The 54,034-nt window shown below is 72.6% G+C and carries 61 protein-coding genes and 1 pseudogene (2 of these 62 cut by a window edge); 24 read left to right on the top strand and 38 right to left on the bottom strand.

Going from position 1 to position 54,034, the window contains the following annotated elements:
• Positions 1-154 carry the 5' end (the start) of an Rv3143 family two-component system response regulator gene (locus HPC71_RS07635; RefSeq protein WP_216656568.1) on the bottom strand. It extends 272 nt beyond the left edge of the window, so 154 of the gene's 426 nt are visible here — the first part of the coding sequence; the start codon lies at positions 152-154; its stop codon lies off the left edge, out of view.
• Positions 155-212: 58 nt separating this feature from the next.
• Here HPC71_RS07635 and HPC71_RS07630 point away from each other — a divergent pair, with 58 nt between their 5' ends.
• Positions 213-686, top strand: a complete 474-nt coding sequence (locus tag HPC71_RS07630) for an Rv1443c family protein (RefSeq protein ID WP_154615055.1) — start codon at positions 213-215, stop codon at positions 684-686.
• A 9-nt stretch (positions 687-695) separates the two neighbouring features.
• Positions 696-2,021 (top strand): hemolysin family protein, encoded by a 1,326-nt coding sequence (locus tag HPC71_RS07625; protein WP_171896451.1) that lies wholly within the window; start codon positions 696-698, stop codon positions 2,019-2,021.
• On the opposite strand, the gene HPC71_RS07620 is transcribed toward HPC71_RS07625, so the two are convergent.
• On the bottom strand, positions 2,005-2,967 hold the full coding sequence (locus HPC71_RS07620) for a cytochrome c oxidase assembly protein (protein WP_253943946.1): 963 nt from the start codon (positions 2,965-2,967) through the stop codon (positions 2,005-2,007). The genes HPC71_RS07625 and HPC71_RS07620 overlap by 17 nt on opposite strands.
• Before the next feature lie 66 nt (positions 2,968-3,033).
• On the opposite strand from HPC71_RS07620, the gene ctaE reads away from it, so the two are divergent.
• From ctaE to HPC71_RS07595, 5 genes are all read left to right on the top strand, one after another.
• Positions 3,034-3,681: an aa3-type cytochrome oxidase subunit III gene (ctaE, locus tag HPC71_RS07615; RefSeq protein WP_154612018.1), complete on the top strand. Its 648-nt coding sequence runs from the start codon at positions 3,034-3,036 to the stop codon at positions 3,679-3,681.
• A 71-nt stretch (positions 3,682-3,752) separates the two neighbouring features.
• Positions 3,753-4,628, top strand: coding sequence for a cytochrome bc1 complex diheme cytochrome c subunit (qcrC, locus tag HPC71_RS07610; RefSeq protein WP_253943945.1), 876 nt, complete (start codon positions 3,753-3,755; stop codon positions 4,626-4,628).
• Positions 4,625-5,767, top strand: coding sequence for a cytochrome bc1 complex Rieske iron-sulfur subunit (gene qcrA, locus HPC71_RS07605; RefSeq protein WP_257866200.1), 1,143 nt, complete (start codon positions 4,625-4,627; stop codon positions 5,765-5,767). The genes qcrC and qcrA overlap by 4 nt, the downstream gene beginning before the upstream one ends.
• A 3-nt stretch (positions 5,768-5,770) precedes the next feature.
• On the top strand, positions 5,771-7,534 hold the full coding sequence (gene qcrB, locus HPC71_RS07600; protein WP_154612020.1) for a cytochrome bc1 complex cytochrome b subunit: 1,764 nt from the start codon (positions 5,771-5,773) through the stop codon (positions 7,532-7,534).
• A gap of 136 nt (positions 7,535-7,670) precedes the next feature.
• Positions 7,671-8,708, top strand: a complete 1,038-nt coding sequence (locus HPC71_RS07595) for an LLM class flavin-dependent oxidoreductase (RefSeq protein WP_154615053.1) — start codon at positions 7,671-7,673, stop codon at positions 8,706-8,708.
• Positions 8,709-8,724: 16 nt separating this feature from the next.
• On the opposite strand, the gene HPC71_RS07590 is transcribed toward HPC71_RS07595, so the two are convergent.
• From HPC71_RS07590 to ctaC, 4 genes are all read right to left on the bottom strand, one after another.
• On the bottom strand, positions 8,725-9,960 hold the full coding sequence (locus tag HPC71_RS07590) for a L,D-transpeptidase (protein ID WP_154615052.1): 1,236 nt from the start codon (positions 9,958-9,960) through the stop codon (positions 8,725-8,727).
• Positions 9,961-10,118: 158 nt separating this feature from the next.
• Positions 10,119-10,535 (bottom strand): cytochrome c oxidase subunit 4, encoded by a 417-nt coding sequence (locus HPC71_RS07585; RefSeq protein WP_154612023.1) that lies wholly within the window; start codon positions 10,533-10,535, stop codon positions 10,119-10,121.
• Positions 10,532-12,286: an aa3-type cytochrome oxidase subunit I gene (gene ctaD, locus HPC71_RS07580; protein WP_154612024.1), complete on the bottom strand. Its 1,755-nt coding sequence runs from the start codon at positions 12,284-12,286 to the stop codon at positions 10,532-10,534. Before ctaD ends, HPC71_RS07585 begins: the two co-directional genes overlap by 4 nt.
• Positions 12,283-13,218: an aa3-type cytochrome oxidase subunit II gene (gene ctaC / locus HPC71_RS07575; protein WP_253943944.1), complete on the bottom strand. Its 936-nt coding sequence runs from the start codon at positions 13,216-13,218 to the stop codon at positions 12,283-12,285. Before ctaC ends, ctaD begins: the two co-directional genes overlap by 4 nt.
• A gap of 93 nt (positions 13,219-13,311) precedes the next feature.
• On the opposite strand from ctaC, the gene HPC71_RS07570 reads away from it, so the two are divergent.
• Both HPC71_RS07570 and HPC71_RS07565 read left to right on the top strand, forming a co-directional pair.
• Positions 13,312-14,526, top strand: coding sequence for a cysteine desulfurase family protein (locus tag HPC71_RS07570; RefSeq protein WP_253943943.1), 1,215 nt, complete (start codon positions 13,312-13,314; stop codon positions 14,524-14,526).
• Positions 14,523-14,774 carry a sulfurtransferase TusA family protein gene (locus tag HPC71_RS07565; protein WP_253943942.1) on the top strand — a complete coding sequence of 84 codons (252 nt, stop codon included), beginning with the start codon at positions 14,523-14,525 and terminating at the stop codon, positions 14,772-14,774. The genes HPC71_RS07570 and HPC71_RS07565 overlap by 4 nt, the downstream gene beginning before the upstream one ends.
• A 49-nt stretch (positions 14,775-14,823) precedes the next feature.
• Here HPC71_RS07565 and HPC71_RS07560 read toward each other — a convergent pair whose 3' ends face one another.
• Positions 14,824-15,810, bottom strand: coding sequence for a carbohydrate kinase family protein (locus tag HPC71_RS07560; protein ID WP_154615051.1), 987 nt, complete (start codon positions 15,808-15,810; stop codon positions 14,824-14,826).
• Between the two features lie 64 nt (positions 15,811-15,874).
• Between HPC71_RS07560 and HPC71_RS07555 the strand changes: the two genes are divergently transcribed.
• Entirely contained in the window at positions 15,875-16,138 is a 264-nt protein-coding gene (locus HPC71_RS07555) for a hypothetical protein (RefSeq protein ID WP_154615050.1), read from the top strand.
• A gap of 140 nt (positions 16,139-16,278) precedes the next feature.
• On the opposite strand, the gene erpA is transcribed toward HPC71_RS07555, so the two are convergent.
• Together erpA and HPC71_RS07545 are read right to left on the bottom strand one after the other, a co-directional pair.
• Positions 16,279-16,641 carry an iron-sulfur cluster insertion protein ErpA gene (gene erpA / locus HPC71_RS07550; protein WP_154612028.1) on the bottom strand — a complete coding sequence of 121 codons (363 nt, stop codon included), beginning with the start codon at positions 16,639-16,641 and terminating at the stop codon, positions 16,279-16,281.
• Positions 16,642-16,711: 70 nt separating this feature from the next.
• Positions 16,712-17,785: a glycerate kinase family protein gene (locus HPC71_RS07545; protein WP_154615049.1), complete on the bottom strand. Its 1,074-nt coding sequence runs from the start codon at positions 17,783-17,785 to the stop codon at positions 16,712-16,714.
• Positions 17,786-17,817: 32 nt separating this feature from the next.
• On the opposite strand from HPC71_RS07545, the gene HPC71_RS07540 reads away from it, so the two are divergent.
• Together HPC71_RS07540 and nadA are read left to right on the top strand one after the other, a co-directional pair.
• Positions 17,818-18,696 carry a GNAT family N-acetyltransferase gene (locus HPC71_RS07540; RefSeq protein WP_216656567.1) on the top strand — a complete coding sequence of 293 codons (879 nt, stop codon included), beginning with the start codon at positions 17,818-17,820 and terminating at the stop codon, positions 18,694-18,696.
• 33 nt (positions 18,697-18,729) lie between these two features.
• Positions 18,730-19,902: a quinolinate synthase NadA gene (gene nadA / locus HPC71_RS07535; protein ID WP_154615048.1), complete on the top strand. Its 1,173-nt coding sequence runs from the start codon at positions 18,730-18,732 to the stop codon at positions 19,900-19,902.
• Positions 19,903-19,920: 18 nt separating this feature from the next.
• On the opposite strand, the pseudogene HPC71_RS07530 reads toward nadA, so the two are convergent.
• The 5 genes and pseudogenes from HPC71_RS07530 to HPC71_RS07510 form a co-directional block, all read right to left on the bottom strand.
• Positions 19,921-20,327, bottom strand: a pseudogene (locus HPC71_RS07530) (ATP-binding protein).
• A gap of 236 nt (positions 20,328-20,563) precedes the next feature.
• Positions 20,564-21,142 (bottom strand): PspA-associated protein PspAB, encoded by a 579-nt coding sequence (pspAB, locus tag HPC71_RS07525; RefSeq protein WP_154612032.1) that lies wholly within the window; start codon positions 21,140-21,142, stop codon positions 20,564-20,566.
• A gap of 10 nt (positions 21,143-21,152) precedes the next feature.
• Positions 21,153-22,085, bottom strand: a complete 933-nt coding sequence (gene htpX / locus HPC71_RS07520) for a zinc metalloprotease HtpX (protein ID WP_154612033.1) — start codon at positions 22,083-22,085, stop codon at positions 21,153-21,155.
• Between the two features lie 76 nt (positions 22,086-22,161).
• Complete coding sequence (pspAA, locus tag HPC71_RS07515; protein ID WP_171896450.1) at positions 22,162-22,440, bottom strand: PspA-associated protein PspAA; 279 nt, start codon at positions 22,438-22,440, stop codon at positions 22,162-22,164.
• Positions 22,437-23,225 carry a PspA/IM30 family protein gene (locus HPC71_RS07510; protein ID WP_154612034.1) on the bottom strand — a complete coding sequence of 263 codons (789 nt, stop codon included), beginning with the start codon at positions 23,223-23,225 and terminating at the stop codon, positions 22,437-22,439. The genes pspAA and HPC71_RS07510 overlap by 4 nt, the downstream gene beginning before the upstream one ends.
• A 131-nt stretch (positions 23,226-23,356) precedes the next feature.
• Here HPC71_RS07510 and HPC71_RS07505 point away from each other — a divergent pair, with 131 nt between their 5' ends.
• Both HPC71_RS07505 and HPC71_RS07500 read left to right on the top strand, forming a co-directional pair.
• Positions 23,357-23,953: a DUF3043 domain-containing protein gene (locus HPC71_RS07505; RefSeq protein ID WP_171896448.1), complete on the top strand. Its 597-nt coding sequence runs from the start codon at positions 23,357-23,359 to the stop codon at positions 23,951-23,953.
• Positions 23,954-23,994: 41 nt separating this feature from the next.
• Complete coding sequence (locus HPC71_RS07500) at positions 23,995-24,885, top strand: hypothetical protein (RefSeq protein WP_154615046.1); 891 nt, start codon at positions 23,995-23,997, stop codon at positions 24,883-24,885.
• Here the strand turns inward: HPC71_RS07500 and HPC71_RS07495 are convergent.
• From HPC71_RS07495 to paaA, 6 genes are read right to left on the bottom strand one after another with little or no spacing between them, the layout of a single operon-like run.
• Entirely contained in the window at positions 24,803-25,807 is a 1,005-nt protein-coding gene (locus tag HPC71_RS07495) for an aldo/keto reductase family protein (protein WP_154615045.1), read from the bottom strand. The two genes, HPC71_RS07500 and HPC71_RS07495, sit on opposite strands and share 83 nt — an antisense overlap.
• Before the next feature lie 48 nt (positions 25,808-25,855).
• Entirely contained in the window at positions 25,856-26,887 is a 1,032-nt protein-coding gene (locus tag HPC71_RS07490) for a 2Fe-2S iron-sulfur cluster-binding protein (protein WP_171896446.1), read from the bottom strand.
• Between the two features lie 7 nt (positions 26,888-26,894).
• Entirely contained in the window at positions 26,895-27,404 is a 510-nt protein-coding gene (gene paaD / locus HPC71_RS07485) for a 1,2-phenylacetyl-CoA epoxidase subunit PaaD (RefSeq protein WP_171896445.1), read from the bottom strand.
• Complete coding sequence (paaC, locus tag HPC71_RS07480; protein ID WP_171896443.1) at positions 27,401-28,117, bottom strand: 1,2-phenylacetyl-CoA epoxidase subunit PaaC; 717 nt, start codon at positions 28,115-28,117, stop codon at positions 27,401-27,403. Before paaC ends, paaD begins: the two co-directional genes overlap by 4 nt.
• On the bottom strand, positions 28,114-28,404 hold the full coding sequence (paaB, locus tag HPC71_RS07475) for a 1,2-phenylacetyl-CoA epoxidase subunit PaaB (RefSeq protein ID WP_171896441.1): 291 nt from the start codon (positions 28,402-28,404) through the stop codon (positions 28,114-28,116). Before paaB ends, paaC begins: the two co-directional genes overlap by 4 nt.
• Positions 28,401-29,333 carry a 1,2-phenylacetyl-CoA epoxidase subunit PaaA gene (gene paaA, locus HPC71_RS07470; protein ID WP_154615044.1) on the bottom strand — a complete coding sequence of 311 codons (933 nt, stop codon included), beginning with the start codon at positions 29,331-29,333 and terminating at the stop codon, positions 28,401-28,403. Before paaA ends, paaB begins: the two co-directional genes overlap by 4 nt.
• Positions 29,334-29,421: 88 nt before the next feature.
• Here paaA and HPC71_RS07465 point away from each other — a divergent pair, with 88 nt between their 5' ends.
• The 3 genes from HPC71_RS07465 to HPC71_RS07455 are packed head-to-tail and all read left to right on the top strand — an operon-like array spanning position 29,422 to position 30,991.
• Complete coding sequence (locus tag HPC71_RS07465; protein WP_154615043.1) at positions 29,422-29,970, top strand: GNAT family N-acetyltransferase; 549 nt, start codon at positions 29,422-29,424, stop codon at positions 29,968-29,970.
• Positions 29,971-29,972: 2 nt separating this feature from the next.
• Positions 29,973-30,689, top strand: coding sequence for an AzlC family ABC transporter permease (locus HPC71_RS07460; RefSeq protein WP_154615042.1), 717 nt, complete (start codon positions 29,973-29,975; stop codon positions 30,687-30,689).
• On the top strand, positions 30,686-30,991 hold the full coding sequence (locus tag HPC71_RS07455) for an AzlD domain-containing protein (protein WP_154615041.1): 306 nt from the start codon (positions 30,686-30,688) through the stop codon (positions 30,989-30,991). The genes HPC71_RS07460 and HPC71_RS07455 overlap by 4 nt, the downstream gene beginning before the upstream one ends.
• Positions 30,992-31,164: 173 nt before the next feature.
• On the opposite strand, the gene dapB is transcribed toward HPC71_RS07455, so the two are convergent.
• Positions 31,165-31,920 carry a 4-hydroxy-tetrahydrodipicolinate reductase gene (gene dapB / locus HPC71_RS07450; protein ID WP_253943941.1) on the bottom strand — a complete coding sequence of 252 codons (756 nt, stop codon included), beginning with the start codon at positions 31,918-31,920 and terminating at the stop codon, positions 31,165-31,167.
• A 64-nt stretch (positions 31,921-31,984) separates the two neighbouring features.
• On the opposite strand from dapB, the gene HPC71_RS07445 reads away from it, so the two are divergent.
• The 3 genes from HPC71_RS07445 (at position 31,985) to HPC71_RS07435 (ending at position 33,743) form a co-directional block, all read left to right on the top strand.
• On the top strand, positions 31,985-32,506 hold the full coding sequence (locus HPC71_RS07445; protein WP_154612040.1) for an SAM-dependent methyltransferase: 522 nt from the start codon (positions 31,985-31,987) through the stop codon (positions 32,504-32,506).
• A gap of 104 nt (positions 32,507-32,610) precedes the next feature.
• Positions 32,611-33,210 carry a sigma factor-like helix-turn-helix DNA-binding protein gene (locus HPC71_RS07440; RefSeq protein WP_154615040.1) on the top strand — a complete coding sequence of 200 codons (600 nt, stop codon included), beginning with the start codon at positions 32,611-32,613 and terminating at the stop codon, positions 33,208-33,210.
• Entirely contained in the window at positions 33,207-33,743 is a 537-nt protein-coding gene (locus HPC71_RS07435; protein WP_171896439.1) for a hypothetical protein, read from the top strand. The genes HPC71_RS07440 and HPC71_RS07435 overlap by 4 nt, the downstream gene beginning before the upstream one ends.
• A gap of 1 nt (position 33,744) precedes the next feature.
• Here HPC71_RS07435 and HPC71_RS07430 read toward each other — a convergent pair whose 3' ends face one another.
• The gene (locus HPC71_RS07430) at positions 33,745-35,061 is read right to left on the bottom strand and encodes a M16 family metallopeptidase (RefSeq protein WP_154612042.1); all 1,317 of its coding nucleotides are present in this window, start codon (positions 35,059-35,061) and stop codon (positions 33,745-33,747) included.
• A gap of 79 nt (positions 35,062-35,140) precedes the next feature.
• Here HPC71_RS07430 and HPC71_RS07425 point away from each other — a divergent pair, with 79 nt between their 5' ends.
• Both HPC71_RS07425 and HPC71_RS07420 read left to right on the top strand, forming a co-directional pair.
• Entirely contained in the window at positions 35,141-35,521 is a 381-nt protein-coding gene (locus HPC71_RS07425) for a hypothetical protein (RefSeq protein ID WP_154612043.1), read from the top strand.
• Positions 35,518-36,570, top strand: coding sequence for a WXG100 family type VII secretion target (locus HPC71_RS07420; protein ID WP_154612044.1), 1,053 nt, complete (start codon positions 35,518-35,520; stop codon positions 36,568-36,570). Before HPC71_RS07425 ends, HPC71_RS07420 begins: the two co-directional genes overlap by 4 nt.
• 127 nt (positions 36,571-36,697) lie before the next feature.
• Here the strand turns inward: HPC71_RS07420 and HPC71_RS07415 are convergent, their stop codons facing one another.
• The 11 genes from HPC71_RS07415 to rimP form a co-directional block, all read right to left on the bottom strand.
• On the bottom strand, positions 36,698-38,923 hold the full coding sequence (locus HPC71_RS07415) for a polyribonucleotide nucleotidyltransferase (protein ID WP_154615039.1): 2,226 nt from the start codon (positions 38,921-38,923) through the stop codon (positions 36,698-36,700).
• Positions 38,924-39,201: 278 nt separating this feature from the next.
• Entirely contained in the window at positions 39,202-39,477 is a 276-nt protein-coding gene (rpsO, locus tag HPC71_RS07410) for a 30S ribosomal protein S15 (protein ID WP_154612046.1), read from the bottom strand.
• 235 nt (positions 39,478-39,712) lie between these two features.
• Positions 39,713-39,958, bottom strand: a complete 246-nt coding sequence (locus tag HPC71_RS07405) for a DUF6458 family protein (protein ID WP_154612047.1) — start codon at positions 39,956-39,958, stop codon at positions 39,713-39,715.
• 86 nt (positions 39,959-40,044) lie between these two features.
• On the bottom strand, positions 40,045-41,067 hold the full coding sequence (locus HPC71_RS07400) for a hypothetical protein (protein WP_171896437.1): 1,023 nt from the start codon (positions 41,065-41,067) through the stop codon (positions 40,045-40,047).
• The gene (locus HPC71_RS07395; protein WP_171896435.1) at positions 41,064-42,002 is read right to left on the bottom strand and encodes a bifunctional riboflavin kinase/FAD synthetase; all 939 of its coding nucleotides are present in this window, start codon (positions 42,000-42,002) and stop codon (positions 41,064-41,066) included. The genes HPC71_RS07400 and HPC71_RS07395 overlap by 4 nt, the downstream gene beginning before the upstream one ends.
• A 73-nt stretch (positions 42,003-42,075) precedes the next feature.
• Complete coding sequence (truB, locus tag HPC71_RS07390; RefSeq protein ID WP_257866198.1) at positions 42,076-42,978, bottom strand: tRNA pseudouridine(55) synthase TruB; 903 nt, start codon at positions 42,976-42,978, stop codon at positions 42,076-42,078.
• Positions 42,975-43,508, bottom strand: a complete 534-nt coding sequence (gene rbfA / locus HPC71_RS07385) for a 30S ribosome-binding factor RbfA (protein ID WP_154615038.1) — start codon at positions 43,506-43,508, stop codon at positions 42,975-42,977. Before rbfA ends, truB begins: the two co-directional genes overlap by 4 nt.
• Positions 43,509-43,645: 137 nt before the next feature.
• The gene (gene infB / locus HPC71_RS07380) at positions 43,646-46,603 is read right to left on the bottom strand and encodes a translation initiation factor IF-2 (protein WP_171896433.1); all 2,958 of its coding nucleotides are present in this window, start codon (positions 46,601-46,603) and stop codon (positions 43,646-43,648) included.
• A 122-nt stretch (positions 46,604-46,725) separates the two neighbouring features.
• Positions 46,726-46,983 (bottom strand): YlxR family protein, encoded by a 258-nt coding sequence (locus HPC71_RS07375; protein ID WP_257866197.1) that lies wholly within the window; start codon positions 46,981-46,983, stop codon positions 46,726-46,728.
• Positions 46,984-47,111: 128 nt separating this feature from the next.
• Entirely contained in the window at positions 47,112-48,089 is a 978-nt protein-coding gene (nusA, locus tag HPC71_RS07370; RefSeq protein ID WP_154612049.1) for a transcription termination factor NusA, read from the bottom strand.
• Entirely contained in the window at positions 48,089-48,595 is a 507-nt protein-coding gene (rimP, locus tag HPC71_RS07365) for a ribosome maturation factor RimP (RefSeq protein ID WP_171896430.1), read from the bottom strand. Before rimP ends, nusA begins: the two co-directional genes overlap by 1 nt.
• Before the next feature lie 89 nt (positions 48,596-48,684).
• Here rimP and HPC71_RS07360 point away from each other — a divergent pair, with 89 nt between their 5' ends.
• Both HPC71_RS07360 and HPC71_RS07355 read left to right on the top strand, forming a co-directional pair.
• Positions 48,685-49,233, top strand: coding sequence for a hypothetical protein (locus HPC71_RS07360; RefSeq protein WP_154612050.1), 549 nt, complete (start codon positions 48,685-48,687; stop codon positions 49,231-49,233).
• Positions 49,230-49,664, top strand: a complete 435-nt coding sequence (locus HPC71_RS07355) for a ferritin-like domain-containing protein (protein ID WP_154612051.1) — start codon at positions 49,230-49,232, stop codon at positions 49,662-49,664. Before HPC71_RS07360 ends, HPC71_RS07355 begins: the two co-directional genes overlap by 4 nt.
• Before the next feature lie 181 nt (positions 49,665-49,845).
• Here HPC71_RS07355 and HPC71_RS07350 read toward each other — a convergent pair whose 3' ends face one another.
• From HPC71_RS07350 to ispG, 5 genes are all read right to left on the bottom strand, one after another.
• Entirely contained in the window at positions 49,846-50,559 is a 714-nt protein-coding gene (locus HPC71_RS07350) for an HAD family hydrolase (RefSeq protein WP_171896428.1), read from the bottom strand.
• Between the two features lie 45 nt (positions 50,560-50,604).
• Entirely contained in the window at positions 50,605-52,383 is a 1,779-nt protein-coding gene (locus HPC71_RS07345; RefSeq protein ID WP_230084294.1) for a proline--tRNA ligase, read from the bottom strand.
• A 61-nt stretch (positions 52,384-52,444) separates the two neighbouring features.
• Positions 52,445-52,807 carry a DoxX family protein gene (locus HPC71_RS07340; protein WP_154612052.1) on the bottom strand — a complete coding sequence of 121 codons (363 nt, stop codon included), beginning with the start codon at positions 52,805-52,807 and terminating at the stop codon, positions 52,445-52,447.
• Positions 52,808-52,847: 40 nt separating this feature from the next.
• Entirely contained in the window at positions 52,848-53,693 is an 846-nt protein-coding gene (locus HPC71_RS07335; protein ID WP_171896426.1) for a GNAT family N-acetyltransferase, read from the bottom strand.
• Between the two features lie 52 nt (positions 53,694-53,745).
• Positions 53,746-54,034: the end of a flavodoxin-dependent (E)-4-hydroxy-3-methylbut-2-enyl-diphosphate synthase gene (gene ispG / locus HPC71_RS07330; RefSeq protein ID WP_154612053.1), read on the bottom strand. It continues 863 nt past the right edge of the window; 289 of the gene's 1,152 nt are visible here — the last part of the coding sequence; its start codon lies beyond the right edge, outside the window; it ends in the stop codon at positions 53,746-53,748.

The following is a 54,034-nucleotide window of genomic DNA, read 5'->3' as shown; positions in this document are numbered from 1 at the left end:
CGATGACGACCGGCTCGGTCGCGACCTCGATGTACTCCACCTCGGGCAGGTCCGGGTGCGGGCGGCGGCCCAGCGCCAGGATCACCTGCTGGCGGGTGTTCACGTCGTCGCTGTAGACGAGCACCTTGAGCGGAGCGGTCGTGGAGTCGGTCACGCCCCGGATCGTACGACGAGGCACCGCCGGCTGCCACGAGCCTCCCTAGGATCCGGGCATGTCGTCCGCCACCTGGACCCGCACGTCGACCGTGGCGCGCCCCGCCGCCGAGGTCTGGGCGCGGGTGACCAGCCCGGCCGGGATCCGCCACGAGATGCGCCCCTGGCTGTCGATGACGATGCCGCCGCGGCTGCGCGGCCGCACGATCGACGACGCCGCTGGACTGCTCGGCCGCCCGCTGGGCAAGGCCTGGGTGCTCGCCGGCGGGGTGCTGCCGGTCGACTTCGACGACATGACGCTCGTGGCGCTCGAACCGGGCCGCCGCTTCCACGAGCGCTCGCGGATGCTGCTGTTCCCGCACTGGGAGCACGAGCGGACCGTCGAGCCGGTGGACGAGACGACCTGCACGGTCACCGATCGGCTCGTCCTGCGGCCCCGGTTGCCGGGCACCCGGCACGTCGTCGGCCTCCTCTTCGCCCACCGCCACCGCCGCCTGGTGCGCTGGGGCGAGGGTTCAGGCGCCGCTCGCTAGGTTCGCGAGGTGGACACCCAGACCTTCGTCAACCTCGGCCTGGTGGTGTTGTTCGTCCTCGTCGGCGGCGTCTTCGCGGCCACCGAGATCGCGCTGGTCTCGCTGCGCGACAGCCAGGTCGCCCGCATGGAGCGCGAGAGCGCCCGGGGCGCCCGGGTCGCCGCGATCGCCCGCGACCCCAACCGGTTCCTCGCGGCCGTCCAGATCGGCGTCACGGTCGCGGGTTTCTTCTCCGCGGCGTACGGCGGGTCCACCCTGGCGCCGGACGTCGCGCCGTACCTCGTCGACCTGGGGCTCCCCGCGGGGGCTGCCGACACCGTCGCGCTGGTGACGATGACGCTGCTCATCGCCTACCTCTCCCTCGTCCTCGGCGAGCTCGTCCCCAAGCGGCTCGCCCTCCAGCGCTCGGCCCGGCTCTCGCTGCTCGTCGGCCCCCCGCTGGACCGCTTCGCCACCCTCATGCGCCCGGTCATCTGGCTGCTCTCCTGCTCCACCGACGTGCTCGTGCGGCTCCTCGGCGGCGACCCGTCGGCGACCAACGACCAGCTCTCGGAGGAGGAGCTGCGCGACATCGTCGCCACCCACGAGGGCCTCGACGAGCAGGAGCGACGCATCCTCGGCGACGTCTTCGCCGCGGGCCGCACCACGGTCAAGGAGGTGATGCGCCCCCGGCGCGAGGTCGCGTTCCTCGCCGGCGACCTGCCGCTGACCGAGGCCGTCGAGCAGGTCCGCGCCCTCACCTGGTCGCGCTACCCGGTCACCGGGCCCGGCGGCTTCGACGACATCACCGGCTTCCTGCACGTGCGCGACCTGCTCGTCGTCCGCGACGGCGACCGGCGCCTGGTCCGCGACGTGCAACGCGAGGTGCTGGTCCTGCCGGAGACCAACCGGGTGCTGCCGACGGTGACCCGGATGCGCCGCGAGGGCGTCCACCTCGCCGTCGTCGTCGACGAGTACGGCGGCACCGACGGCATCGTGACGCTCGAGGACCTCGTCGAGGAGATCGTCGGCGAGATCCGCGACGAGCACGACGAGCCCGAGCCGGAGGTCCGCGCGGCCGACGGGTCGCTGCTGCTCGAGGGCGGGCTGAGCATCGAGGACTTCGCCGAGCACACCGGCGTGCCCCTCGAGGACGGCGACTACGAGACCGTCGCGGGGTACGTCGTCGCGCGGCTGGGCCGCATCGCCGAGCCCGGCGACGCGGTCGACGTCGGCGACGTCGTGCTCCGCGTCGCCGAGACCGACGGCGCCCGGATCACCCGCATCGCGGTCACGACCGGCACCGACGAGCGACCGGGCGACCAGGCCGGGGGGCCGGCTACGGACGAGGGCTGAGCCCCTGGGGCTCGCGAGCCTCGCGGGCCCGCGAGCGCTCCTCCTCGCGGTCCAGCCGCCGGTCCTCGCGGCGGGCCTCCTGCATCGAGGAGCGCACCCACTGGGCGAAGAGCACCCCGAAGAACATCAGGCCGATCAGGTCGCCGGAGCCCCACAGGATGCCGCCGGCCAGGTGCTGGTCGTCGGCGGCGTCGGGCAGCCAGGAGCCCATCGGGCCCTCGCGCAGCGCCAGGTAGTGCTCCGCGCCGATCAGCTCGGTCTGGCCCATGATCGTCACGCCGAGGAAGGCGTGGAAGGGCAGCGTGAGCACGGTCAGCAGGACCCGGAACGGGTAGCCGACCCGGCCGGGCACGGGGTCGATGCCCATGAGCGGCCAGAAGAAGAGCGCGCCGATCAGCACCAGGTGCAGGTGCATCATCTCGTGCACGTAGGTCGAGGACAGCGACGCGTCGTACCAGCTGGTGAAGTAGAGCGCCCACGGCGAGAGCACGTAGAGCCCGAAGGCCAGCGGCGGGAACGAGAGCACCCGCGCGAACCTCGAGTGCAGCACCGCGAGCAGCCACCGGCGCGGTGCGGCCGGCAGGGTCCGCAGCGCCAGCGTCACCGGGGCGCCCAGCGCCAGGGAGAGCGGCACGACCATCGAGAGCACCATGTGCTGGACCATGTGCGCACTCAGCAGGGTCGTGTCGTACGCCGCCAGGCCGGAGGCGGTCGCGACGTAGAACGACCCCATCCCGAGCACGACGAACGCGATCGTCCGGCCGACGGGCCAGCGGTCGCCGCGAGCGCGGAGCTTGAAGACGCCGAGGAGGTAGAGGCCCACCGTCCACACGGTGAGGATCGTGGGCACGGGGGCCAGGGACCACTGCGAGAAGAAGGCTCCGAGCGACGGCTCGGGAACCTCGGGGACAGCGGTCAGGGCCACGAGGAGAGGAGCACCGAACACGCTGTGAACTTTATGACCGGCACCTGAGAGGGGGTCGTGGTGCCCTCGCGGAGCGGCCGGGACATAATGACGCCCGTGGCGACCACAGCATCTATTCCGGCCTCCCGCCTGCACGGGCATCACGACCGTCCCAGCATGGTCAGCGTCGGGACCATCATCTGGCTCTCGAGCGAGCTGATGTTCTTCGCTGCCCTCTTCGCGGCGTACTTCACCATCCGCTCGGTGAGCCCCGATCTGTGGGAGCAGAACACCGCTCTGCTCGACGTGCCGTTCGCGGCGGTCAACACCACGATCCTCGTGCTCAGCTCGCTGACCTGCCAGCTCGGCGTGTTCGCCGCGGAGCGCGGCCAGGTCGGGCGCAGCGGCTCGGTGCTCAACGTCCGCGGCTGGGGCCTGCGGGAGTGGTTCATCCTGACCTACGTCATGGGCGCGATCTTCGTGGGCGGCCAGGCCGTCGAGTACGCGAACCTGGTCCAGGAGAACGTGACCATCCAGGACTCGGCCTACGGCACGATGTTCTACCTGACCACCGGCTTCCACGGCATCCACGTGGTCGGCGGCCTCATCGCCTTCCTCTTCGTCCTCGGGCGCACCTACATGGCTCGCAAGTTCACCCACGAGCAGGCCGTCAGCGCCATCGTCGTGTCCTACTACTGGCACTTCGTCGACGTCGTGTGGATCGGTCTGTTCGCGACGATCTACCTCGTCCAGTAGCACCGAACCACCAGCAGCACGAGCACGACCATCAGCAGCCCGCCCAACCGCAAGGACCCGAGGATCACAACGTGCGTCTCCTGAACCGTTCCGCAGGTCGACTCTCCCGGCATCGCCGGGGCCCGCTCGCGGGTGTCGTCCTGATGCTGCTCGGCCTGGTGCTCACCGGAAGCCTGTACGCCGCGTTCGCGCCGGCGCAGGCCACCTCCGCCGAGAGCGACGCCGAGCAGGTAGCGAAGGGCCGTGAGCTCTTCCTCGTCGGCTGTGCTTTCTGCCACGGGCAGAACGGCGAGGGCATCCTGACCCAGCGCGGCGACACCCAGCTCGGCCCGCCGCTGGTGGGTGTCGGTGCCGCCGCCGTCGACTTCCAGGTCGGCACCGGCCGCATGCCGATGTCCCAGCCCGGCCAGCAGGCGCCGGACAAGGAGGTCGTCTACTCCCAGGACGAGATCGACGCGCTCGGCGCGTACGTCGCCTCCCTGGGCCCCGGCCCCGCCGTGCCCTCCCCTGAGGACTACAGCCTCGAAGGCCTGACCGAGGAGGAGCGCGAGGAGGCCATCGTCCGCGGCGGCCAGATCTTCCTCACCAACTGCACGGCTTGCCACAACTTCAACGGCTCCGGTGGCGCCATGCCGCGCGGTGGGTCCGCCCCCTCGCTGCACGACGTCGAGCCCAAGTACATCTACGAGGCCCTGCTCACCGGCCCGCAGCAGATGCCGAACTTCTCCAACGGCAACCTCCCGCCGGAGGAGAAGCGCGACGTCATCGCCTACCTCGAGTCCCTCCGCGAGACGCCTGAGTACGGCGGCTTCGGCCTGGGTGGTCTCGGTCCGGTGAGCGAGGGCCTGTTCGCCTGGCTGGTCGGCATCGGTGGCCTCGTCGGTTTCGCGATCTGGATCGCGGCCCACACCACGCGCTCCACGAAGAAGAAGGGACAGGCGGCGTGACCGACGCCCGCGACCACGAGTCGCACGACAACGACGCGCACGAGGACGAGCCGTCGCAGAACCTCCCCGACACCTCCGCCGGCTCCGCCGGCGCGGTGCCGGCGTCGGCTGAGCCGATCCCGGACCCGGGCCTCCCCGAGCACACCTGGCGTCCCACCGACGTCGACCCCGCTCAGGAGAAGCGGGCCGAGCGCCAGGTCGCCGGCCTGTTCGGCCTCTCGGCCATCTGCGTGCTGCTGTTCCTCGTCGCGTACTTCACCCTCGACATCGGGGACGACCACGACACCGTCGCCGGCTTCGGTGCCTCCACCGTCGCGCTCGGCACGACCTTCGGTCTCGCCCTGCTGCTCATCGGCGTGGGCATCATCCAGTGGGCCCGCAAGCTCATGGCCGACCACGAGATGGTCGAGATGCGCCACCAGGCCCGCTCCTCCGACGAGGACCGCCAGGCCACCATCGCGGCGCTGAACGCCGGTCTCGCCGAGTCCGGCATCGGCCGCCGCCCGCTGGTGCGCAACTCGCTGCTCGGCGCGGTGGGCCTCCTCGGCCTGCCCGCGATCGTGCTGCTGCGCGACCTCGGCCCGACCCCGCAGGAGGTGGCCAAGGACCAGGAGTACTTCGGCGCCGGCCTCGCGAACACCGTGTGGACCAAGGGCGTCCGCGTCGTCCGCGACGTCATCGGCACCCCGATCCGCGCCGCCGACCTCGAGATCGGTGACCTGGTCAACGCCGTGCCGGAGGTCTTCTACGAGGTCGACGAGAACGGCGACCACGTGATCGAGGGCGTCGAGCTCCAGATCGCGAAGTCCAAGGCCGCGGTGATCGTGGTCCGCATGGAGCCCGACGAGATCATCCCCGGCGAGGGCCGGGAGAACTGGGCCGTCGACGGCGTCCTGTGCTACTCCAAGATCTGCACCCACGTCGGGTGCCCGATCTCCCTCTACGAGCGCACCACCCACCACGTGCTGTGCCCGTGCCACCAGTCGACCTTCGACCTCGCGGACTCCGCCCGCGTCGTCTTCGGCCCGGCCGCGCGTGCACTCCCCCAGCTACCGTTGGCCGTGGACGACGAGGGCTACCTGGTCGCGCAGAGCGACTTCACCGAGCCCGTGGGCCCGAGCTACTGGGAGCGTGGCTGACACATGAGCATCGACACGAGCAAGGTCGCCACGAGCAACTCCTCGGCGGCCGTCGCGAGCAAGCCCGGCCGTGCCGGCGTCGTCGCGAACTGGGCGGACGAGCGCCTCGGCCTCGCCACCGCCATGAAGAAGAACCTGCGCAAGGTCTTCCCGGACCACTGGTCGTTCATGCTGGGCGAGATCGCCCTGTGGAGCTTCGTGGTCCTCCTGCTCTCGGGCGTCTTCCTGACGCTGTGGTTCAACCCGAGCATGGGCGAGATCCACTACGAGGGCTCCTACGACCAGCTGCGCGGCGTCGCGATGTCGGAGTCGATGGCCTCGACCCTCGACATCTCCTTCGACGTCCGCGGTGGTCTGCTGATGCGGCAGATGCACCACTGGGCCGCGATGCTCTTCATCGCCTCGATGATGATCCACCTCATGCGGGTGTTCTTCACCGGAGCGCACCGCAAGCCCCGCGAGATGAACTGGGTCATCGGCTGCCTGCTGCTGATCCTGGGCACCCTCGAGGGCTTCACCGGCTACTCCCTCCCCGACGACCTGCTCTCGGGCACCGGCGTCCGGGCCGCGGACGGCTTCATGAAGTCCATCCCGGTGGTCGGCACCTACCTGTCGTTCTTCCTCTTCGGTGGCGAGTTCCCGGGTGAGGCGATCATCCCGCGGCTCTACATCATCCACGTGCTGCTGATCCCGGGCCTGCTGCTGGCGCTGATCGCGGCGCACATGCTCCTGCTCGTCTACCACAAGCACACCCAGTGGCCTGGTCCCGGCCGCACCGAGCAGAACGTCGTGGGCTTCCCGATGCTGCCGGTGTACGCCGCGAAGGCCGGCGGCTTCTTCTTCATCGTCTTCGGCGTCTGCGCCCTGATGGGTGGTCTGCTGACGATCAACCCGGTGTGGAAGTACGGCCCGTACGACCCGACCAAGGTGACCGCGGGCTCGCAGCCTGACTGGTACATGGGCTGGCCCGACGGCGCGCTGCGGATCATGCCGGGCTGGGAGTCGGAGTTCTGGGGCACGACCTGGTCCTGGAACGTCTTCCTGCCGATCATCGTGCTGCCCGGCCTGCTGTTCACCATCGTCCTCCTCCTGCCGTTCCTGGAGGCCTGGATCACCGGTGACAAGCGCGAGCACCACCTGCTGCAGCGGCCGCGGAACGCTCCGACCCGCACCGCGCTCATGGTCGCGCTGATGACCTTCTACGGCCTGATGTGGGCCGCGGGCGGCAACGACATCATCGCCATCAAGCTCCACCTGAGCATCAACCAGATCACGTACTTCATGCGTGCGGCGGTGTTCATCGGGCCGGTGATCGCCTTCATCATCACGCGCCGTTGGTGCATCTCCCTGCAGCGTCAGGACAACGAGAAGCTCCTGCACGGCTACGAGACGGGCGTGATCATGCGCTCGCCGGAGGGCGGCTACAGCGAGCGGCACCTGCCGCTCGACACCGACGCGGCCTACACGCTGACCGCTCGGGACCGCGACGAGGCCTACTCGCTGGAGGGTCCGGCCCCGGTCGACCCGAACGGCATCCCGGCCCCGAAGCGACGTGGCAGCGGCCTGCGGGCCAAGCTCGCGACCCTCTGGTACGCCGACAACGTGCAGAAGCCCACCGCGGCCGAGCTCGAGGACGCGCACCACCACGACGAGCACGAGCACGAGGTGCAGCACGAGCTCGAGGGCGTCGTGGCCGATGGCCACCAGTTCGACGGCCACCACGCCGTCGAGGGCGAGACGCTGCGCGACGAGCACCGCGAGCACTGACCCACCAGCATGACCCGACCGAGGGCCCCGGACCGCACCAGCGGCCGGGGCCCTCGGCGTACCGGGGTCAGCGCACCGGCACCGCCCCCGCGCTCCCCCACCACTCCCACACCGCAGGTCCACCCGGAAGGCAGCCATGGAGATCCAGCTCGGCCTCGACACGTTCGGTGACGTCACCGTCGGACCCGACGGGGCACTGCTGCCCCACGCCGAGGTGGTGCGGGACGTGGTCGCACAGGGCCGCCTGGCCGACGAGGTCGGCGTCGACGCCTTCGGGATCGGCGAGCACCACCGCGACGACTACGCGGTCTCGGCCCCCGACGTGGTGCTGGCCGGGCTGGCCACCACGACCGAGCGGATCCGCCTCGGCTCCGCCGTGACCGTGCTCAGCTCCGATGACCCCGTGCGGGTCATGGAGCGCTTCGCGACCATCGACGCCCTCTCCGGCGGCCGGGCGGAGGTCACGCTCGGGCGCGGCTCCTTCACCGAGTCCTTCCCGCTCTTCGGCTTCGACCTCGCCGACTACGAGGTGCTCTTCAGCGAGAAGCTCGACCTGTTCGCCCGGCTCCGCCTGGCCACTGCCCAGGGCGAGCCGCTCAGCTGGGAGGGGCAGACCCGGGCGCCCCTGGTCGACGCGCGGGTCTGGCCGGCGCCGGCGAACCCGCTGCGCACCTGGGTCGCGGTCGGCGGGTCACCGGAGTCCGTGGTCCGCTCAGCGCGGTACGGCCTCCCCCTGATGCTCGCCATCATCGGCGGCGAGCCCGCGCGGTTCGCGCCGTACGTCGACCTCTACCACCGCGCGCTCGACGAGCTCGGCCAGCCGCGGCTCCCGGTCGGGGTGCACTCCCCCGGGTTCGTGGCGCGCACCGACGCCGAGGCCCGGGAGCGGCTCTTCCCGCACTTCAAGGCCAACCGCGACCGGATCGGCCGCGAGCGGGGCTGGCCGCCGGCCACCCGCGCCCAGCTCGACGCCGAGGCCGACCAGGGTGCGCTGTTCGTCGGGTCGCCCGAGACCGTGGCCCGCAAGATCGCCGCGACCGTCCGCGTCCTCGGCATCGACCGCTTCGACCTGAAGTACTCCCACGGCCCGCTGCCCCACGACCACCTCATGGAGTGCATCGAGCTGTACGGCACCGAGGTGGCGCCGCGGGTGCGCGAGCTGCTCGCCGACTGAGCGGGCGCCCGCCGGGTCAGCCCAGGGCCGAGCCGGCCTTGTACTCGGCCCAGGAGGCGTTCCAGTCGCCGTAGCCGTTGTCGAGCGTCATCTGCCGGTCGGTGCCGACGTACTCCACGACGTCGCCGCGGCGGCTCATCTCGTAGAGCCAGCCGGCGTCGGCCGTGCTGAGCCCGGTGCAGCCGTGGCTGACGTTGGCGCGGCCCTGCGAGCCGACCGACCACGGGGCGGCGTGGATGAACTCCCCGGAGTAGGTCACCCGCATCGCCCACTGGACGTCGTCGATGTCATAGGCCTCCGAGCTCCCGGCGGCGATGCCGACGGTCTCGGAGTTCATCCGCTTGACGTCGAACTTCTCGATGATGACCTTCGTGCCCGAGCGGGTGGTGAAGCCCGGCTTGCCGGTCGTCACGGGGAGCGTGCGCAGCAGCTTGCCGTTGGAGAAGACCTTCATGTGGTGGGCCTGCGCGTCGACCCGGTAGACGTGGGCATCGCCGACGGTGAAGTCGAGCGAGCGGCTCATCTGGCCGTAGACGCCGCCGCCGGCGGGCACGCTGTTCACGTCGACGTCGACGCTCACCTTCGTCCCGGGCTTCCAGTACTTCTTCGGGCGGTAGTGCACCTCGGTGTCGCTGAGCCAGTGCCAGGTGCCGGGCTGGGCCGGGGTCGCGTCGACCTTCAGGTGACGCTCGATCGAGGCGCGGTCGGTCACCGGGACGTCGAAGTTCACCACGACCGGCATCCCCACCCCGACGGTCTCCCCGTCCAGGGGCGCCACCGACGGGTAGGTCTGCTCGTCGAGGGTGAGGTCGACGGTGCGGAACCGCACCGTGCTGCGGACCGGCTGGCCCGAGCCGTCCTCGCCGCGCGCGTGGAGCAGGTAGGCGACGCCCGGCTCCAGCCGGTCCTCGGCGCGCCAGGTGGTGCCGTCCTCCGAGAGCCGGCCGGTGACGGCGGGCGCCTCCTCGGTCGGGCCGCCGGCCGGCGCGAGCCGGACCTTGTCCAGCGTCGCGTCGCTCGCCGTGACCTCGACGACCTTGTCGACCGGGACGGGCCGCGACCCGCCGCTCACGTTCGCGCTGATGGAGCCGGTGGGCTCGGACCCGACCCCGGCAGCGGCCTGGGTACGGGGGGCGCCGGCCGCGCCCGGCGACGAGCCGGAGCCGTCGCAGGCGGCGGCGAGGGGAAGGGTCAGGACGAGGGTGGCGGCGAGGGCTGCGCCCCGGTGGGCGCGGGCACGACGCTCGGACATGCGGACTCCACGGCAGTCGGTCGAGGGCTCCGGCTCGGTGCCGGCCTACTCCTCGAGAGTAGGTGCTGACCCCAGTGAGACACGAAAACCCGCCGTCCGGTTGCGCCCGGACGGCGGGTTTCGTGGTTGCCCTGAGGTGTCGACCCCAGGGGTGTTGCTCAGTGGGCGTGCTCTCCGCGGTAGTACTCGAAGACGAAGCCGCACAGGGCGATCGCGCCGAGGACGGCACCGATGATGAACAGCCACCAGGCGGCGGCGGCGATGCCCAGGACGCAGACCGCGAGGGTCGCGGCGCACCACAGCGGCCACCAGGAGTACGGCGGGAAGAAGCCGAGCTCGCCGGCCCCGTCCACGATGTCGGCGTCCTTGCGGTCCTCGGGACGGGGCTCCATCTTCCGGGCGTGGAAGCCCAGGTAGAGGGTCACCATCAGCACGAGGAGCGTGGTCATGACCAGCGCGGAGGTGCCGGTCCAGTCGCCACCCTGGTCGCTGGCCGACGTCACGAACCAGTACGCCGGCGTGACGAGCACCAGGAAGATGGAGCAGATCGCGAAGATCCAGGCTTCGGCCTTCATCGGTCGGTCCCCTTGTCGTTCTGGGTGCGTTCGTCGATCAGGCCGGCACGGCCCTCCATGTCGGGTGCGTCGGCGAAGCCGCCGTCACGTGCCGCCTGGTTCTGCTCCATCTCGAGGGCCGCGACCTCCGGGTGGTGCAGGTCGAAGGCCGGCGACTCCGAGCGGATCCGCGGGAGGGAGACGAAGTTGTGCCGCGGCGGCGGGCAGCTGGTCGCCCACTCCAGGGAGCGGCCCCAGCCCCACGGGTCGTCGACGAGGACCTTCGGTCCGCGCGCCGAGATGTAGACGTTGTAGAAGAACGGCAGCGTCGAGGCGGCGAGCAGGAAGGACCCGATGGTCGAGACCTGGTTCAGCGTGGTGAAGCCGTCCTCGGGCAGGTAGTCGGCGTACCGGCGCGGCATGCCCTCGACACCCAGCCAGTGCTGGACGAGGAAGGTCGTGTGGAAGCCGACGAACAGCAGCCAGAAGTGGACCTTGCCGAGGCGCTCGTCGAGCATCCGCCCGGTGAACTTCGGCCACCAGAAGTAGAAGCCGGCGAACATCGCGAACACCACGGTGCCGAAGACGACGTAGTGGAAGTGCGCGACCACGAAGTAGGAGTCGGTCACGTGGAAGTCCAGCGGCGGGCTGGCCAGGATGATGCCGGTGAGACCACCGAAGAGGAAGGTGATGAGGAAGCCGAAGCTCCACAGCATCGGGGTGTCCAGCGACACCGACCCGCCCCACATCGTGCCGATCCAGTTGAAGAACTTCACACCTGTTGGCACCGCGATCAGGAACGTCATGCCGGAGAAGAACGGCAGATCGACCGCGCCGGTGACGAACATGTGGTGGGCCCACACCGCGACCGAGAGGATCGCGATGGCGAGGGTCGCGCCGACCAGGCCGACGTAGCCGAAGATCGGCTTGCGGCTGAAGACCGGCAGGATCTCGGTCACGATGCCGAAGAACGGCAGCGCGATGATGTACACCTCTGGGTGCCCGAAGAACCAGAACAGGTGCTGCCACAGGATCGATCCGCCGTGGGCGGTGTCGAAGACGTGGGCGCCGAGCTGACGGTCGGCCTCCAGCATCAGCAGCGCGCCGGCCAGGATCGGGAACGCGATCAGCACGAGCATGCTGGTGATCAGCGTGTTCCAGGTGAACAGCGGCATCCGGAACATGGTCATGCCGGGGGCACGCATGGAGATGATCGTGGTGATGAAGTTGACCGCACCCAGGATCGTGCCCAGACCGGCCAGGTAGAGACCCATGATCCACAGGTCGCCGCCCACGGAGGGCGAGCGCACCGCGTCGCTCAGCGGGGTGTAGGCGTACCAACCGAAGTCGGCCGCACCCTGCGGGGTGAGGAAGCCGGAGGCGGCGATGAGGCCGCCGAACAGGAACAGCCAGTAGCTGAACATGTTCAGTCGCGGGAACGCGACGTCCGGGGCACCGATCTGGATCGGCATGATCACGTTGGCGAAGCCGAAGAACAGCGGCGTCGCGAAGAGCAGCAGCATGATCGTGCCGTGCATCGTGAACAGCTGGTTGTACAGCTCGTCGTTCACGACCTGCTGGCCGGGGTAGGCCAGCTCGGACCGGATCAGCAGGGCCATCAGCCCGCCGACGATGAACCAGAAGAACGACGTGCCGAGGTACAGCTTGCCGATCAGCTTGTGGTCCGTGGTCGTCATGAGCCGGACCAGCTGCTGCCCCAGGGGCTTGCGCGCGACCGTCACGTCGGCCGTGCGTGCTGCTGTTGCGGTCATTCTGCGCCTCCCTCGGCGTACTCGTCCGCCTCGTTGGTCATGCCGACCTGCGTGTCGGCGTTCTCGCCACCGATCAGCGGGCCGTCACTGGTGTTTCCGGTCGCCTCGAGCTCCTCGAGGTACGCGGCGTAGTCCTCTTCGCTGACGACCTCGACGTTGAAGAGCATGCGGGAGTGGTAGACACCGCAGAGCTCGTAGCACTTGCCGGCGTACGTGCCGATCTCCTTCGGGGTGACCTGGTAGTGGTTCACCCGGCCCGGGATGACGTCCATCTTGATGAGGAACGCCGGCACGCCGAAGTCGTGGATGACGTCGGGCGAGTAGAGGTTGAAGCGGGTGGTCTGGTTGACCGGCAGCACCAGGGTCGGGATGTCCGAGCCGGTGCCGCTCACGTAGGCGTACTCGTCGTAGGCGTACTCGTCGTCGGTGAGCTCGTCGTTGGCCGACGCGTCCTGCTCACCGAGGCCGTAGTTGAACGTCCAGGACCACTGCTGGCCCACGACCTCGACGGTGTTGTCGGGCGTCGGGTCGTCCAGCACGATGTTCTGCACCCGCACGGTGTGCGAGAAGAACACGATCACCATGATGATCGGCGCGAGCGTGTAGAAGACCTCGAGCGGCAGGTTGTAGCGCGTCTGGATCGGGATCTCGTCGTCGCTGCGGCGGCGGTAGCGCCACACGGCCCAGAAGATGAGCGCCCAGACGATGACGCCGGTGACCAGGGCGGCGATCCAGGCTCCCTGCCACAGCGCGAGGGTGTGCTCACCCTGCTCCGTGGCGGGCGATGGCATCGCCAGGTTCTTCCATTCTTCCTGGCTATCCGCTGAGCATCCGGAGAGCACGGCGGCGAGGCCGAGAACGGCGGCGAGCAGGATCGCCCGGCGGCCGCGCCGGGCCTTCCCGACCCCTCGCGGGGGGAGTTGCAGACCCACGAACGAGCCTTCCTCTTGGGTTGTCACGAGTAGGTCGAACAGTACGCCAACCGCCACGGGGGATGCGCCCGGGGGTCGTCTATCTTCGGCCCTGTGACCCCCGCCTCCGGGCCGCCGTCGTCGGCCGACGCGTCCGCCCCCTCCTCCGTGACTCCCCCGCCGGGTTCCACCGGGGCCGGTCCGGGCGGTGGCGGGTATCTCGACGCCGCGTCGGCCGAGCCGCTCCACCCGGCCGCGCGCGAGACGTTCCTGGCTGCGCTGGACCAGGGGTACGCCGACCCGCGGCGGCTGCACCGCGCGGCCCGCTCGGCCCGGCTGCTGCTGGACAACGCCCGCGAGGTCGTGGCCGACTGCCTGGGCACCCGTCCCGACGAGGTCACCTTCACCGCCTCGGGCACCGACGCGGTGCACCGCGGCCTCCTCGGCCTGCGGGCCGGTCGCGCCCGGCACGGCGACGCGATCGTGCACTCCGCGGTCGAGCACTCCACGCTGCTCCACGCCGCCGCCTGGGTGCCCGGCGACCACGTGGCCGTCGAGGTCGACCGCTGGGGGCGGGTCTCCCCCGACGACGTCGCCCACGCCGCCGCGGCGGACGGGGTCGCGGTGGCCGCGGTCCAGGCGGCCAACCACGAGGTCGGGACCGTGCAGCCGGTCGCCGAGGTCGCTGCGGCCCTCGAGGGCAGCGGCGTGCCCCTCTTCGTCGACGCGTGCGCCTCGGCCGGCCGGCTGGCGCTGCCCGGGGGCTGGGACGCGGCGGCCGCCTCGGCGCACAAGTGGGGCGGGCCGGCCGGCGTGGGGGTCCTCCTGGTCCGCAAGGGCGCCCGGTGGCGCAACCCGTTCCCCGGCGACGACCGCGTCGACGAGCGCGCCACCGGCTTCGAGAACGTCCCCGCGGCCCTCGCCGCGGCCGCCGCGCTCCAGGCCGTGGTCGCCGAGCGCGACGAGGTCGGGCGGCGCCAGGCGGCGCTGGTGGACCGCATCCGGGCCGCGGCGGCGGCGCTGCCCGACACCGAGGTCGTCGGCGACCCGGTCGCCCGCCTCCCCCACCTCGTCACGTTCTCCTGCCTCTACGTCGACGGCGAGGCGCTCGTGCACGGCCTGGACCGGCGCGGCCACGGCGTCGCGAGCGGGTCGGCCTGCACCGCCGCCACCCTCGAGCCCAGCCACGTGCTGGCGGCGATGGGGGCGCTCACCCACGGCAACGTCCGGGTCTCGCTGACCCGCGCGACGACCGAGACCGAGGTCGAGGCGTTCCTGACCGCGCTGCCGGAGGTCGTCGCCGCCATCCGCGCGGAGGTCGGGCTGTGAGCGAGGAGCCGGCGCCGGCCGTCGCGCTCGAGCTCGACTGCCGCGGGATGCTCTGCCCACTGCCGGTGATCCACCTCGGCCGCCGGGTCGGCGAGGTCCCCGTCGGCGAGGTCGTCGCGGTGGTGGCCACCGACGTCGCCGCGCGCACCGACGTGCCCGCGTGGTGCCGCATGCGCGGCCAGGAGTACGTCGGCGAGGACACCGCCGCCGACGGGTCGCCGCGCTACCTGGTGCGCCGGACCGGCTGAGCCCGGCGCTACCGGCCGGCCCCGGTCGGAGCCGGCCGGACCGGTCGGGTCAGACCAGGTGGGGGCGGATGTCCGCCGCGGCCTCGGCACCGTAGGAGTGCTCGAGCCGACCGAGGAACTGCTCGGAGGTGAAGGTGTACTCCTGGGTGCCGACCGTCTCCACGACGTACGCCGCGAGCACGCAGCCGACCTGCGCCGCCCGCTCCAGGCCGACGTCCCAGGCCAGCGCGCCGAGGAACCCGGCGCGGAACGCGTCGCCGACCCCGGTCGGCTCGACCGCGGTGACGTCCTTCGCGGCGGGCAGCACGATGTCGGGCTCGCCGGCCCGGCGCACGCGGACGCCCTCGGCGCCCAGCGTCGTGACCTGCGTGCCGACCCGACTGAGGACCTCCTCGGCCGACCAGCCGGTCTTCTGCTCGATCAGGTGCGACTCGTACTCGTTGGAGAACAGCAGCGCCGCCCCGTCGACCAGCTGGCGGATCAGCTCGCCCTCGCCGAACGCGAGCTGCTGGCTCGGGTCGGCGATGAAGGCGTACCCGCGCTGGCGGCACTCCTCGGTGTGGCGCAGCATCCCCTCGGGGTCGTCGGCGCCGATGAGGACGTACTCGGGCTCACCGACCGCGGCCACGATCGGCTGGAGCTCGATGAGCCGCGCCTCGGCCATCGCGCCGGGGTAGAACGACGCGAACTGCGCCATCGTGGCGTCGGTGGTGCACACGAAGCGGGCGGTGTGCTTGCTCTCGGAGATGCGCACGTGCGAGCAGTCCACGCCGTGCCGCTCCAGCCAGGACCGGTAGTCGCCGAAGTCCTCGCCGGCGGCCCCCACCAGCACCGGGCGCAGCCCCAGCCGACCCAGCCCGAAGCACATGTTCGGCGCGACTCCGCCGCGGCGGATCTCCAGGTCGTCGACGAGGAAGGACACCGAGAGCTTGTGCAGCTGCTCGACGACCAGGGAGTCCTCGAACTTGCCCTGGAAGGTCATCAGGTGGTCGGTGGCGATCGAGCCAGCGATGAGCAGCGGCCGCGGTGAGGGCATGGCACCAGACCCTACCCATCGGTACCCGTACAGCTACCCCGCGGTAGCCCCTAGCGTCGAGGACATGACCCCTCAGCAGCCCCTCGGGCAGCCCCTCCGGCGCCCGGCGTACGACGACGCCGCCACGGTCCGCGAGATGCACGACGACTGCCTCGCCGTCGGCCGCAACCTGCGGCTGGACCGCTTCGACCGGCTGGCCCGCGCGGCCGCCGCGCCGGTCCCCAGCCTGGCGTTCGACCAGTTCCCCCGTGAGGTCCCCAAGCGCGACATCCGCATCGACGATGCCGCCCAGCGGCTCGCGAACGCGCTGCACCTGCACCTGGATTGAGTCCGCGCCAGCGGGCTCAGTCATCGGTGGTCGAGCAAGCCGCGCGACCGGCGTGTCGAGACCCGGTGAGGCGCCCGCCCAGGGTGACAACGCAGAACGGCCCCCGAGGACATGGTCCTCGGGGGCCGTTCTGGTGTTCGTCAGTGAAACGAGTCGCCGCAGGCGCAGGACCCGGTGGCGTTCGGGTTGTCGATCGTGAAGCCCTGCTTCTCGATGCTGTCGACGAAGTCGATCATCGCGCCGTTGAGGTAGGGCACGCTCATCCGGTCGACCACGACGGTCACGCCGTCGAAGTCGGTGGTGACGTCGCCGTCGAGGGTGCGCTCGTCGAAGAAGAGCTGGTAGCGCAGCCCGGAGCAGCCACCCGGCTGCACGGAGATGCGCAGCGCGAGGTCGTCGCGGCCCTCCTGCTCGAGGAGGCTCTTCACCTTCGCGGCCGCGACGGAGCTCAGGTTGATCTGGTCGGTGCGGCGCTCAGTGGTGGTGTCCACCTGCTCGGTCATGTGGTTGCTCCCATGGGATCGCGGGGACGGTGCTGCGGTACAGACGAGTTCAATGGTCGCACACGAGCGGTTATTCCCGGGACCACGTCCGAGCGACCCGGGCGGCCAGGTCGGCGAGGGCGCCGGCGGGGTCGCCGAAGGCCCGCTCCTCCCCCACGAGCTCCACGAGGGAGTAGGCCGACTCCACGCCGAGCGCCCGCATCTCCCGCGCGCCGACGAGCACCTGGCCGGCGAGCGCCACGCAGGGCCGCAGCGCCTCCGCGGCACACGCGGCGACGCCGTACGGCACCTTGCCCGACCGGCTGGAGAAGTCGAAGGCACCCTCGCCGGTGAGCACCAGGTCCGCCGCCCGGGCCCGGCGCTCGAGGCCGACGGCGTCGGCGACGAGCTCGATGCCGGGAGCGCGCCGCGCGCCCAGGGCCAGCAGGGCGAAGCCGAGGCCGCCGGCCGCCCCGGCCCCCTTCTCCAGCGAGGTGCGCCGGTCGACGGCGACCGCGAGCTCCTCGAGGACCCCGTCGAGGGCCGGCAACCGCTCCTCGGGGATGCCCTTCTGCGGCCCGAAGGTCTTGGTCGCGCCGAACAGGCCGGTCAGCGGGCTGTCCACGTCGGTCGCCGCCACCAGCCGGACCGACAGCTGCGGCAGGTCGACGCGGGTGATGCCGCCCAGGGCCGCGACGCCGCCGTCGAGCGGGCGGTCCGCGGTCGCGCCGAGCGCGGCCAGGAGCCCCGCTCCCCCGTCGTTGGTGCCGCTGCCGCCGAGGCCGACCACGACCTCGGCCGCGCCGGCCGCCACCGCGGCGGCGACGAGCTCCCCGACGCCGTACGTCGAGGCCTCCTCGGCGCGCTCCCCGCCCGTCAGGTGCAGCCCGCACGCCTGGGCGCTCTCGACGTACGCCGTCGGGCCGGCCAGCAGCAGCGTCGCCGGGACCGGCTCGCCGAACGGCCCGCGGACGGTCACGGCGAGCAGCTCGCCCCCGAGCGCGGCGTGCAGCACGTCGACGAACCCCGGGCCGCCGTCGGCCATCGGGCACAGGTCGAGCTCGTCGAGGGGGGCCTGGCGTCGCCAGCCGGCGGCGATCGCGTCGGCCGCCTCGACGGCGGTCAGGGTGCCCGCGAACTTGTCCGGGGCCACGAGGATGCGCATGGCGCCATCCTCGCGGACCTAGGGTGCGGGGCGTGGACGACCTCCTCATCCGGCCGATGACCGAGGACGACGTGGCGGCCGCCGAGGCCGTCAGCGGCGCGGCCTTCCTCGAGGTGGACCGGCACGCCCGCCGCGTGGCCGACCCCGAGCCGACGCCGCGGACGCCGGCCCACCGCGCGACCTGGATCGAGCGCACCCGGCACCTGGTCCGCACCGACCCCGCCGGCTGCTGGGTCGCCGAGGACGCGGGCGGGGTCGTGGGGCTCGCCACCTCCTTCCGCCGGGAGACCCTCTGGTGTCTGGCGACGTACGCCGTCCTGCCGGGCCGCCAGGGGCGCGGCATCGGGCGGCCCCTGCTCGCCGCGGCGCTGCACCACGGCCGGGCGTGCCTGCGCGGGATGCTGTCGTCCTCGACCGACGCCCGGGCGGTCCGGACCTACCACCGCGCCGGCTTCGAGCTGCACCCGCAGATGCGGCTGAGCGGCACCGTGGACCGCACCGCGATCCCCGTGGTGGAGAAGGTCCGCGACGGCTCCGCCGGCGACGTCGACCTGATGGACTCCCTGGACCGGCTCGCCCGCGGGGCCGGCCACGGCCCGGACCACGAGCTGATGCTGCGCACCTGGCGGCTGCTGGTCTCCGACACCTCCACCGGCCGCGGCTACGTCTACCTCGACCACCGCGGCCCCGCCCTGCTCGCCGCCTCGGACCGGCGCACCGCCGCCCGGCTGCTGTGGGCGGCGCTGGCCGAGTCCACCGGACCGGTCGGCGTGGGGCACGTCACCGGCGCGAACCAGTGGGCGCTCGACGTGGGCCTCGCGGCCGGGCTGGACCTCACCCAGGACGGCTACCTCGGCCTGCGCGGGATGAAGCCGCCGGCTCCCTACGTTCACTCAGGTGCGCTGCTGTGAGCGCTGCCACCTCACACGTTTAGGATCCGGCCCATGACGACCGTCGACCTCCCCCTCCTCCCCCTCGGCCGCGGCGTGGACCGCACCTCCGAGCGGGGCGTCGAGTGCCCGGGCGACCTGCCCGCGGCCTCCGACCCCGACCTCGTCGCACGCGCCCGCGCCGCGAAGGCCGCTCTCGGGGACCGGGTCTTCGTGCTGGGCCACCACTACCAGCGCGACGAGGTCATCGACTTCGCCGACGTGACCGGCGACTCCTTCAAGCTCGCCCGCGAGGCCGCGGCCCGTCCGGACGCTGAGTTCATCGTCTTCTGCGGCGTGCACTTCATGGCCGAGTCCGCCGACATCCTCACCGGGCCGGACCAGAAGGTCGTGCTGCCCGACCTCGCCGCCGGGTGCTCGATGGCCGACATGGCCCGCCTCGCGCAGGTCGAGGACGCCTGGGACGCGCTCGCGGACGCCGGCGTCGTCGACTCGGTCGTCCCGGTGACGTACATGAACTCCAGCGCCGACATCAAGGCCTTCTGCGGGCGCAACGGGGGCGTGGTGTGCACCTCCAGCAACGCCGAGGTCGCCCTGGAGTGGGCCTTCGAGCAGAAGCCGGACGCCAAGGTCCTCTTCTTCCCCGACCAGCACCTCGGGCGCAACACCGCCGTGCTGAAGATGGGGCTCGCCCTCGACGACTGCGTCGTGTGGAACCCGCTGCGCCCCAACGGCGGCCTCACCCCCCAGCAGCTGCGCGACGCGAAGATGATCCTGTGGAAGGGCCACTGCTCGGTCCACGGGCGCTTCTCCCCCGAGGTCGTCGACGAGCTGCGCGCGACCATCCCCGGCATCAACATCCTGGTCCACCCCGAGTGCCAGCACGAGGTCGTCCTCAAGGCCGACCTCGTCGGCTCCACGGAATTCATCATCCAGACCATCGAGGCCGCCGCGCCCGGCTCGAGCTGGGCGATCGGCACCGAGCTCAACCTGGTCAAGCGGCTCGCGAACGCCCACCCGGACAAGAACATCGTCTTCCTCGACAAGACGGTCTGCTACTGCTCGACGATGAACCGGATCGACCTGCCGCACTTCGTGTGGGCGATGGAGTCCCTCGTCGCCGGCACGGTCCCCAACCAGATCACCGTCGACGCCGAGACCGAGAAGTGGGCGCTGGTCGCCCTCGAGCGGATGCTCGCGCTGCCGGGGCGCACCTCGAAGGACTGACCGCCGGGCGGGCGGGGGTCAGGCGGGGAGCTCGAACCAGGCGGTGGTGCCGCCGTACGGCGACTCCTCGAGCCCGATCCGCCCGCCGTGGGCCTCGACGATGCGCCGGCAGGTGGTCAGGCCGATGCCCGACCCCTCGACGGATTCGTCGACCCGGGCGAGCGGTTGGAAGACGCGGAGGCGTCCGCGGCGGGGACGCCGATCCCCCGGTCCACGACCTCGATGCGCCACCTCCCGTCGCGCTGCTCGCACCGCACGCCCACGTGAGCCTTCTCGCCGGGCCGGACGAACGTCGCGGCGTTGGCGACCAGGTTCTGCAGGACCGCGCGCAGCTGGACCGGGTCGCCGGTGACCACCGGCAGGCGCTCGACGTCGAGGGTCGCGCCCGCGAGCGCGGTGGTGAGGTCCTCGGTGACGTCGCGCATCACGGCGTCCAGGTCGACGGGCCGGCGCTGCAGCTCGCCGCCGAGCCGGGCGTGATGACGCGGTACTCGCCGACCTGCGCGACGCGAACCTCGTCGGTCGGGTGGGTGGCGGTCACCACTCGGCTCCTTCGTCCTGGTTCGGGGATCGTACGGCGCTGCCGCCGGTCGTCCGACGATCGACCGGGCGGCCGGTGACGCCGCGGACGCCCGTCCTCACGGGGTCGCGCGCGCGGGGCTCAGAGGCCCGGCGCGCCCCAGATGGCGAGCCAGCGAGAGAGGTCCTGCTCGATCGGGAGCTCGGCGGAGAGCGTGTCCCGGACCTGGATCTCCAACAGGTTGTCGCGCTGCTGGCCGGCGCCCGGACGGGGCGCGAAGGGGTAGAACGTGCCCTGCTTGTAGAGGTAGACCAAGCCGACCTTGCGACCGGAGGCGTCGGCGAAGGGCACCAGCGAGCAGAGCAGCGCCGGACCGAACCCCTCGGCCTCGAGGGTGGTGTTGACCGCGTGCAGGTCGGTGCAGAGGCCCCCGGTGTCCGACGGGTCGCGATGGACCTGCAGCCAGGTGAAGCCGAAGGAGTCGGCACTCACGTCGACCTGCGGCGCGTCGGCGGCGTCGCGGAGCAGCTCCAGGACGTCACCCTGCGTCTCGCTGAACCCCGCGCCGGCCGCCGCCCGGTAGCAGACCGAGCCGTCGCCAGTGGGGGTCAGCCCGATGGCCGTCTGCAGCGTGATGGCCGCGCTGGGGACCATGAAGAGCGAGTCCAGGTTGGCCTGCTTCGGGCGGGAGCGCCCCATGACCGACTGCCAGAACCCCATCAGTGACCTCTCAGGTCGTCGGTCGGCCGAGCTCGGCCTGGATCTCGGCGAGCTGCGTGAGGCGCTGCTCGAGCGACGGGTGGGTCGAGGTGAGCGAGCGCAGCGAGATGCCGCGGACGGCCGGGGCGATGAAGAAGGCGTTCATCGACTTCGAGGCACGCAGGTCGCGCTCGGGGATGGTGTTCATCTCGCCGGTGATCTTCTGCAGGGCCGAGGCGAGCGCCTGCGGCTTCATCGTCAGGTAGGCGCCGGCGCGGTCGGCGGAGAGCTCGCGGTAGCGGGAGAGCACCTTGAGCAGCAGGAAGCTGATCGCGTAGGTCACCACGCTGACCAGGAGAACCACCAGCCAGAGGGGCAGCGCGTTGTTGTTGTTGCTGTCGCGGCGGCCACCACCGAACATCGCGCCGTACTGCGCGCCCTGGGTGAGCATGCCGGCGACGATGCCCGCCGAGGAGGCCACCGTCATCACCAGCACGTCGCGGTGCGCGACGTGGGAGAGCTCGTGGGCCAGCACGCCCTCGAGCTCCTCGGCGGTCAGCGTGCCGAGGATGCCGGTGGTCACGCAGACCACCGAGCGGTCCGGGGAGCGTCCGGTGGCGAAGGCGTTGGGGATCGCCATGTCGGCGACGCCGACGCGAGGCTTGGGCATGTCGGCCAGCGCGCAGAGCCGGTCGATCATCCCGTGCAGCTCGGGGGCCTCCTGCGGGCTGACCTCACGCGCACGCATGGCCCGCATCGCGACCTTGTCCGAGGAGTACCACTGGTACCAGACGACGCCGAGACCCGCGACGCCGACCAGGATCGCGGCGCCCGGCCCGCCGTACTGGCTGAAGATGCCCATCAGCGCACCGATGAGCGCCACGAAGAGTGCACCCAGCAGGAACATGACCAGCGTCATCCGGGCGGTCAGCCCCCGGTCCGGGAGGAAGCGAGTGCGTGCCATGAGTCCATTCTCTGCGGGGATCCCAAGGGAAACCTGAGGGCGGACCGCGAGCGCGGTCCGGCTGGTGCAGCCAGGCTCAGCCCGGGATCAGCCCGTCGTCGTTGAGCAGGGCGCGCACCTCGTCGAGCGTGGCGTCGGGGGGCGGGAGGATCAGGTCGGACTCGTCGAGGGAGTCGACTGCGTGAGCCGCACCGACCGACCGGACCGCCTCGAGCAGCGCGGCCAGCGCCGTCGAGAAGGAGGGCTCGTCGGAGGCCTGGATAGCGCTCTCGACGGCGGAGTCGAGCTCGTTGAGCCGCTCGACGGCGTCCTCGGCCACGTCGTACTGGCCCTCGCCCAGGATGCGGATGATCACGCGCGCTCCTCGCTCCCGGGCTCGGCGTTCTTCTGCGGCTCGGGCGTCAGGGTCTCCCCGCCCTCGATGGCCTGCGGCTGCGCCGGGGCGGAGAGCCCCTTGAGGGCGGCCAGCTCGGCCTCGACGTCGGACTGCGAGCTCATCGCCTCCAGCTCACGGCTGATGTCGTCGCCGCGGTTCAGGGAGCTGGCGTCGTCGAGCGCGCCGGAGGCGATCAGCTCATCGATCGCGCCGGCCCGGGCCTGCATGTTCGCCGTCTTGTCCTCAGCCCGCTGGATGGCCAGGCCGACGTCCCCCATCTCCTCCCCGATGCCGGACATCGCCTCGCCGATGCGGGTCTGCGCCTCGGCAGCGGTGTACGTCGCCTTGATGGTCTCCTTGCGGGTGCGGAAGGACTCGACCTTCGCCTGGAGCCGCTGCTGGGCGAGGGTGAGCTTCTCCTCCTCGCCCTGGAGCTGGGCGTGCTGCGCCTTGAGGTCGTTGATCTGGCCGGTCAGCGCGGACTTGCGGGTCAGCGCCTCGCGGGCGAGATCCTCGCGGCCCATGCCGATCGCCTTCTGCGCCTGGTCGTGAAGCTTCTGGCTCTGCTGCTCGAGCTGGTTGACCTGCAGCTCCACGCGCTTGCGGCTCGTGGCCACGTCGGCCACGCCGCGGCGCACCTTCGACAGCAGGTCGAGCTGGCGCTGGTAGCTGTAGTCGAGGGTCTCGCGGGGGTCCTCCGCGTTGTCGAGGGCCTTGTTGGCCTTCGAGCGGAAGATCAGGCTGACGCGCTTCATGAGACTCATGCGGGGTGTGGCCCTTCCAGACGTCCAGGGATGTCCCCACACCCTACGGCTCCGCGGCAACCGGACGCGAGGGCGCCGGTAGGCTGGACCGGTACGGCCCCGTCCACCCGCACCGCGTCCAGAAGGTCCCCGTGTTACGTCGCAGCAAGCCCGAGACCACCGTCTCCTCCTCGAGCACCACGACCGTCCCGACCAAGGTCGGCGGCAAGGGCCGCCCGACGCCGACCCGCAAGGAGGCCGAGGCCGCCGCGCGTGCCCGCGCCAAGGTGCCGCGTACCCGCAAGGAGATGGCCCGCGCGCAGCGCGAGGCGCGCGCCGAGTCCAGCCAGCGCGTCCGAGCCGCGATGAAGGCCGGTGACGAGCGCTACTACCTGCCGCGCGACCGCGGTCCGGTGCGCCGCTTCGTGCGCGACTTCGTCGACACGCGCTTCTCGATCATCGAGCTGATGATCCCGCTGCTGATCCTGACGATGATCCTGGGCTACTCCGGGAACACCCGCCTGGCGGGCATCGGCAACACGGTGCTGTTCGGCACGGTGCTGCTGGTGATCATGGACATGGTCTTCCTGCGGTTCCGCCTCCGCCGCGAGCTGGCACGCCGGTTCCCCGACGAGAGCACCAAGGGCACGACCTACTACGCGGTCACCCGGGCGATGCAGATGAAGTTCATGCGCCTGCCCAAGGCGCAGGTCAAGATCGGCCAGGAGCTCCCCGAGCACTACCGATGAGCAACCGGTGAACCTCCTGGCGAGCCTCCGGTGAGCCGCGGGTGAGCTGGCTGGGGCTGCTCGCCGGGCTGGGCGGCGCGCTGCTGTTCGGGCTGGGCGCGGTCGCCCAGGCCCACGGCGTACGCCGCTCGGCCGCTCGGCCCACGGGCCTGCTCGGCTTCCTCGCCACCTCGGTGCGCGACCCCTGGACGATGGGGGTCGTCGCGGCGTACCTCGCCGGCTTCGTGCTGCACGCCGTTGCGATCTGGCTGCTGCCGCTCTACCTGGCGCAGGCCGCGACGGCGATGTCGTTCCCGGTCACCGCGCTGGCCGTCGCGCTGGTCGGCGAGCGCCTGCGCGCGTCCGGCTGGCTCGCCGTCGTCGTGGTGACCGCTGGTCTGGTCCTCCTCGCCGCGGGCTCGGGCGAGGCCGGTCCGGTGGTCACCGACCCCGCGTTCGTCCCCGCGGTCTGGCTCGGCGTCGTGGTGCTCGCCGCCCTGGCGCTCGCCGGGCGGCACCTGGGCGCGGGCGTCCTCGGCACGCTCGCGGGCCTGGGGTACGCCGGGTCGGCGATCGCGGTGCGCGGCACCGGCACGCCGGTCGACCTCGCGGTCGTGGCGGTCGCGCTCGCGGTGCCGGCGTACAGCGTCGTGGCGTTCTGGCTCTACTCCCTCGGCCTGCACTCCGACCAGGTCTCGGCGGCGACGGCGCCGATGATCGTCGGGCAGACCTTCGTGCCCTCGCTGGTGGGCGTGCTGCTCCTCGGCGACGGCGTCCGCGAGGGCTGGGGGCCGGCCGTGGCGGCCGGCCTCCTGCTCTCGACGGCGGGGGCCGCGTGGCTCGCGGCCCCCCGGACGACCGGCGCGGGCCTCAGGAGGGACGACGCGGCGGCGACTGCGTCTTCGCCGGGTCCCGCTGCACGACCGGGTCCAGCACCTCGTCGATCGCCTTGAGCGCGGCGTCGTCGAGGGAGACCCCGGCGGCCTTGACGTTCTCGGTGACCTGCTCGGGCCGGCTGGCGCCGATGATCGCCGAGGAGACGTTGTCGTTCTCCAGGACCCAGGCGACCGCGAGCTGCGACATCGACAGCCCGGCCTCCTCCGCGATCGGGCGCAGCTGCTGGACGCGAGTGAGGACGTCGTCCTGCATCCAGCGGCCGATCATGTCCGCGCCGCCCTTGGTGTCGGTGGCCCGCGAGCCCTCCGGCGGGGCCTGGCCGGGCTGGTACTTCCCGGTCAGCACGCCCTGGGCGATCGGCGACCAGACGATCTGGCCGATGCCGAGCTCCTCGCAGGTGGGGACGACCTCGGCCTCGATGACGCGCCAGAGCATGGAGTACTGCGGCTGGTTGGAGACCAGCGGGACCCGCAGCTCGCGGGCCAGCGCGTGGGCGGCCCGGATCTCCTCGGCGCGCCACTCCGAGACGCCGATGTAGAGGGCCTTGCCGGCCCGGACGACGTCGGCGAAGGCCTCCATCGTCTCCTCGAGCGGGGTCTCGTAGTCGTAGCGGTGGGCCTGGTAGAGGTCGACGTAGTCGGTGCCGAGCCGCTTCAGGGAGCCGTTGATCGACTCCATGATGTGCTTGCGCGAGAGGCCGTGGTCGTTGTGCTTGCCGGGTCCGGTGGGCCAGTAGACCTTGGTGAAGATCTCCAGGCCCTCGCGGCGCTCCCCGGCCAGCGCCTTGCCGAGGACGGTCTCGGCCGCGGTGTTGGCGTAGACGTCGGCGGTGTCGAAGGTCGTGATCCCCTCGTCGAGGGCCTGCCGCACGCAGGCGAGCGCGGCGTCCTCCTCGACCTGGGACCCGTGGGTGAGCCAGTTGCCGTACGAGATGGCCGAGATCTTCAGGCCGCTTGCTCCGAGGTTGCGAATCTCCATGGCCGGAAGGTACCCACCGCCGCCGACAGCCCCTCCCGCCCGTCGATCTCACCCGTCGAAGTCGAGCACCACCCGGTCGGAGGTGGGGTGGGCCTGGCAGGCGAGCACATGACCCGCGGCGACCTCGTCGGGCTCCAGCGCCCAGGCCGCGTCCATCGCGACCGTGCCCTCGACCAGGCGGGCCCGGCAGGTGCCGCACACTCCCCCGCGGCAGGCCCAGGGCAGGTCGCCGCGGACCGCCAGCGCCGCCTCGAGGACCGGCGGGCCGTCGGGGCGCAGGTCGAGCTCGCTGCTGCGCCCGTCGCGTCGTACGACGACACGCGCGGCGCCCGCGACGGCGGGCGCGGCCACGGGCACCCGCGGGGGCGCGTCGGCGTGGAACAGCTCGGCGTGCACCCGCCCGGGCAGCACCGACCGCAGGTCGGCGACCAGCGGCTGCGGCCCGCAGACGAACCACTCCTCGATCCCGTGCAGCCCGAACGCGTCGAGGAGCCGGCCGGTGCGGTCGGCGTCGAGGCGACCGGTGAGCAGCGCGACGTCCTGCTCCTCGCGGGTCAGCACGTGCAGCAGCTGGAGCCGCTCGGGGAAGCGGTCCTTGAGGTCGTGGACCTCGTCGAGGAACATCACCGAGCGCTGGGTCCGGTCGACCCGCACGAGGGTGACCCGCGAGCCGGGCTCGCCCTCGAGCAGGGCGGTGAGGATCGGCAGGACCGGCGTGATGCCCGACCCGGCAGCCACCGCGCCGTACCACCGGCGCGCGGCGGGGTCGGGCGTGGCGGTGAACCGGCCGGCCGGGGTCATCACCTCCAACCGGTCACCGGGGCGCAGGGTGCGGACCACGCCGTCACTGAAGGCGCCGCCGGGCAGCCGCTTGACGCCGATGCGCAGCGACCCGGCGGCCGGGGCGGTGCACAGGGAGTAGGAGCGCCGCTCGGGGTCGCCAGGGGTCCGCACGGAGACGTGCTGGCCCGGCGCGGCGGCGTAGGCCGGGGCGAGCTCGGGCGGGACCCGGAAGGTGATCGCCACCGCCTCGTCGGTCAGCTCCTCGACGTCGGCGACCTCGAGCGCGTGGAAGGGCACCCGCGGCTCAGATCGGTTTGACGTGGTCGAACGGCTCCGCACAGTCCCCGCACACCCGCAGCGCCTTGCACGCGGTCGCGCCGAACCGGCTGAGCTCGCGGGTGTCCGGGCTGCCGCAGCGCGGGCAGCGCACCGCGATCCGCACGTCGACCGGGCCGCCGGTGAACCGGACCGGCGCCGGCGGCGCGATGCCGTTCGCGGCGAGCCGGGCGTGGCCCTCGGCGGTGATCCAGTCGGTGGTCCAGGCCGGCCACAGCACGACCTCCACGTCGACGCGGCGGTAGCCGGCGCAGCTGAGCTCCTCGACGAGGTCCTCGCGGATGGTCTCGACCGCCGGGCAGCCGGAGTACGTCGGCGTGATCTGCACGTGGACGCAGCCGGTGTCGTTCTCGGTCACGTCGCGCAGGATGCCGAGGTCGCCGATGGTCACGACCGGCAGCTCGGGGTCGGGCACCGCCGCGGCGATGTCCCACGCCGACCGGGCGGCGGAGCTGGGGTCGTTCACCGGGGCGTTCACCAGGTCGCTCCCGGGTGGGCGCGGGCCACCTGCTGCATCTCGGCGAGCAGGTCGCTCAGGTGTGCGGTGTGGCGGCCGGCGCGGCCGCCGGTCGGCGGCTCGGCGGGGGCCGGCGGCACGGCGAGGGTCGCCCGGTCGAGGACGGGCACGACCCGGCTGAGCACGGCCTCGCGGACCGACGCCGGGTCCACCTCCGCCGTCGGGTCGGGCTCGAGCAGCTCGGGGAGGTAGGGCCACTCCGCGTCCAGCGCGGTTTGGGCGCGCGCGTGGGAGAGGTCGGTGCCGTCGCCGAGCCGCAGCACCCACCCGGCGGCGTGGTCGAGGTGGTAGGCCACCTCCTTGACCGCCTTGGCCGCGACGCCCCGGGCCGGGCCCTCCCGCGCCGCCAGCGCGGCGTACGCCTCGGACTGCCACGCGGCCAGCAGCAGCATCCGGACCACGCAGACCGCGAAGTCCTCCTGCGGCCGCTCGACGAGCAGGACGTTGCGGTACTCCGCGGGACCGCGGAGGAAGGCGAGGTCGTCCTCGGTGCGGCCGGCGCCCTCGAGCGCGGTGAGGACGGTGTAGAGGCCGCGGGCCTGGCCGAGCTGGTCCAGGCCGATGTTGGCCAGCGCGACGTCCTCCTCGAGCTCCGGCGCGCGGCTGATCCACCAGCCGAGGCGCTGGGCGGTGACCAGCGCGTCGTCGGCGAGGCCGAGCAGGGCGTCGCTCACAGGTGCTGCACCCCGTCGGGCACGGTGTAGTGGGTGGGGTGGCGGTAGTCCTTGTCGGCGGCGGGGTCGAAGAACGAGCCGCCCAGGTCGGGCGTCGAGGCGACGACCGCGGCGGAGGGGACCACCCACAGCGAGACGCCCTCCTGGCGGCGGGTGTAGACGTCGCGGGCGTTGCGCAGCGCGAGCTCGGCGTCGGGGGCGTGCAGCGAGCCGACGTGGACGTGGGCCATCCCGCGGCGGGCGCGGACGAAGACCTCCCACAGCGGCCACTCCCCGGCGGTGCTCACGCGGCTGGCTCCGCGCTCGGGGCGGCCCGCTTGGCTGCGTGCTTGGTGGCGTGCTTGGTGGCGTACGCCGCGGCGGCCTCGCGCACCCAGGCGCCGTCGTCGTGGGCGCGCACCCGGTGGGCGACCCGCTGGGCGTTGCACGGCCCGCGGCCGGCGACGACCTCGGCGAGCTCGGTGAAGTCGGGCGTGCCGAAGTGCCAGTGGCCGCGCTCCTCGTCCCAGCGCAGCTCGGGGTCGGGCAGGGTGAGGCCCAGCGCCTCGGCCTGGGGGACGGCGATGTCGACGAAGCGCTGGCGCAGCTCGTCGTTGGTGAAGCGCTTGATGCCCCAGGCCATCGACCGGGCGGAGTTGGGCGAGTCGGCGTCGGGCGGGCCGAACATCATCAGCGAGGGCCACCAGAAGCGGTCCACCGCGTCCTGGGCCATCGCGTGCTGCTCGGGCGTCCCCTGGGCGAGGGTGTGCAGGATCTCGAAGCCCTGGCGCTGGTGGAAGGACTCCTCCTTGCAGATCCGCACCATCGCCCGCGCGTACGGGCCGTAGGAGCAGCGGCACAGCGGCACCTGGTTGACGATCGCGGCGCCGTCGACCAGCCAGCCGATCGCGCCGACGTCGGCCCAGGTGAGCGTGGGGTAGTTGAAGATCGAGGAGTACTTCTGCCGGCCGGTGTGCAGCGCGTCGAGCAGCTCGGTGCGCGGCATCCCGAGCGTCTCGGCGGCGGCGTACAGGTAGAGGCCGTGGCCGGCCTCGTCCTGCACCTTGGCCATGAGGATCGCCTTGCGGCGCAGGCTCGGCGCCCGGCTGATCCACTCCCCCTCGGGCTGCATCCCGATGATCTCGGAGTGCGCGTGCTGCGCGATCTGGCGCACGAGCGTGCGGCGGTACCCCTCGGGCATCGGGTCGCGCGGCTCCACCGTCGTGCTGCGGTCCATCCCTCCACGCTAGCACCGGTGTGTGACAGATCACAGCAGCTCGGCGGCCGCAGTGTCACACGCCCGCTCCCCTGCGAGGATGGCCCCCATGACCACGGCCGACGTCAGCGTCCGCGTCGCCTGGGCGGACGACGCCCCCGCGATCGCCCAGCTCCAGCTGCGCACCTGGCCCGAGATGTACGCCGGCGTGGTGCCGCCCGAGGCGTTCCCGTCGGGCCCGGAGGCGGTCGAGCAGGCCGCCGCGCTCTGGCACGCCTCGCTGACCCGGCCCGCCGACGCCCGCCACCGCGCCCTGGTCGCGCTCGAGCACAACCGCGTCGTCGGGTTCGCCGTCACCGGCCCCGCGAGCGACCCCGACTGCGACCCTGTCGCCGACGCCGAGCTGGCCGAGCTGACCGTCGACCCGGCCGAGCGCGGCCGCGGGCACGGGTCCCGCCTGCTCCAGGCCGCCGCCGACACCATGCGGGCCGACCGGTTCGGCCGCGCCGTGCTGTGGGCCGTCGCGGCCGACGACGGGCTGCGCCGGTTCCTCACCGACGCGGGCTGGGCCACCGACGGCGCCCACCGCGAGCTCGGCCTCGACGACGGGGGCGCCACCACGGTCAAGCAGGTCCGCCTGCACACCAGCCTCGGCTGAGGATGACCGCCGAGGTGGCCGCTGAACCGACCGAAGCCCTCGAGCCGTCCGAGCGGGCCGGGATCGTCCGCGACAGCCTCGGCGTCGGGATCGCGACCGGGGTGTACGGCACCTCCTTCGGCGCGGTCTCCGTCGCGGCCGGGCTGGACGTGTGGCAGACGTGCGCGCTCTCGCTGCTGATGTTCACCGGCGCCTCGCAGTTCGCCCTCGTCGGCGTGCTCGCCTCCGGGGGTTCCCCGCTCTCGGGCGTCTTCACCGCGCTCCTGCTCGGCACCCGCAACACCCTCTACGGGCTGCGGCTCGCCCCGCTGCTGGGCTGGCGCGGCTGGCGCCGGGCCGCCGCGTCCCACCTCGTCATCGACGAGTCCAGCGCGATGTCGGTGACCCGCCGCACCCGCGAGGGCGCCCGGCTGGGCTTCCTAGTCACCGGCGGGTCGGTGTTCGTGCTGTGGAAACTCGCCACCCTGCTCGGCGCGCTCGCCGGCACCGCGATCGGCGACCCGCGCGACTACGGCCTCGACGCGGCCGTCGGGGCGGCGTTCCTCGCGCTGCTGTGGCCGCGGCTGGGCACCACCCGCAACCGGGTCGTCGCGGTGGCCGCGGCCGCGGTCGCGCTCGGCGCGGTGCCGGTCACCGCCGCCGGCGTACCCGTGCTCGTCGCGGCGGGCGTCGCGCTGCTCGCCGGGGTCCTCGGCTCCCACACCGGGGCGGCGCGATGAGCGTGTGGGGGGCCGTGGTCGTGGCCGGCGTCGGCTGCTACCTGCTCAAGCTCGCGGGGCTCTCGGTGCCCGCCAGGGTCCTGGACCGGCCCGTGGTGGCCCGGGTCGCCGACCTCATCCCCGTCGCCCTCCTCGCGGCCCTCGTGGCCGTCCAGGTGGCCGGCGACGGGCAGGCCCTGGTCGCCGACGCCCGCCTGCTGGGCCTCGGGGCCGCGGTCGTGCTGCTGGTCCTCCGCGCGCCGTTCCTCCTCGTCGTCTTCGGCGCCGCCGTCGTCGCCGCCCTGGCCCGCCTGCTCCTCTGACCCGCCGAAGTGGCAGTGCTGCACCGCCGAAGTGGCAGCGCTGCAGCGTCGAAATGGCAGCGCTGCAGGGAACCCCGTGCAGGAGTGCCACCTCGACCGTGCAGGAGTGCCACCTCGACCCTGCACGGGTGCCACCTCGACCCTGCAGGAGTGCCACTTCGGGCGGGGAGGGATCAGTCGAGGTCGAGGTAGTGCTCGAGGCCGACGGTGAGGCCGGGGTGGGCGGCGACGGCCCGGACGCCGGCGAGGACGCCGGGGCTGAAGGAGGAGCGGTCCAAGGAGTCGTGGCGGATGGTGAGGGTCTCCCCCACCCCGCCGAGGACGACCTCCTGGTGGGCCACCAGGCCGCGGATGCGCAGGCCGTGGACGCGGATGCCGTCCACGTCCGCGCCGCGGGCCCCGTCGAGGGAGGTGCTGGTGGCGTCCGGCACCGGGCCCAGCCCCGCCTCGCGGCGCGCCGCGGCGACCAGCTCGGCGGTACGCCGCGCGGTGCCCGAGGGCGCGTCGGCCTTGTCGGGGTGGTGCAGCTCGACGATCTCCACCGACTCGTAGAACGACGCAGCGGCGGCGGCGAACCGCATCATCAAGATCGCGCCGATCGAGAAGTTCGGCGCCACCAGGACGCCGACCCCCGGCGCGTCGGCCAGCCAGCCGCGCAGGGTCGCCAGCCGCTCCTCGTCGAAGCCCGTGGTGCCGACCACGGCGTGGATGCCGTGCTCGACGCAGAAGCGCAGGTTGTCCATGACCACGTCGGGATGGGTGAAGTCGACGACCACCTCGGCCCCGGACTCCACCAGCACGCCGATGTCGTCACCGGCGTCCACCCGGGCCACCAGCTCGGTGCCGGCGGCCTCCTCGACCGCGCGGCACACCTCGGCGCCGACCTTCCCCCGCGCTCCCAGCACGCCCACCTTGATGTTCTTGCTCACGCCACCACGCTAGAGGGGTGACCGGCACCGCCACCTCTCGGGCCGTTCTGGCAAGGTTGACCCCATGGCTGTGCAGGCGATCCCGGCGCGCATCCGCTGGGCGGTGGACTTCATGGACGTCCAGCCCTCCGACCACGTGCTCGAGATCGGGTGCGGACCCGGAGCAGGCGTCGATGCGGTCTGCGCGAAGCTCGAGTCGGGCAATGGAAAGATGTTCGCGATCGACCGCTCGGAGTCCGGCGTCGACCGCACCAAGCGTCGCAACCAGAAGCACGTGGACGCCGGCCGGCTCACGGTGCGCCAGATCGACCTGGCGACCCTGCGCGTGCCGGTGAAGCGGCTGAACAAGGTCTTCGCGTTCAACGTGAACCTGTTCTGGGTGCGCTCCTGTCACGACGAGGTCGCCCTCATCCACGAGCGGCTGCTCCCCGGTGGCGCGGTGTTCCTCTTCTACGAGGTCAAGTTCCCCGAGCAGGTCCCGGAGATGCTCGCCAAGGCGTCGGCCTCCCTCGCCGAGGTCGGCTTCCGCGTCTCCGTGGTCGAGCAGCGCCAGCCCGCGGTGATCGGCATCATCGGTCGCCGCTGACTTCCTGAAGGCTGTGACCTGATGAAGGGTCGACATTAGGTAATTCTCTAACGTAGCCTGAGGTCGCCGGCCCTCGCCGCGGTCGGCGGACGGGAGTTAGCCAGATGGGCGCCGTCGCCGTCCTCACCGTCGACCAGGTCCGCAGCCGCAGCGGCACCGACCTCGTCCCCGAGCTCCTCGACGAGCTCGATGACCACCCGCTCCTGCGCCCCTTCGAGCGCACCGCGGGCGACGAGCTCCAGGGCGTGGTCGACCGGCCGGAGACCCTCGCCGCGGTCGCCGGGGCGCTCCTCCGCAGCCCCGGCTGGTACGTCGGCATCGGGATCGGCCCGGTGGAGCAGCCGCTCCCCGCGAGCACCCGCGCGGGCCGCGGCTCGGCGTACCTCTGCGCCCGCGACGCGGTGACCGCGGCGAAGACCAGCCCCTGGCACCTGCGCGTCGTCGGGGAGCACCCCGACGCCCGCTCGCTGGAGACGACGCTGTGGCTGTGGGCGGCCGTCCTGGCCCGCCGCACCGCGCGCGGCTGGGAGGTGGCCGACCTCGTCGCCGAGGGGCTGACCTACGAGCAGGTGGGCCGGCGGCTCGGGATCAGCCAGTCCGCGGTCAGCCAGCGCGCCCAGGCGGCCGGCATCGTCGAGGCCCGGCGCGCCCAGGAGCTCGCGACCGCGCTGGCCGCCCGCGTGCTGGGTCAGGAGGCGTCGTGAGCGCGGAGAACCTCGGCCAGCTGCTCGTCGTGCTGCTCGGCTTCGCCGTGGCCGCCGCGGCCGCGGGCTGGACCCGCACCGGCGAGCGCGTCTTCGTGCCGGTCACCGCCGCGGTGCTGGCGTGCGCCCTGCTGCTGGCCGGGGTGCCGTCCTCGGTGGTGGTCGACGGCAGGCCGCTGACCGCCGTCCTGGTGCTGCTGGCCGGCGTCCTGGCCGTCGCCGGCGGCGGCCCGGTCACCGCGCGCGTCTTCACCCTCGTCGATCGCGAGGACACCGGCTCGTCCCTGCGCCGGGCCGGGGCGGTGCTGCGCGGCGGCGCGTGGATCGGCGCCCTGGAGCGCGCGGCGATCTACGCCACGCTCGTCGCGTCCTGGCCCGAGGGCCTCGCGGTCGTCCTGGCCCTCAAGGGGCTGGGCCGCTACCCCGAGCTCAAGACCGAGGGCGAAGGCACCGCTGAGCGGTTCATCATCGGCACCTTCGCCTCGGTCCTCTGGGCGGCCGCCTGCGCGGCCGTCGTCGTGCTGGTGCGCTAGGTCAGGCCGGGCCCACGACGGCCAGCACCTCGGGCCGGGCGAACACCTCGGCCGCGACCGCGCGGACCTCCTCGAGCGTCACCGCATCGATCCGGGCGATGACCTCGTCGATCGAGAGCAGCTCGTCGTGGACCAGCTCGGCCTTGCCGAGCCGGGACATCCGGGAGCCGGAGTCCTCGAGCCCGAGGACGAGCCCGCCGCGCAGCTGGCCCTTGCCGCGGGCGAGTTCCTCGGCCTCGATCCCGTCCGCGGCGACCTTCGCGAGCTCGGCACGCACCGTGGCCAGCACCTCGTCGTACTTGGCGGGCAGGCAGCCCACCGCGACGCCGACCAGGCCGGAGTCCGCGTGGCTGCTGGCGAAGGAGTAGACCGAGTAGGCCAGCCCGCGCCGCTCGCGCACCTCCTGGAACAGCCGGCTCGACGTGCCGCCGCCGAGAGCGGTGTTGAGCACCCCGAGGGCGAACCGACGGTCGTCGCTGCGACCGAGACCCTCGACGCCGAGGACCAGGTTGACCTGCTCGAAGGGGCGGGTGGTGCTGACGGTGCCCGGCCGGACCGGCAGCCACGGCTCTGCAGCACGCCGCGGGGCGGGGTCCGCGTCGACGTCGAGGAAGCCGCGTCGCCCGAAGGCCGCGACGACCTGGGCGACCAGCGCGTCGTGGTCGACCGCGCCCGCGACCGCGACGACCATCCGCGAGGCGCGGTAGTGCTCGGCGTAGAACGCGCGCACCTGGTCGGCGCTGAGCGAGGTGATCGACTCCTCGGTGCCGGCGATGTCGCGGCCCAGCGGCGAGTCGGTCCCCCACGCCTGCTCGGCGAAGAGGTTGTGCACCACGTCGTCGGGGTCGTCGTCGTGCATGGCGATCTCGTCGAGGATCACGTCGCGCTCGGCCTCGACGTCGTCGTCGGTGAGCAGCGAGGAGGTCATCATGTCGCCGAGCACGTCCACCGCGAGCGGCAGGTCCTCACCGAGCACCCGCGCGTGGAAGCACGTGTACTCCTTGGCGGTGAAGGCGTTGAACTCCCCGCCCACCGCGTCGAGCGCGATCGAGATGTCGAAGGCCGACCGCTCGCTCGTGCCCTTGAACAGCAGGTGCTCGAGGAAGTGCGAGCAACCGTGGAGCGTGGCCGACTCATCGCGCGAGCCGACCCCCACCCACACGCCGATCGCCGCGGAGCGGGAGCCGACCAGCTGTTCGCTCACCACCCGCAGGCCCCCGGGCAGCACGGTGCGCTTGACCTGCGAGGTGAGCCTCCCCGCGCCGTCCGTCTCCGACTGGAGGGTCCGGGTCGAGCCGACCCACGAGGGCAACACCATGCCCCGACCGTACCTGCGCAGGTTTCCGGCCCCGACGCCAGGGGAACGTGAGGCCGACCAGTCCTGAGAGGAGCCTGCCGTGGCCGAGTCGATCAAGGCCCAACTGAAGGATCTCTACCGAGCCGGGAAGGTGCAGTTCCCCCAGCGAGCGAACGAGATCGCCGCCATCACGAAGGTCATCGGGGACGCACACGCGGCCTGGCACGAGCCCACGATCCGGGCCGGAGAGCCGGCCGCCCTGGTGAAGGCGATGGAGGTCAACGCCGAGGTGTACGACCTTCTGCGGCGGGCCGTGCTCACCTGGCACGACGCGGCGCACGCGCTCGTCTACATCGCCGACGAGCTGGTCGCCAGCGACGAGGCGGCCCGCGAGGCGGCGGCGACCCTGAAGAACCAGCTCGGCAGCAAGGACATGCCGCCCCTGCACGTTCCCCCGCGCCGGGACGGAGCCGGATCGTGACCGGCTACACCGACGAGGCGTTCGCCAAGGCCCTCGACAAGGTGGAGGAGCTCCTGGCCGACCTGTACGGCATCGAGACCGTCGCGGAGGAGATCCGGCGTTACGCCCACTCCCCCGACGGCGCGGGGGATGAGGCCTTCAAGACCACCACCCACATCAACCTGCCCGCGCAGCAGCCGTTCACGGTCTACCCAAGCCTGCCGGTCGCCGACCGCGACTACCAGACGTGGGCCGACGACGCCTTCGAGGTCGGCCGCCTCAAGGCCGCCGCCACGAGCGCGTGGCTGAAGCATGTCGCCGGCCACTACTACCTGGTGGACGCCGAGGCCCTCACCACCTCAGCGCAGCACCAGTCGAAGGAGCTGCACGCCCTCGGCGTCGAGGTCGACGACATGGTCGCGGAGGTCTCCAGCACCCTCGCCGTCCGCTGGGAGGGGGACGCCAAGGAGCAGTTCTTCGAGTGGTTCCCGATGGCGAACACCGTCGTCCTGGCACTGCTCTTCTACGCCGACACCGCGCAGCTCGTCGCGGGCGCGGCCGGCGCTGCCATCCGGGCGACCCAGGACGCCCTGATGAGCCGGGCCGAGGAGGCGGTCAAGAGCCTGGAGGCGGCCGTCGCGGCCTGGCGGGACGACTACGACGTCTTCCCCTTCCCTCCCGGCAGCGGCATGAAGTTCAAGGAGATCGGCATCGCCATCTCCGAGGCCATGGACGAGTACACCTCCCAGGTCCCCGGCGGCGAGGTCATCGCCAACCAGCTGACCAAGAAGAGCTTGAAGCAGTTCCCCGTGGCCCGCTACGTGACCACCGGCTACCAGATCGTCACGACGCTGGAGGTCAACGACAAGGACCCTGAGACGCCTACCACCGCGGACAACCTGCGCACCGCGATCGAGGGCGAGATCCGCGACATCGCGCGCGAGGGCGACCTCGCGCTGGCGAAGCTCGACGACGCCATCGCCGAGCACGCCCGCGCGGTGGCCAGCGACCCGCTCCTGGTGCTCGCCCGGTTGCCGCGGACCCCGGAGGGGACGTACGACCCGACCTGACGGCCGCTGACGCCCCCATGGCATCGTCGCCCTGGGCCCGGCCCGCCACGCACCAGCCCGCGAAATGCCGACTGGAGGACACCCCTCGCGGGGCGCCCTCCAGTCGGTGCGGTTCAGACGAGCGCGATCACTCGGAGTCGGCGGACTCCGCAGCCTCCGTGCTCCCCTCGGCCTCCTCGACCACGGGGACGAGGGAGAGCTTGCCGCGGTCGTCGATCTCGCCGATCTCGACCTGGATCTTCTGGCCGACCGAGAGGACGTCCTCGACGGCCTCGACGCGCTTGCCACCGGCGAGCGGGCGCAGCTTGCTGATGTGCAGCAGGCCGTCCTTGCCGGGCAGCAGCGAGACGAACGCACCGAAGTTCGTCGTCTTCACGACCGTGCCGAGGTAGCGCTCGCCGACCTCGGGCATCGTCGGGTTGGCGATGCCGTTGATCGCGGAGCGGGCGGCGTCGGCGGCCTCACCGTTGGTGGCACCGATGTAGATGGTGCCGTCGTCCTCGATGGAGATCGAGGCGCCGGTGTCGTCCTGGATCTGGTTGATCACCTTGCCCTTCGGGCCGATGACCTCGCCGATCTTGTCCACGGGGATCTTGATGGTGATGATCCGCGGCGCGGTGGGCGACATCTCCTCGGGGGCGTCGATGGCCTCGGCCATGACGTCGAGGATGGTGTGGCGCGCGTCGCGGGCCTGGGTCAGCGCGGCGGCCAGCACGTCGGCGGGGATGCCGTCGAGCTTGGTGTCGAGCTGGAGCGCGGTCACGAACTCGCGGGTGCCGGCGACCTTGAAGTCCATGTCGCCGAAGGCGTCCTCGGAGCCGAGGATGTCGGTCAGCGCGACGTACTCGGTCTTGCCGTCGATCTCACCGGAGACCAGGCCCATCGCGATGCCGGCGACCGACGCCTTGAGCGGCACACCGGCCTGCAGCAGCGAGAGGGTCGAGGCGCAGACCGAGCCCATCGAGGTCGAGCCGTTGGAGCCCATGGCCTCGGAGAGCTGGCGGATGGCGTAGGGGAACTCCTCGCGGTCCGGCAGCACCGGGAGCAGCGCGCGGCGCGCGAGCGCACCGTGGCCGACCTCGCGGCGCTTCGGCGAGCCGACGCGACCGGTCTCGCCGGTGGAGAACGGCGGGAAGACGTACTTGTGCATGTAGCGGCGCGACTTCTCCGGGGAGAGGGTGTCGAGCTGCTGCTCCATCTTGAGCATGTCGAGGGTGGTGACGCCCAGGATCTGGGTCTCGCCGCGCTCGAACAGCGCCGAGCCGTGGACCCGCGGGATCACGCCGACCTCGGCGTGCAGCGGACGGATGTCGGCCAGGCCGCGCCCGTCGATGCGGACCTTGTCGCGCAGGATGCTCTCGCGGACCAGCTGCTTGTTCAGCGCGCGGAAGGCGGCGCCGATCTCCTTCTCGCGGCCCTCGAACTGGCCGGCGAGCTTCTCCAGGACCGAGTCCTTGAGCTCGTCGGTGCGGTCGTTGCGCTCGGTCTTGTCGGCGATCTTCATCGCGGCGGCGAGGTCGGCCTTGGCGGCGGACTCGACGGCGGCGAAGACGTCGTCCTCGAACTCGAGGAAGACCGGGAAGTCCTGGACCGGCTTGGCGGCGGCGGCGGCCAGCTCGGCCTGCGCCTCGCACAGCTGCTTGATGAAGGGCTTCGCGGCGTCGAGGCCGCCGGCGACGACCTCCTCGGTCGGGGCCTGCACGCCGGACTGGACCTTGGCGAAGGTCTGCTCGGTGGCCTCGGCCTCGACCATCATGATCGCGACGTCGCCGGTGGAGGTGACGCGACCCGCGACGACCATGTCGAAGACGGCGTCCTCGAGCTGGCTGTGCGTCGGGAAGGCGACCCACTGACCCTCGATGAGGGCGACCCGGACGCCGCCGACCGGGCCGGAGAACGGCAGGCCGGAGAGCTGGGTGGACAGCGAGGCGGCGTTGATCGCGAGCACGTCGTACGGCGCGTCGGGGTTCAGCGCGAGGACGGTGATGACGACCTGGACCTCGTTGCGCAGACCCTTCTTGAAGGTCGGGCGCAGCGGGCGGTCGATGAGGCGGCAGGTGAGGATCGCGTCCTCGCCCGGGCGGCCCTCGGAGCGGAAGAACGAGCCGGGGATCTTGCCCGCGGCGTACATCCGCTCCTCGACGTCGATCGTCAGGGGGAAGAAGTCGAAGTGGTCCTTGGGGTGCTTGCCGGCGGTGGTCGCCGAGAGCAGCATCGTGTCGTCGTCGAGGTAGGCCGTGACGGAGCCGGCGGCCTGACGGGCCAGCAGGCCGGTCTCGAACTTGACGGTGCGGGTGCCGAACTTGCCGTTGTCCAGAACGGTCTCGACGGCGGAGATGACGGGGTCGGTCAAGAGGTGTGTCCCTTGTCTGTCGCGGAGCGATCCGCAGCGTCCCGCATGAGGTAGGCCGGTCTTCGATCGAGGCCCGCAGGCGCGCCCCGCGGGGGGCGTCCTTCCTGAGGGCCACTACCGAGGACCGGGCCAGAACGGCGGGTCGCTCCTGGTGTTGGTTGTTCAGTTGGTGAATCTAGCGCAGGACGGCCACGGGGCCGCGCTGCACGGGGCCGCCGAGTCGGCGTCGTGCCCCGAAATGCGCAGAGGGCCCACCGGGGTGGGCCCTCCACGGATGATCAGCGGCGCAGGCCGAGACGCTCGACGATCGACCGGTAGCGGTCGATCTCCGTCTTCTGCAGGTAGTTCAGCAGGCGGCGGCGCTGGCCGACGAGCAGCAGCAGACCACGACGGCTGTGGTGGTCGTGCTTGTGCTGCTTGAGGTGGTCGGTGAGGTGGGAGATGCGGTGGCTGAGCAGCGCGATCTGGACCTCCGGCGAACCGGTGTCGCCCTCGGTCGTGGCGTACTCGGCGATGATGCGCTTCTTGGTCTCCGCGTCGGTACCGATCGACATGCGGGCTCCTTCCGGCCATGAGGCCTATATCGCTGCGCGGCGCGCCGGGGCCTGTTCACCCGGGCACTCTGGTTCCGCGGCCGTTCTGACGGCAGTCACCCACGTGGGGCAACCGGAGAAGACTAGCGCGGCGGCGAAAGGGCCCCCAAAATGACGACCACCCGGCCGGCGGGGGCCGACCGGGTGGCGCAACGTACTGGCTGGTGCTGGCTGGTGCCGCGGAGCGCGTGCGCGCTCAGATCGCCGGGGGCTCCTGGCGCTGGACGGTCTGCGAGCCGTCGGGGTGCGTCGTGGTCGACACCGCGCCGCCACGGGCCTTGCGGCTGTTGAGGGTGACCGCGGTGAGGACCAGCACGAGGACGCCGCCGATCGTCATGATCCAGCCGACCATGGTGAGGTCCACGCCGCTGATCGCGTCCTCGACCGCGAGGGCGAGGATGAGACCGACGACGAGGAGGAAGACTCCGAGTCCGTAGCCCATGACTGTCCTTTCTCAGGTGACGTCGCAGGGGTGACGTCGTGCGCAGGGCCCTGTGCCCACCGGCCCGTCCCGGAAACGGCTCCAGACTAGGCCGCGTCGCCGGCGACGCGCTCGCGCAGCGCGAGGTAGACCGCGCGGACGCCGACGGCGCGCTCCATCTCGCGCAGCACGCTGCCGAAGAACTGCTCGCGGTAGGTCTCGTCGGTGACGGTCGAGACCGTCAGGTAGAGGTTGGAGAAGGCCGCGAGGAACAGCGAGACCTGGAACAGCGGGACCGAGACGTGGTCGAGGTAGGGCAGGTTGCCGATGTCCGCGACCCGGATCCCGGTCCAGCCGGACTGGACGTCGACGTCCATGACCAGGCCGCCGAAGATGAGGAAGAACACCAGGACCGTGGCGGACAGCAGCATCACCTGCACCGCCTGGATCACCACGAGGACCAGCACCAGGTTCCAGCGCTCGAACCCGCTGACGGTGGCGTACGACACCGGGTCGGCGGTGGGGTCGGCGACCAGCGCGGCGCACTCCCCCTCCAGCGGCGTGCCGGCGCAGGCCCGCAGCAGGAACGCCTCGTCCACGTCGTCGTCGGTGCGGTCGACCTCCTCGGGCAGGCGCACGAGCAGGAAGGCCACCGAGAGCAGGCCGAAGAGCACGACGACGAGCCACAGCGTGCCGGTCGACAGGCTCGCGGCGAGCTGCCAGGCCTCGGCGTTGATGAAGAGGAACGTCACGAAGAGCAGCAGCAGCGGCAGCGCCCGGCTCATCATCGGCAGCAGCGTGCGCAGGCTCCCGACCCCCCGCCGCAGCGCCCAGACCACGATCGGCCGGGTCCGCAGGGCGGTCAGTGCGTACGCCGTGGCGCCGGCGACGCCGATGGTCAGCAGGAACGCCGGCGCGGCGGTCAGCTCCGCGGAGGCCCAGGCGAGCAGCACGCCGCCGCCGACGGCCAGCAGCACGGTGAGCACCGCCGCGGGGAGGAACTTCCGCGGCCGCAGCGCGTCGCGGGCCTGGCTGCGCTCCTCGGGCACGAAGTAGGCGAGACCGTGCTGGAGGAACCACCCCTCCGTCGCCACGAGCGACCCGGCGGGGGCCTCCTGCCCGACGCTCACGGGACGAGCAGCTCGCGGGCGCGCGCCACGTCGCGCTCCATCTGCTCCACGAGGGCCTCCACCGACGCGAACGCGGTCATCCCCCGCAGCCGGTCGACGAAGGAGACCTCGACCTCGACGCCGTAGAGGTCGAGGTCGGTGCGGTCGAGGACGTAGCTCTCGACCCGGCGCGCGCGGACGCCGTCGAAGGTGGGGTTGGTGCCGACCGAGATCGCGGCGGGGAAGGTCTCCCCGGTGTCGAGGCGCCGCAGCCACCCGGCGTACACCCCGTCGGCGGGGGCGGCCTGCATGCCGTCGGTCGGCACGTTGGCGGTGGGGTAGCCCAGCTCGCGGCCGCGCTGGTCGCCGCGCACGACCTCGCCGCGCACCGTGTAGGGGCGGCCGAGCGCCTCGGCGGCGCCGGCGACGTCGCCGGCGGCCAGGCAGGTCCGGACGTAGGTCGAGGACCACACCATCGGCCCGCCGTCGAGCGGGATGCCCTCGGCGGTGAAGTCGTGGGCGCGGCCGGTCGCGGCGAGGGTGGCCACGTCGCCGGCCGCGCGGCTGCCGAACCGGAAGTTCGCGCCGACGACGACCGCCCGGGCGTGCAGGGCGTCGACGAGCACGCGCTGGACGAACTCCTCAGGGGTCCAGGCCGCGACGGAGCGGTCGAAGGGCACGGCGAGCACGCCGTCGGCGCCGGCGCCGACGAGCAGGTCGGCACGGACCTCGATGGTGGTCAGCGTCGTGGGGGCGTGCTCGGGGCGCAGCACGGCCATCGGGTGCGGGTCGAAGGTGACCGCGACGACCGGCAGGCCGCCGAGGTCCGCGGCGATCTCCCGGGCGCGCGCCAGGACCTGCCGGTGGCCGAGGTGGACGCCGTCGAAGTTCCCGATCACCACCACGGTGCGACCGAGGTCGCGGGGGACCTCGTCGAGCGAGCGCCAGATCTGCACGGAGGAACCCTAGACCGTGGCCCCCCGACCTCCGCGACCCGGCGGTCCGGACGCGGGTCCCCGGCCGGAGCCGTCAGACGAAGACGGCGACCGGGCGGGCGACGGGGCCCCGCGGCTCGTAGAGCGCGAGGAACTCCCCCGACGGCGCGAAGACCGCGGTGGTGGCGTCGAGGGCGAGGTCGAGGCTGCGGCCGACCCGGACGTCGGCGGCCGCCGCGTCGTCGAGGTCGCGGGAGGGGAAGGCCGCGCGCGCGGCGTCGGCGATCGGCAGCACTCCCCCGCGGCCGGCGGCCACGTCGTCGGCCAGCTCCTCCAGGGTGCGGGCGACGTCGAGCCCGTAGGGGCCGACCGCCGTGCGCCGCAGGGCGGTCAGGTGGCCGCCCACGCCCAGGCGGGCGCCGACGTCGCGGGCGATCGCCCGGACGTAGGTGCCGCTCGAGCAGCGCAGGCTCACCTCGACGTCGACGACGTCGCCCTCGCGGCGTACGTCGTGGACGACCAGCTCGTGGACGGTCACCGCCCGCGGCTGGAGCTCGACCTGCTCGCCGTCGCGGACCCGCTGGTAGGCGCGCTTGCCGTCGACCTTGATCGCCGAGACCGCGGTCGGCACCTGCTGGAGCTCCCCGACGAACTCCGCGAGCGTCGCGCGGACGGTCTCCTCGTCGAGCGCCGCGGCCGAGGCCGTCGAGACGACCTCGCCCTCGGCGTCGTCGGTGGTGGTGGCCACGCCGAGGCGGACGGTGGCGTCGTACCCCTTGTCGGTGAGCATCAGGTGGCCGAGCAGCCGGGTGGCCCGGTCGACACCGAGCACCAGCACGCCGGTGGCCATCGGGTCGAGCGTGCCGGCGTGGCCGACCTTGCGGGTGCCGACGAGCCGCCGCACCCGGGCGACCACGTCGTGGGAGGTCATCCCGCCGGGCTTGTCGACCACGACGAGACCCGGGCGCACCGGAGGCCGGTCCGCGGGTGCGCTCACACCTCGTCCGGGTCGACGGGGTCGATCGGCGCGGCCGGGGCGGCGGGGTCGGCCGGGTCGGCGTCACCGTCGGCGTCGGCGTCGGCGTCCTCGTCACGCGGCTTCTTGTAGGGGTCGACCTCGCCGGCGTACGCCTCGACGCGGCGGGCCGCGACCTCCTCGTCGAGCGCGCGGGCCCGGGCCAGCACCTCGTCGAGGTGGCGGGCGGACTCCGGCAGCGCGTCGGGGACGAAGGTCAGCGTCGGCACGGTCCGCGTGCCCAGCTGCTTGCCGACCTCGGAGCGGAGCAGGCCCTTGGCAGACTCCAGCGCCGCGGCGGTGCCGGCCAGGGCGGTCTCGTCGTCCTGCGCGCCCTCGCCGGTGCCGGCGAGCACGGTGTAGAAGATCGTGGCCTGCTGGCCGTCACCGGAGACGCGTACGTCGGTGATGGTGACGAACCCCAGCCGCGGGTCCTTGACCCGCCGCTCGAGCATCTCGGCCACCACGACCTGGATCCGGTCGGCGATCTTGCGAACCCGGGGACTGCTCATGTCTCTCACTCTCTCAGAACGGGTGCAGACGCCTCGTGCGGCCGGGTCTGCGGCGGCCTGCCGGCGGCGGGGCCGGCCGGAAACGCCGGGTCGGCGGGCCCCACCCGTGAGGGAGGACCCGCCGACCCGGTCGTCGATCAGCTGCGGGGGATCTCCCGCATCTCGAACGCCTCGACGATGTCGCCTTCCTTGATGTCCTGGAAGTTGCGCAGGACCAGACCGCACTCGAAGCCCTCGCGGACCTCGGACGCGTCGTCCTTCTCGCGCTTGAGCGACGCGAGGTCGAGGTTGTCGGCCACCACGCTGCCGTCGCGGATGACCCGCACCTTGGCGTTGCGGCGGATGACGCCACCGGTGACCATGCAGCCCGCGATGTTGCCGATCTTCGACGAGCGGAAGATCGCGCGGATCTCCGCCTGGCCGAGGGTCGACTCCTCGAACTCGGGCTTGAGCATGCCCTTGAGTGCCGCCTCGATCTCCTCGATCGCCTGGTAGATGACCGAGTAGTAGCGGATCTCGACACCTTCCTTGTCCGCCATCTCGGTCGCCTTGCCCTGGGGCCGGACGTTGAAGCCGATGATGATGGCGTCGGAGGCGGCGGCCAGGTCGACGTTGGTCTCGGTGATCGCACCGACACCGCGGTCGATGACGCGCAGGGTGACCTCGTCGCCGACGTCGATCTGGGACAGCGAGTCCTCGAGGGCCTCGACCGAACCGGACACGTCGCCCTTGAGGATCAGGTTGAGCTCCTGGCTCTCGCCCTTCTCCATGGAGGCCATGAAGTCCTCGAGCGTGCGGCGGACGCGGCGCTTGGCCTGCATGGCCGCGCGCTCGCGGGCCTCGCGCTTCTCGGCGATCTGACGGGCCATCCGGTCGTCCTCGACGACCAGGAAGTTCTGGCCCGCGCCGGGCACGGCGGAGAGACCCAGGACCATCGCCGGACGCGCCGGGGTGGCCTCGGTGAGCTCGTTGCCGTGCTCGTCGAGCATCGCCCGGACCCGGCCGTGGGCCGGACCAGCGACGATCGAGTCGCCCACCCGCAGCGTGCCGCGCTGGACCAGGACCGTGGCGACCGGACCGCGACCGCGGTCCAGGTGCGCCTCGACCACGAGACCCTGGGCGTCCTGCTTGGGGTTGGCCCGCAGGTCCAGCGACGCGTCGGCGGTCAGCACGACGGCCTCCAGGAGGCTGTCGAGGTTGAGCCCGGACTTGGCCGAGACGTCGACGAACATCGCGTCGCCGCCGTACTCCTCGGGCACCAGGCCGTACTCGGTCAGCTGGCCACGGACCTTGGTCGGGTCCGCCTCCGGCTTGTCGATCTTGTTGACCGCGACCACGATCGGGACGCCGGCGGCCTTGGCGTGGTTGAGCGCCTCGACCGTCTGCGGCATGACGCCGTCGTCGGCCGCGACCACGAGGATCGCGATGTCGGTGGCCTGGGCACCACGGGCACGCATGGCGGTGAACGCCTCGTGACCCGGGGTGTCGATGAGCGTGATGCGACGCTCCTCGCCGTCGACCTCGGCCGAGACCTGGTAGGCACCGATGTGCTGGGTGATGCCACCGGCCTCCTTGTCGACGACGTTGGCGTTGCGCAGCGCGTCGAGGAGCTTGGTCTTGCCGTGGTCGACGTGACCCATGACGGTGACGACCGGGGGACGCACGACCAGGTCGGCCTCGTCGCCCTCGTCCTCGCCGAACTCCAGGTCGAAGGACTCCAGCAGCTCGCGGTCCTCGTCCTCGGGGGAGACGACCTGCACGACGTAGTTGAGCTCCTCGCCGAGCAGCTCCAGCGTCGCGTCGTTGACCGACTCGGTCGCGGTGACCATCTCGCCGAGGCTGAACAGCATCTGCACGAGCTGGGCCGCGTCGACGCCGATCCGCTCAGCGAAGTCGGTCAGGGACGCGCCGCGGGGCAGGCGGACGGTCTCGCCGTCGCCCTTCCGGACGCGCACGCCGCCGATCGTCGGGGCCTGCATGGCCTCGAACTCCTGACGACGCGCCCGCTTCGACTTGCGACCACGACGCGAGGGACCACCCGGGCGACCGAAGGCACCCTGGGTCTGGCCGCGCTGGCCGGGACGGTTGCCGCCGCCGCCGGGACGACCGGCGAAGCCGCCGGGACGACCCGGAGCGCCGGCGCCTGCGCCGCCGCCGGGGCCACCACGACCCGGGGCACCGGGGCGCCCGGGGGCACCGCCGGGACGACCCGGACCACCGGGACGACCCGGACCACCGGCGCGACCGCCGGGGCCGGCGCCGAAGGCGGCCGGGGACTTCGGCATCATCGCCGGGTTCGGCCGGGGCATGCCCGGACGGCCCGGAGCGCCACCGTCGCGACCGGCCGGCGGACGCGGCGGACGCTGGTCACTGGCACCGGCACCCGCGCCACCGGCGGGGGCACCACCGGCGGGCGGCGCGGACGGGGCGGGACGACGGCCCATGCCCTGGTTGGAGCTGAACGGGTTGTTGCCCGGGCGCGGAGCGCCGGGACGACCCACCGGACGGGGGGCCGGGCTCGGTGCCTTGGGGGCAGCCGGGGCCGGGGCGGCCGGAGCCGCGGCGGCAGGAGCCTCCGGGGCTGCCGGGGCTGCCGGGGCGGCCGGCGCGGCGGGAGCCGCCGGAGCGGGCTTGCCGTGCGAGCGCACCTTGACGGGCTCGGGGGCCTTCTCCGGGGCGGGCTTGGCCGCCGGACCGGGCCGGGGGCCGGGTCGCGGACCGCCGGGCTTGGCCGGGGCGGCGGGCTCGTCCACCGGAGCAGCCGGAGCCGCCGGAGCAGCCGGAGCGGCGGGGGCCGCCGCAGCGGGGGCCTCGGCCGGGGCCGAGGTGGGCGCGGACGGTGCCGCGACCGGTGCCGCCGGAGCGGACTCGGGTGCCTTGGGGGCCGCCTGCGGGGCGGGCGCCTCGGTCTGGGGGGAGCCGCCGGCAGCCTTCAGCTGCTCGCCGAACTCCTTCTTGAAGCGCATCTCGACGGGGGGCTCCACCGTGGAGCTCGCCGACTTGACGAACTCCCCCATCTCCTTGAGCTTCTCGAGAACGAACTTGCTCTCGACGCCGTACTGCTTGGCGAGCTCGTGAACTCGGGTCTTGGCCACGTTTCTCCTTCTGGCCCCAGACCCGCGCTCGGCGTCCTAGGACCGTTGGTGGTTGTGCAAACTCATTGGGAAGTACTCATCGAGTGCTCATGAGCTGCTGCTCCAGTTCCTGGTCGTTGCATTCAGGGCGGACATGCGTGCGAGAGGTGCTCGGCCACGGGCGTGCTGGGGAGCCCGGGCGAGCCGCTGATCCTCAGGGCCCGGCCGAACGCCTTCCGGCGCACCGCGAGGTCGTAGCACTCCTGGGTGGGGTGCAGGTGAGCACCACGCCCCGGAGCGGTGGCTGTCGGATCGGGCACGACGGCCGGTCGGCCTTCTGCGTCCGAGCCGGCGGTCACCCGCAACAACTCGCGCTTGGCGGCCCGCTTCCGGCAGCCCACACAGGTACGGACCGGCCCCGAGGGGTCGATGTCGTCCGAGCGTGCGGGAGACCGAGATGTGCGAGCCACTGGCGTCCACACTACCCGCTCACGGCCCCAGGGCCGAACCGGCGGGCGGGGTGGGTGGCTCAGGCGTCGTCGCCGGGCTCGTCGGAGCGGATGTCGATGCGCCAGCCGGTGAGCCGCGCGGCGAGCCGTGCGTTCTGGCCCTCCTTGCCGATGGCGAGGGAGAGCTGGAAGTCCGGCACGACGACGCGGGCCGAGCGCGCGGCGGCGTCGACGACCTCGACCGAGGTCACCCGGGCCGGCGAGAGGGCGTTGGCGACCATGGTCGCCGGGTCCTCGGACCAGTCGACGATGTCGATCTTCTCGCCGTTGAGCTCGGCCATCACGTTGCGCACCCGCTGGCCCATCGGGCCGATGCAGGCGCCCTTGGGGTTCACGCCGGGTGTCGAGGTGTGCACCGCGATCTTGCTGCGGTGCCCCGCCTCGCGGGCGATGGCGGCGATCTCGACGGTGCCGTCGGCGATCTCGGGGACCTCGAGGGCGAAGAGCTTCTTGACCAGGTTGGGGTGGGAGCGCGAGAGCGTGATCTGCGGGCCGCGCATGCCCTTGCGGACCGAGACGACCAGGCACTTGATGCGCGTGCCGTGCCGGTAGTCCTCGCCCGGGACCCGCTCGCTCACCGGCAGCAGCGCCTCGAGCTTGCCGAGGTCGACCATGACGTCGTCGGGGTTGCGGCCCTGCTGGATGACGCCGGAGACGATGTCGCCCTCCTTGCCGGCGAACTCGCCGAACCGGATCTCGTCCTCGGCGTCGCGAAGCCGCTGCAGCATGATCTGCTTCGCCGTCGTCGCCGCGATCCGGCCGAAGCCCTGCGGGGTGTCCTCGTACTCCCCCACCGGGTTGCCCTCGTCGTCGACCTCGGTCGCCAGCACGGTGACGTGGCCGGACTTGCGGTCCAGCTCGACGCGCGCTTGCTCCTGCGCGCCGGGGGTCTTGTGGTACGCCGTGAGCAGGGCCTGCTCGATCGCCTCGACGAGCACGTCGAAGGAGATCTCCTTCTCGCGCTCCAGCATCCGCAGGATGCTCAGGTCGATGTCCATCAGGACTCCTCCTCGTCCGGACCCGCGTCGGGGTCGGCCTTGCGGTTGAACTCGACCTGGACCAGCGCCTTGGCGACCTGGTCGTAGGCCACCCGGCGCGCGCGCCCGGTGATGTCGAGGGTGGCGCCGACCTCGTCGGAGGTCGTGATGCGCCCGGTGAACGTCTCGCCGTCGGTCGTGGTCACCTTGACCAGCCGGTCGGCGTTGCGGCGCCAGTGGCGCGGCAGGGTGAGCGGGCGGTCGACGCCGCGCGAGGTGACCTCGAGGGTGTAGGGCTGCTCGCCCATCACGTCGGAGGCCTCGAGCACCTGGTCGACGGCGCGGGTCGCGTCGGCGACGTCGTCGAGCGTGATCCCGCCGTCCTTGTCGACCGCGACGCGCAGCACGCGCCGCTTCCCGGCGGGGGTGATCTCGACGGCCTCGACGTCGAGCCCGAGCGCGTGCAGGGGGTCGCGGAGCTCCTGCTCGATCCGACCCCGGACGGCGTCCTGCTTGCCTGTGGTCACGGGTGGGCGACCTCCCTGTTCTGTTGTCCTGCGGTTCCTCGCGTTCCGGACACCATAACGCCCGGCAGGACGGAGGTTAGGGTCACGGCGTGCCCCACCTGCCACTCGCGTCCCGGCGCGCCGTCGTCGGCGTGGGGGCGGTCACCTTGGCCCCCCTACTCGCCGGCGGGCTGAGCGCCTGCGAGGCCCCCGACGTCGGCGGCCTGCTGCCCGGCGCCGACCCCAGCGACCGCTCCGGCGCCGACGGGGTCGCGCCCCCGGACCCCTCCGCGGACGAAGAGGTCGTCGACCTCGCCGTGACCGAGGTGGCCGCGGCGCTCGCGCTGGTCGCCGCGGTCCGGCAGCGTCACGCTCGGCTGCGGCCGCTGCTCGCCGGCCTCGAGGCGATGCACGCGGCGCACCTGGCCGCGCTCGAGGGCGACCCGGACGAAGGTGCCGCCGAGGGTGTCGAGGTCCCCGGCGGTCCCGCCGCCGCGCTCGCGGAGGTCCGCCGCCGCGAGGTGGCTCACCAGCGCCGGCTGACCGACCTGGCGGTCCGCGCGGACAGCGGCCAGCTGGCCCAGCTGCTCGCGTCGATGGCCGCCAGCGTGGCCCAGCACCTGGTGGCCCTCCCCCGCCGTGTGGGGGCGGGTCGATGACGACGCTGGAGGCCCTGCAGACCGCGCTCGCCGCCGAGCACGCCGCGGTGTACGTCGTCGGCGCGCTCGGCGCCCAGACGTCCCGGTCCGCCGACCCGGCGGCGTACGCCGCGTTGCAGGACGCCTACGTGCAGCACCGCGCCCAGCGCGACCGGCTCGAGCGCGAGCTGCTCGACCGTGGCGCGGAGCCGGTGGCGGCCGAGCCGGCGTACGCGCTGCCCGACCGGCTCGGCACCCTCGCCGCCGTCGAGCGGCGAGCGCTGGAGCTCGAGACCGACTGCGCCGCGACGTACGCCGCGCTGGTCGCACACACCGCGGGGCCGCTGCGCCGGTGGGCGGTGGAGGTGCTGGTCCGCACAGCGGTCCGCGAGCTCGCCTTCCGGGGAACGCCCGAGATGTTCCCCGGAGTGGGCGAGCACGCGGACCGCTGACGCGACCCGGACACGTGGGTCCCGAGGGAGCCGTCGAAGGTGGGGACCGACGGGGAGCTCCCTCGTGCAGAACTCTGCAACAGCGCACCGCCCGGGGTCGATGCCCGCGTTCCCTCAGGTTCGTGCATTGCATGTTCTTGCAATCTCAAGCCCCGGCCGGCGGACCGCCGGGAGTCGGGGCTCAGGACCAGCGCGAGACGACGTCGTGGACCTCGCCGACGCGCTGCACGACCGCGTCGGGGCGACCCTCGGTGTGGCCGACCTGCTCGGCCGGGATGACGCTGTGCGGGACGTGGACGGCCCGCAGGCCGGCCTGCTGGGCGCCCCACACGTCGTCGTAGAGCCGGTCGCCGACGTACACGCAGCGGGCGGGGTCGGTGGCGCCGACGGCGTCCAGGGCCGCGCGGAAGGCGTGCGGGGACGGCTTCGTCCACGGCACCTCGCTGGTGTAGACGTCGCCGTCGATGAGGTCCAGCACGCCGTCGCGCTCGAAGAACCCGCGGTGCCACTCCCGCGGCCAGATCGTGTTCGAGAGCACGCCGACCTTGATCCCGTCGGCGCGCAGCGCCTCGAAGAGCGGTCGCACCTCCGGGTCGGTCGCGGTGTGCGGCTCCCAGAAGTCGTAGTAGGCGCTCAGCAGTGCCGGGTCGTGCTCGAGTCCGGCCTCGGTGAAGAGGTCAGCGATGGTCGCGCTCTGCTGGTGGTCGCGGCTGCGGCCCCAGACCACCGACCCGGCGGCGTGCAGCCGCTCGGCGTGCAGGTGCCGGTCGTCGTCGGGGCTCGGGGTGGCCACGACGGCGGCCGCCAGCGCGAGCGACTCGGCGTGGAAGTCCACGTCGTGCCAGCGGGTGAGCGTGCCGCCCCAGTCGAAGACGACCGCCTCGATGCCCCTCACCGCACGACCTCCGCGCCGGGCCTGCCCTGCAGCCCGCGGGAGCGGTCAGGCACGGACCAGCCGGACGAGGTGGTCGACGACGTGCTCGGCCGCGACCTGCTCCCGCTCGCCCGTGCGCCGGTCCTTGACCTCGATGACGCCGTCGGCCAGGCCCTTGCCGACCACCACGATGGTCGGCACGCCGATCAGCTCGGCGTCCTTGAACTTCACGCCGGGGCTGACCTTGCCCGGGCGGTCGTCGTAGAGCACCTCGATGCCCTGCTCGGCCAGCTCGTGGGCGATCCGGTCGGCCGCGGCGAAGACCGCCTCGTCCTTGCCGGTGGCGACCACGTGGACGTCCGCGGGCGCGACGTGGCGCGGCCAGCACAGCCCGGCCTCGTCGTGGGTGCCCTCCGCGATCGCGGCCACGGCCCGCGAGGGGCCGATGCCGTAGGAGCCCATCGTGACGGTGACCCGCTTGCCGTTCTCGTCGAGGACCTGCAGGCCGAGCGCGTCGGCGTACTTCCGGCCGAGCTGGAAGATGTGGCCCATCTCGATGCCGCGCGCGGTCTCCAGGACGCCGTCCTCGCAGGTCGGGCAGGCGTCGCCGTCACGGACCTCGGCGGCCTCGATCGTCCCGTCGGGGGTGAAGTCGCGACCGGCGACGAGGTCGAGCACGTGGCTGCCCTCGACGTCCGCGCCGGTGACCCAGCGGGTGCCCTCGACGACGCGGGGGTCGACGAGGTAGCGGATGCCCGAGGCGCTCTCCTCCCCCAGCGCGCCGGGGCCGATGTAGCCCTTGACCAGCGCCGGGTGCTTGCGCAGCTCGGCCTCGTCCATCGGCTCGACCTCGATCGGCTCGAGCTGGCCCTCCAGGCGCTTCTGGTCGACCTCGCGGTCGCCGGGCAGGCCGATGGCGAGCGGCTCGCGGGTGCCGTCGGGGTGCTTGAGGGTCACCAGGACGTTCTTGAGGGTGTCGCCGGCGTGCCAGGGGCGGTCCGCACGCGGGTACGCCGCGTTCAGGTGGTCCACGAGCGTCTCGATCGTGGGGGTGGCGGGCGTGGCCTCGGCGTGGGCGGCCGGCGCGTCGTCGTACGGCACGGGGCGGGGCGCGCGGACCTGGACGGCCTCGACGTTCGCGGCGTAGTCGCAGGCGGTGCAGCGGACGTAGGTGTCCTCGCCGACGGCGGCCTTGGCGAGGAACTCCTCGGACTTCGACCCGCCCATCGCCCCGGAGGTGGCCTTGACGATGGCGTACTCGAACCCGAGCTTGTCGAAGATGCGGATGTAGGCGTCGCGGTGGCGCTGGTAGCTCTCCTCCAGCCCGGCGTCGTCGACGTCGAAGGAGTAGGAGTCCTTCATGATGAACTCGCGGCCGCGGAGCAGGCCGGCGCGGGGACGCGCCTCGTCGCGGTACTTCGTCTGGATCTGGTAGAGCGCGAGCGGCAGGTCCTTGTAGGAGGAGTACAGGTCCTTGACGAGGAGGGTGAACATCTCCTCGTGCGTGGGCCCGAGCAGGTAGTCCCCGCCCTTGCGGTCCTGGAGGCGGAACAGGCCCTCGCCGTACTCGGTCCAGCGGTTGGTGGACTCGTAGGGCTCGCGGGGCAGCAGCGCGGGGAAGCTGACCTCCTGGGCGCCGATGCCGTCCATCTCCTCGCGGATGATGTCCTCGATGCGGCGCAGGACGCGCAGGCCGAGGGGCAGCCAGGTGTAGATGCCGGGCGCGGCGCGGCGGATGTAGCCGGCGCGCACGAGGAGCCGGTGGCTGGGGACCTCCGCGTCCGCCGGGTCGTCGCGCAGCGTGCGGACGAAGAGGCTCGACATGCGCAGGATCCGGGCGGTCATGGGCGCAAGGGTACGGCGACGGCTCAGCCGCCGACGACCCGGTTCCGGGCCCCCGCGCCGCTCAGCTGCGGGCGGCCTTCAGCGCGGCCCGGATCATCGGCCACTGCAGCGGCAGCCGGGCCAGCGCGATCGCCTTGAACCGGGTGTTGCGCGTCCTCATCGCGTCCTGGGCCATCTTCACGTTGCCCGGGAAGACGCCGAGGAGGACCACGACGCTGGCGTAGCCGGCGACCTTGCGGGTGGCCGGCACGGCGAGCCCGGCCGCGCAGGCCAGCTCGGCGACGCCGCTGGCGTGGATCACCTCGCGGTGGGCGGGGACCCAGGCCGGCATCAGCGGCTCGAAGGTCTGCGGCCGGACGAGGTGGACGATCCCGCTCACGGTGAAGCCGGTGGCGAGGACCTTGGCGCTCAGGGGCAGGCTCATGCGGTCCAGCGTGGCAGAGGGCCGGTGCCGGCGTGGCCGGTCAGAACATCACGGTGGAGAACCGGGCGGTCTCCTGGAACCCGACGCGGGCGTAGGCCCGGCGGGCCGGCTCGTTCCACTCGTTGACGTAGAGCGAGACCACCGGGGCGATCTCGGCGCGGACCATCTCGACCACGGCCGCCATGCCGCTCGCGGCCAGGCCGCGGCCGCGCTGGTCCGGCGGCACCCAGACGCCCTGGACCTGGGCGGCGTAGGGCGAGGCGCAAGCCACCTCGGCCTTGAAGACCAGCCGGCCGTCCTCGAAGGCGGCGAAGGACCAGCCGCGGTTCATCAGCTGGGTGACCCGGGCCCGGTAGAGCTCGGCTCCCCCGCCCTGCTCCGGGGAGACGCCGACCTCCTCGGTGTACATCGCCACGCACGCGGGGTAGAGCTCGGCCATGTCCGGCCGCGTCGTACGCCGCACGCGGGGGTCGGGCTCGACCAGCGGCGGTCCGGCGATCTCCAGGTGGGGCTGGCGCCACCGCGCCTCGCGGGGGCGGCCCCAGCTGCCGGCCACACCGTTCCACAGCACCTCGACGGCCTCGTGCGGGCCGACGATGGTGGAGACGGTGCGCCCGCGGGTCAGCGCGCGCTCGGCGAAGGCCCGGGCGTCGTCGGGGGTGGCGCCGATCGGGACCAGGTTGGCCCCGACGTGACAGGCGGCGACGAGCTCGCCGCTGTCGAAGCGGCCCCACACCTCACCGCCGAGCCAGCGCGGCTCGAGGTTGGTGGTGCGGGCGCGGTAGTCGGCGAAGACGTTGACCACCGGGTCCCGGGCCGTGAGCGCGAGGAACGCGTCGAGGTCGGCGGACCCCAGCGGGCGCACACCGTGACGCGTCGAGAGCACGGCGGCAGCCTACGGGAGCGCCCTGCGTCCGGGCAGTGCGCTCTGGGCCGGGTCAGCCGACGGTGACCTCGGCGGCGGCCCCGTCGACGGACTCCATGCCTTCCGCGATCCGCATGGCCTCCTCGATGAGGGTCTCCACGATCTGCGACTCCGGCACGGTCTTGATGACCTCGCCCTTGACGAAGATCTGGCCCTTGCCGTTGCCGGAGGCGACGCCGAGGTCGGCCTCGCGGGCCTCGCCGGGGCCGTTGACGACGCAGCCCATGACCGCCACCCGCAGCGGGACCTCCATGCCCTCGAGGCCGGCGGTCACCTCGTCGGCGAGCTTGTAGACGTCGACC

Origin of the sequence: Nocardioides marmotae, from assembly GCF_013177455.1 — a bacterium.
GTDB classification, from domain to species: domain Bacteria; phylum Actinomycetota; class Actinomycetes; order Propionibacteriales; family Nocardioidaceae; genus Nocardioides; species Nocardioides marmotae.
Note: the sequence above shows the minus strand (reverse complement) of the source record. Positions and strands in the feature narration are given on the sequence as shown.

What these genes read in the sequence shown, in the direction of transcription:
- HPC71_RS07630 (WP_154615055.1), top strand. Translation starts at nt 213, where the DNA reads ATGTCGTCCGCCACCTGGACCCGCACGTCGACCGTGGCGCGCCCCGCC.
- ctaE (WP_154612018.1), top strand. Translation starts at nt 3,034, where the DNA reads ATGACGCCCGTGGCGACCACAGCATCTATTCCGGCCTCCCGCCTGCAC.
- qcrB (WP_154612020.1), top strand. Translation starts at nt 5,771, where the DNA reads ATGAGCATCGACACGAGCAAGGTCGCCACGAGCAACTCCTCGGCGGCC.
- HPC71_RS07595 (WP_154615053.1), top strand. Translation starts at nt 7,671, where the DNA reads ATGGAGATCCAGCTCGGCCTCGACACGTTCGGTGACGTCACCGTCGGA.
- HPC71_RS07590 (WP_154615052.1), bottom strand. Translation starts at nt 9,960, where the DNA reads ATGTCCGAGCGTCGTGCCCGCGCCCACCGGGGCGCAGCCCTCGCCGCC.
- HPC71_RS07585 (WP_154612023.1), bottom strand. Translation starts at nt 10,535, where the DNA reads ATGAAGGCCGAAGCCTGGATCTTCGCGATCTGCTCCATCTTCCTGGTG.
- ctaD (WP_154612024.1), bottom strand. Translation starts at nt 12,286, where the DNA reads ATGACCGCAACAGCAGCACGCACGGCCGACGTGACGGTCGCGCGCAAG.
- HPC71_RS07560 (WP_154615051.1), bottom strand. Translation starts at nt 15,810, where the DNA reads ATGCCCTCACCGCGGCCGCTGCTCATCGCTGGCTCGATCGCCACCGAC.
- HPC71_RS07555 (WP_154615050.1), top strand. Translation starts at nt 15,875, where the DNA reads ATGACCCCTCAGCAGCCCCTCGGGCAGCCCCTCCGGCGCCCGGCGTAC.
- erpA (WP_154612028.1), bottom strand. Translation starts at nt 16,641, where the DNA reads ATGACCGAGCAGGTGGACACCACCACTGAGCGCCGCACCGACCAGATC.
- HPC71_RS07545 (WP_154615049.1), bottom strand. Translation starts at nt 17,785, where the DNA reads ATGCGCATCCTCGTGGCCCCGGACAAGTTCGCGGGCACCCTGACCGCC.
- nadA (WP_154615048.1), top strand. Translation starts at nt 18,730, where the DNA reads ATGACGACCGTCGACCTCCCCCTCCTCCCCCTCGGCCGCGGCGTGGAC.
- pspAB (WP_154612032.1), bottom strand. Translation starts at nt 21,142, where the DNA reads ATGGGGTTCTGGCAGTCGGTCATGGGGCGCTCCCGCCCGAAGCAGGCC.
- htpX (WP_154612033.1), bottom strand. Translation starts at nt 22,085, where the DNA reads ATGGCACGCACTCGCTTCCTCCCGGACCGGGGGCTGACCGCCCGGATG.
- HPC71_RS07510 (WP_154612034.1), bottom strand. Translation starts at nt 23,225, where the DNA reads ATGAGTCTCATGAAGCGCGTCAGCCTGATCTTCCGCTCGAAGGCCAAC.
- HPC71_RS07495 (WP_154615045.1), bottom strand. Translation starts at nt 25,807, where the DNA reads ATGGAGATTCGCAACCTCGGAGCAAGCGGCCTGAAGATCTCGGCCATC.
- paaA (WP_154615044.1), bottom strand. Translation starts at nt 29,333, where the DNA reads ATGGACCGCAGCACGACGGTGGAGCCGCGCGACCCGATGCCCGAGGGG.
- HPC71_RS07465 (WP_154615043.1), top strand. Translation starts at nt 29,422, where the DNA reads ATGACCACGGCCGACGTCAGCGTCCGCGTCGCCTGGGCGGACGACGCC.
- HPC71_RS07460 (WP_154615042.1), top strand. Translation starts at nt 29,973, where the DNA reads ATGACCGCCGAGGTGGCCGCTGAACCGACCGAAGCCCTCGAGCCGTCC.
- HPC71_RS07455 (WP_154615041.1), top strand. Translation starts at nt 30,686, where the DNA reads ATGAGCGTGTGGGGGGCCGTGGTCGTGGCCGGCGTCGGCTGCTACCTG.
- HPC71_RS07445 (WP_154612040.1), top strand. Translation starts at nt 31,985, where the DNA reads ATGGCTGTGCAGGCGATCCCGGCGCGCATCCGCTGGGCGGTGGACTTC.
- HPC71_RS07440 (WP_154615040.1), top strand. Translation starts at nt 32,611, where the DNA reads ATGGGCGCCGTCGCCGTCCTCACCGTCGACCAGGTCCGCAGCCGCAGC.
- HPC71_RS07430 (WP_154612042.1), bottom strand. Translation starts at nt 35,061, where the DNA reads ATGGTGTTGCCCTCGTGGGTCGGCTCGACCCGGACCCTCCAGTCGGAG.
- rpsO (WP_154612046.1), bottom strand. Translation starts at nt 39,477, where the DNA reads ATGTCGATCGGTACCGACGCGGAGACCAAGAAGCGCATCATCGCCGAG.
- HPC71_RS07405 (WP_154612047.1), bottom strand. Translation starts at nt 39,958, where the DNA reads ATGGGCTACGGACTCGGAGTCTTCCTCCTCGTCGTCGGTCTCATCCTC.
- rbfA (WP_154615038.1), bottom strand. Translation starts at nt 43,508, where the DNA reads ATGAGCAGTCCCCGGGTTCGCAAGATCGCCGACCGGATCCAGGTCGTG.
- nusA (WP_154612049.1), bottom strand. Translation starts at nt 48,089, where the DNA reads ATGGACATCGACCTGAGCATCCTGCGGATGCTGGAGCGCGAGAAGGAG.
- HPC71_RS07355 (WP_154612051.1), top strand. Translation starts at nt 49,230, where the DNA reads ATGACGACGCTGGAGGCCCTGCAGACCGCGCTCGCCGCCGAGCACGCC.
- HPC71_RS07345 (WP_230084294.1), bottom strand. Translation starts at nt 52,383, where the DNA reads ATGACCGCCCGGATCCTGCGCATGTCGAGCCTCTTCGTCCGCACGCTG.
- HPC71_RS07340 (WP_154612052.1), bottom strand. Translation starts at nt 52,807, where the DNA reads ATGAGCCTGCCCCTGAGCGCCAAGGTCCTCGCCACCGGCTTCACCGTG.